Genomic DNA, 57,013 nt, shown 5'->3' with positions numbered 1-57,013 from the left:
GCCTCGCGCAGCCAGGACGACCAGCTCACCAGCCGACAGAAGCGGTACGTGCTGATGATGGGCATCCGGGTGGCCTGCGTGATCGCCGGAGCGGTCCTGGTCGGCACGAAGGCCCCGCTGCTCTGGCTCTGGCTGCCCCTGGTGGCGCTGGGCATGATCCTCATCCCCTGGCTGGCGGTGCTGCTCGCCAACGACCGCCCGCCCAAGGAGGAACACCGTCTCGCCGCCAGGTTCCAACCCCGGCACCGCGACGAGACCCCGCCGATGAGCCTCACCGCCGAGGAACGCCCGCACCGGATCATCGACGCCGAACCCTGACCGGGCCGACCGGTGCGGACGTAGCCGGCACCGCTACCCGCCTGTCGCCTCCGGCCGGGCACCCACCATCGAGACCGCCAGGGCGCCCAGGTCGGCGGCCCGGGTCAGCGCGGCCTTCGGGGTCGCGCCGGTGGTCCACGCCGTGAGCAGGCCGGCCGCGAAGGCGTCCCCGGCCCCGGTGACGTCCACCACGGCGACCCGCAACGACGGTGTCACCCCGACGGTGGCCCGCCGGTCCACCCAGATCGCGCCCGCCCCGCCGCGCTTGACCACCACCCGTCGGGCCGCCGCCGACAACGCCCGCGCCTGGGCCGCCGGGTCCAGCCCGCCGGCCAGCACCCCCGCCTCGTCCGCGTTGACCAGCAGCAGGTCGACGTCGCGTACCCAGGACAGGAAGGCCGCCGCGCCGATGCGCCGCAACGGGGCGGCGGAGGCGGCGTCGACGCTGGTGGTCAGCCCACGCTCGCGGGCGGCGGCCAACGCGCGCAGCCCGGCCGGTCGCGACCCGGCGTCCAACAGGCAGTACGCAGACAGGTGCAGGTGGGTGGCGTCGGGCACCGCCGCCACGGCCCGGTCCACGTGCTCGGCGGTCAGCCGCAGGTTCGCCCCGCGTTCGGTGACCATGGTCCGTTCGTCGGCGGTGGCCAGCACGATCACCGTTCCCGTGGTGGCCTGCGGGTGCACCTCGACCGCGCAGTCGACCCCCGCCCGTTCCAGCTCGGCCACCCGGTCCCGGCCGGCGCTGTCGTCGCCGACCGCCCCGACCAGCGTCACCGGCGCGCGCTGGGCGGCGATCCAGGCGGCGGTGTTGGCCGCCTGCCCGCCGCCGGTGACCTTGATGGTCGCCGGGGTGTCCGAGCCGGTGGCCAGCGCTCCGGCCAGCACGGCGACCACGTCGGTGATCAGGTCGCCGACCACCACGATCCGACCGGGAGCGGTCATGCGGCGGTGCGTCCGGCCGCCGCGACCGCGATCCGGGCGGCCAGGTCGGCGTTGCGCAGGATGATCCGGACGTTGACCGCCAGACTGGCGCCCTCGGTGGCCGAGTGGAAGTGGGCCAGCAGGAACGGGGTGACCGCCTTGCCGGTGACGCCGTCGCGGCCCAGCCGGGCCAGCCCCTCGGTGAGGGTGCGGTCGTGCAGCGCCGGGTCGAGTTGCTCGTCGACCGGCAGCGGGTTGGCCACGATCAGGCCGCCGCCGTGCACCCCGTGCTGCTCCCGGGCGGCGAGCACTGCGGCGACCTGCTCCGGGGAGTCCACCGACCAGTCCAGGTCAAACCCGGAGTCGGTCAGGTAGAAGCCGGGGAACCGCCGGGTGCGGTAGCCGACCACCCCGACGCCGAGGGTCTCCAGCCGCTCCAGGGTCGCCCCGACGTCGAGGATCGACTTGACCCCGGCGCAGACCACCGTGATCGGGGTGCGGGCCAGGGTGACCAGGTCGGCCGACTCGTCGAAGGTCTGCGCCGCCTCCCGGTGCACCCCGCCCAGGCCGCCGGTGGCGAAGACGCCGATCCCCACGGCGGCGGCCACCGCGCTGGTGGCGGCCACGGTGGTGGCCCCGTCCGCCCCGGTGGCCGCCGCGACGGCGAGGTCGCGGACGGAGAGCTTGGCCACACCGTCGACGGTGGCGAGCCGGGTCAGCTGGGCGTCCTCGAGGCCGACGACGAGTTCGCCGCCGACCATGCCGATGGTGGCGGGGACGGCTCCGGCGTCGCGTACGGTCTGCTCGATCTGCCGGGCGACCCGCAGGTTGTCCGGTCGGGGCAGACCGTGCGAGACGATCGTGCTCTCCAGGGCGACGACGGGACGGCCGTCACGCAGGGCTTCGGCGACCTCGGTACCGGGCCGGATGTGAAAGGTGGTCACGTCAGCTACCGTAACTGGCCGCCGTCGGGGTGGGCTGCGGTGGACCGGACCCGGCCGACCTGCCAAACTTGTGCAGTTGGAGGTGTGACTGTGAGTACCGAGGTTCTTGAGCGTCCGGAGTTGAAGGACGCCGACACGGGTCCCGAGATGTTCCACTACGTACGCAAAGAGAAGATCGCCGAGAGTGCCGTGATGGGCACCTACGTGGTGGCGCTCTGCGGCGAGACGTTCCCGGTGACCAAGGCCGCCAAGCCCGGCTCGCCGGTCTGCCCGAAGTGCAAGGAGATCTACGACTCGTACCGCGAGTGATCCGGGCGGTCCACCGGACCGCCCCCGTAACCTTCGGCGGTGTGACCACCTCCACCGCCCTGCTCCTGGCCGACCTGACCGGGGTGGCCGTCTTCGCCGCCTCCGGCGCCTCGGCGGCGGTGGCGAAGCGGCTCGACCTGTTCGGCGTCGTCTTCGTCGGGTTCGTCGCCGCGCTGGGCGGGGGGATCTTCCGGGACCTGGTCATCGACGAGGTCCCGCCGCTCGCCTTCGCCGACTGGCGCTACGCCGCCACCGCCGCGGTCACCGCCACCGCCGTGTTCTGGCTGCACCCGCAGCTCGCCCGGCTGCGTACCACCGTGCTGGTGCTCGACGCCGCCGGCCTCGGCCTGTTCACCGTCACCGGCACGCTCAAGGCGCTCGACGCGCGGGTGCCGGCGGTCGGCGCGGTGGTGATCGGCATGCTCACCGCGATCGGCGGCGGGCTGGGCCGGGACCTGCTCACCGCCGAGATCCCGGTGGTGCTGCGCCGCGAGATCTACGCCGTCGCCGCGCTCGCCGGCTCGATCATGGTGGTGCTGCTGTCGGCACTCGGGTACGCCGGGGCGGGCGGGCTGACCGCGGCGGCGCTGCTGGTCTTCGTGCTGCGCCTGGTGGCGCTGCGGCGACGCTGGTCGGCACCCGTGGCGACGATGCGTCCGCCGGAGACCGGCCTCGGCCGTCCACCCGGCTGACCGGCGGCGGAACCGGTCGGCGTGGTGTCGGCTGGGGTTGCCGGGCCCGGCTGGTTATGCTGGGCCGGCCTTCGCGGCATGCTCTGCGCGGAGGCGTTTTCATGGGCGGCGGTACCGTGGCCCTCGGCCCGGATCCGCCTCGTGCGGTCGGAGAGGAGCCTCGGGTGGCACCCCGGTTGCCGGCGTTGGAGACGTTCCCGCCCCTGCGCGCCTGGCAGCGCAAGGCGATGGTGGAGTACCTGCGCCGTCGTACCGACGACTTCACCGCGGTCGCCACCCCCGGCGCCGGTAAGACCACCTTCGCCCTGCGGATCGCCGCCGAACTGCTGGTCGACGGCACCGTCGAGGCGGTCACCGTGGTCGCCCCGACCGAACACCTGAAGACCCAGTGGGCGCAGGCCGCCGCCCGGGTCGGCATCCAGCTCGATTCCGCGTTCCGCAACGCCGACCTGCACTCCGCCGCCGACTTCCACGGCGCGGTCGTCACCTACGCCCAGGTCGGGATGGCCCCGCAGGTGCACCGGCGGCGCACCATGACCCGCCGCACCCTGGTCATCCTCGACGAGATCCACCACGCCGGGGACTCCCGTTCCTGGGGCGACGGGGTCAAGAACGCCTTCGAACCCGCGGTACGCCGGCTGATGCTCACCGGTACGCCGTTCCGCTCCGACGACAACCCGATCCCGTTCGTCACCTACGAGCGTGGCGGCGACGGGCTGCTGCGCTCCCGCGCCGACTCGGTCTACGGCTACTCCGACGCGTTGCGCGACGGCGTCGTACGCCCGGTGCTGTTCCTGGCGTACTCGGGGGAGACCCGCTGGCGCACCAACGCCGGGGACGAACTGGCGGCGCGGCTCGGCGAGCCGATGACCCAGGACCTGATCGCCCAGGCCTGGCGGACCGCGCTGGACCCGGCCGGGGACTGGATGCCGCAGGTGCTGCGGGCCGCCGACGCCCGGCTGACCGTGCTGCGCAACGCCGGGATGGCCGACGCAGGTGGGCTGATCATCGCCAGCGACCAGCAGAACGCCCGCTCGTACGCCAGGCTGATCGAGCAGGTGACCGGGGAGAAGGCCACCGTGGTCCTCTCCGACGACCAGGGCGCGTCCGCGCGGATCGCGACGTTCGCGGCGTCCGAGCAGCGGTGGCTGGTGGCGGTCCGGATGGTCTCCGAGGGCGTCGACATCCCCCGGCTGGCGGTCGGGGTGTACGCCACCAGCGCCAGCACCCCGCTGTACTTCGCCCAGGCCATCGGCCGTTTCGTCCGGGCCCGCCGCCCCGGCGAGACGGCCTCGGTGTTCGTGCCGAGCGTGCCGCACCTGCTCGGGCTGGCCAGCGAGATGGAGGCCGAGCGGGACCACGTGCTCGGCAAGCCCAAGGACCGTGAGGGTTTCGACGACGACCTGTTGGAGCGCGCCCAACGCGACGAGCAGGCCAGCGGCGAGCTGGAGAAGCGGTTCACCGCGCTGTCCGCGACCGCCGAACTGGACCAGGTGATCTTCGACGGGGCCTCCTTCGGCACCGCCGCCCAGGCCGGCACGCCGGAGGAGGAGGAGTACCTCGGGCTGCCCGGTCTGCTCACCGCCGACCAGGTGTCGCTGCTGTTGACCAAGCGGCAGGCCGACCAGCTCGCCGCGCAGCGGCGTCGGACGGCCGTCCAGGCCGTTGAGCCGGCCGCTGCGGCCCCGGCGGCACCCGCCGTACCTCTGAGTGCCGCCCAGCGTCGGGTGGCGCTCCGGCGTCAACTGAACGCTCTGGTGGCCGCCCGGCACCACCGCACCGGACTGCCCCACGGCAAGATCCACGCCGAGCTGCGCCGGCTCTGCGGCGGCCCGCCCAGCGCCCAGGCCACCATCGAACAACTCGAAGAACGCATAGCCACCGTCCAGACCCTCTGATCGGACCCACTGCCGGCCTCCCCGGGCCCGCTCCACCCCTTCCCGCCCTCTCCCCGCTCTCCGCCCCTCCCGCCCCTCTTCGGTCTCTGCCCCTCTTCGGTCTCTGGCCCTCGCGCCCCTCTTCGGTCTCTGCCCCTCTTCGGTGATCAAGAGATTTGGGTCAGGAATCGGCGTGTCGGTGACCTGAACCTCTTGATCACCGCCCAAACCTCTTGATCACCGGACGAGGCGGGGCGTGGGTGAGGCGGGGCGCGCCAAATCACCGGACGAAGCGGGGCGTGGGCGGGGTGTGGGGACGGGGCGGGGCTGCCGGGCGGGGTGTGGAGACGGGGCGGGTGCCGTGGGGGAGTGCACATAGCCGGGCGGAGGCACCCTGTGGGTGCCTCCGCCCGGCTATGTCGTCGTAGGGGTTTCGGGGTCAGTTCGCCATCAGATCGGCGCCTCGCCAGCTGAACTCCGGGTCCGTCGCGAACTTCACCGTGATCTTCACGAGATCCTCGGCGTACTTGTTCGCGTGGTGCCCACAGAACACCAACTCGCTCCCACCCGCCAGAGTGATACGGAGCTTGCCGGCAGCATTGCAGCGGTCGCACCGTTCATCGGCGGCTGGGGGAGCCACCGTTTCGGGCGGCGGCGTGAGGGTCGGGGTCATCGCCTTCCTCCTCTGGTCGTCACCGATGAACACTCTCTTCGGTCGTTGCTCACTCATCGTGCAACACCCTTACCGGGCCCCGCCTTCCCAGTGTGCCCGCGGGGGACCGAGGTCACACCTGGCGGGAAGGACAGTGTGCCGTGCACCCAGGGTGCCACGTCAACGATCACAAACACGTATTGGATCAGTCACCATCGCATGTTCTACGCCTGGTGATCAAACCGACACGACGGGTTGACGTGACCGGCTCAGTCCAGGTAGTCCCGGAGCACCTGGGAGCGTGACGGGTGCCGGAGCTTGGACATCGTCTTGGACTCGATCTGCCGGATCCGCTCCCGGGTCACCCCGTAGACCTGGCCGATCTCGTCGAGGGTGCGCGGCTGGCCGTCGGTCAGGCCGAAGCGCAGCCGGACCACCCCCGCCTCCCGCTCGGAGAGCGTCTGCAGGACCTGCTGGAGCTGGTCCTGCAACAGGGAGAACGAGACGGCGTCGACCGCGACCACGGCCTCCGAGTCCTCGATGAAGTCACCGAGCTGGCTGTCGCCCTCGTCACCGATGGTCTGATCGAGCGAGATGGGCTCCCGAGCGTACTGCTGGATCTCCAGCACCTTCTCGGGTGTGATGTCCATCTCCTTGGCCAGTTCCTCCGGGGTGGGCTCACGGCCCAGGTCCTGGAGCAGCTCGCGTTGGATGCGACCGAGCTTGTTGATCACCTCGACCATGTGCACCGGGATGCGGATGGTGCGGGCCTGGTCGGCCATCGCCCTGGTGATCGCCTGCCGGATCCACCAGGTGGCGTACGTGGAGAACTTGTAGCCCTTGGTGTAGTCGAACTTCTCGACCGCGCGGATCAGGCCGAGGTTGCCCTCCTGGATCAGGTCGAGGAAGGCCATTCCGCGCCCGGTGTACCGCTTGGCCAGCGACACGACCAGTCGGAGGTTCGCCTCCAGCAGGTGGTTCTTGGCGCGCTCGCCGTCCCGGGAGATCCACAGCAGGTCGCGCTGCATGTCGCGGGTCAGCTTCTCCTCGCCCTCGTCGGCGGCGCGCAGCCGCTCGGCGGCGTAGAGGCCGGCCTCGATCCGCTTGGCCAGCTCGACCTCCTGCTCGGCGTTGAGCAGCGGAACCTTGCCGATCTGCTTGAGGTACGCCCGGACGGAGTCGGCGGAGGCGGTGAGTTCGGCGTCCCGCCGGGCCTGCTTGAGTGCCTCGGACTCCTCGTCGTCCCACTCGAAGTCGTTGTCGGTGGCGGAGGCGGCGGCGTCGGTCTCGGCGGCCCGGGTCAGCTCGGCCGGCTCCTCCACCACCACGTCCTCGATCTCCGCGGCCAGCTGCTCGGGATCGATCTCGCCCTCGGCGCCCTCGCCCTTGGCCTTGGTGGCGGCCTTGCCGGCCCCGGCGGCGGCCACGGTCGCCTTGGTGGCACGGGTGGACTTCGTCGCCTTGGCGGCCGGTGTGGCGGCCTTCGCGGCCACCCCGGCGGTGGTGGCCGCCTTGCGCGGGGCCGCCTTGCGCGGAGCGGGCGCGGTGGCCTCCTCGGCGGCGGGGGCCTGCTTCGGGGCCGGCGCGGCGGCCTTCTTGGTGGTCTTGGCGGTGGTGGCCCGCGAGGCCGGTGTGGCCGACCGGGCGGCGGCCACCCGGCGGGGGCGGGTGCTGGCGGAGCCGTCGACCACCACGGTGACGCCCGCCTCGGAGAGCGCCCGCAGGATCTTCTTGGCCTGGGCCGGGGTCACCTCGGCGGACTCGACGGTGCGCGCGAGCTGGGCCGACGTCAACTGACCACCGGCGCTCTGGGCGTGGGCGATCAGGGTGTCGGTGAGCGAGCGAACGTCGGCGCCGGGCTGGCGGGGTTCTGTCACGAATGACCTTCCGGAGGCGAAGAGCGAGCACGGCCGGAGTCGTCCGGCGCAGCGTGGCGTGCCGTGCCGTCGACGTCGTTGAGTGGCCCCCGTGTCCCGGGCCGGCTGTGCGGCGGTGGTCCGTGGCGCGTGGGCAGGGTGAATTGTAACCCTGCTTGGCGCGATCATCCTGCGGCGCACGGCAACCGGCCGTCTGTACCACCGGTTCGACACGGATGTCGACTTTATGGCCATCCTGTCGAGGGATCCCGGTGGCCGGCCGGTCGACGCCGGAAACCGCCCGTCGAACCGGGTGCGTCCGGCCGCGACGGCGTCTGCATATGCTGTCCGGACGAGATCGACGACGCGCGGCGGGGCACGCGGCGCGCCGGACGGCGGGGTGGCTCCCGGCCGGTACGCCCGGTGCGCGCGGGGCGGCCGCGAAGGGGGCAGGGTTCGATGACCGGTTCGACGCCTACCGCACGGGAACTGCTCGGGATCGCCGTCGAGGTGGCCCGGGACGCGGCCGACACGGCGGCCCGGATGCGGGCCGAGGGGGTCTCGGTCGCGGCCACCAAGAGCACCGCCACCGACGTGGTCACCGCCGCCGACCGGGCGGTGGAGCGGCAGGTCCTGGCCGCCCTGCGCGCGGTCCGGCCGACCGACGTGGTGCTCGGCGAGGAGTACGGCGGCGTCGCGGCCGGCGCGGACGGCGTGCGCTGGATCGTCGATCCGATCGACGGCACGGTGAACTACCTGTACGGGCTGCCGTACTGCGCGGTGTCGCTCGCCGCCGAGGTGGACGGCCGGGTGGTCGCCGGCGTGGTGCGTAACGTCTCGACCGGCGAGGAGTGGACCGCCACCGCCGGTGGCGGTGCCTGGCGTGACGGCCGGCGGCTGCGCTGCTCGACCGAGACCGAGCTGGGGCAGGCCCTGGTCGCCACCGGGTTCGGCTACGACGCCGGCCGCCGCCGGCACCAGGCCCGGGTGGTCGCCGAGTTGATCGGGGACGTGCGGGACATCCGGCGGATGGGGGCGGCGGCGCTGGACCTCTGCCTGGCCGCCGAGGGGCGGTTGGACGCGTACTACGAGAAGGGGCTGGCCGCCTGGGACCTGGCCGCGGGCGGGCTGATCGCCGCGGAGGCCGGGCTGCTGGTGGCCGGGCTGGACGGTCGTCCGGCCGGCCCGGACCTGGTCATCGCGGCCCCACCGGCGCTCTTCACGCCGTTGCACACCCGGCTGGCGGCGTTGGACGCCTCCGGCGGCCCCTGACCACCCCCCTGAGCGCCGGCTGCCGGATCACGGGCCGGCGGCCGGGCCGGGGTCTGCGGGAGCCGGTCGACGCCGTCGACAGGCCGGGTCGCTTACTTGTCCTGCACCGGCATCGGGCAGGAGCCCTCCGGGGCGACCGGCGCGCCCAGGTCGCCGAGGGACTGGTTGACCTCGGTGGTGGTGGCCAACTGCTGGAAGCCGTCGCCCAGCACCACGTCGACCGTGTCGTCCTGGCGCTTGGGGTCGTAGTCGCGTTCGGCGTTGTTGAGGAAGAACGCGCGCAGCAGGTGCGCCGAGCCGACCCCCTTGGGACCGAACCGCAGCAGCGCGACGCCGTCGAAGTGCGCGGCGTTGCCCTCCTTCTTGACCTGGAACTTCCGGTTGCGGAAGTCGTCGCCCACGCTGCTGGCCAGGCCCGGCTCGCCGGTGCCGTTCAGGATGTTGATCTTGACATCCTTGTACGTGCGCAAAGACAGGTCGGCCAGCGGCCAGCCCTCGGGGCAGCCCTTGGCGTTGGCACCGCTGCCCTGGGTGTCGCGGACCACGGCGACGATGACGATGACCAGGGCGACGACCGCCAGCAGGCCGACGACAACGAGTGCTCGCACTCGCGCAAAGCTCATCTGGGTGCTCCCCGGACAGTGGGTGGTGGCGGCGAACGTCGGCGTCGGCCGGCGCCGTCGGCCGTCGAGTACGCCGCTGAGGTTAACGGTTGTCCGGCGGACGCGTGGAAACAGTCCGACATGCCGGCGCGCCAACCGGGAACGGGGTACTACTACCCCTATCTTCGTGTCGCCTGAGTCACATTGGGAACATCTTGGGCCGCTGGGGCGTACATGTCTGCCGCGAGGGCGGTATACATGCCTCGCCCGGTAGGGGGTAAGGTACCGCGCTCGTCGGGTCCTGCCCCCGGCGACCTTGATCCAGAGGCCGTCGGGTCGGGCGACCGACAAACATTGGTGGCCGGCCAGTGGGAACCGAAACAGCGTCGCCCGGCGTTACAACCGGAAGCGACAACATCGATATGGGAGAGTGAAACCGATGGCCACCGACTACGACGCCCCGCGTCGCGACGAGGTCGACCTCGGCGAGGACAGCCTGGAAGAGCTCAAGGCCCGGCGGGTCGACTCACAGTCGGGCGCCGTGGACGTCGACGAGGCCGAGGTGGCCGAGAGCTTCGAGCTTCCCGGCGCCGACCTGGCCGACGAGGAGCTGACCGTGAAGGTCCTCCCGATGCAGCAGGACGAGTTCCGGTGCGGACGCTGCTTCCTGGTGCACCACCGCAGCCAGTTGGCGGTCGAGCGCAACGGCGACCTGATCTGCCGCGAGTGCGTCTGAGCACCCACCACACCAGCGGCGGCCTCCTCGCGGGGCCGCCGCTGCCCGAGCCGCCGTGCGGGTACGGCGGGTTGCTGCTTGACTCGTGGTAGGCGCGTCCACCGGACCGGTGGACACCACGGGAGGGGCAGCGGGATGAACGAGCACGGCGGGTCCGATCCGGACGGTCCGAAGTCCGAAGCCGGCCCGCCCGTCGTCGTGCCCGGGAACCGGGCCGCCGGCAACGGTCCGGCCGTCCCGCCCGGCAGCGATCCGGCAGGCACCGACCCGACGGTGCCGCCCGGCAGCGGTCCGGCCGGCGACGAACTGGGTGCCACGGTGGCGGCGCTGACCGCCGACGACATCGCGCCCGCCCGCCGTCGGCAGCTGCTCGCCCGGCTGGTCGGGCAGGCCCGCAGCCGGGGGCTCGCCGACCTGTTCAAGCCACGGGCGGCGCTGCGCTGGATGACCGACACGGTCGCCGACGTCGCGCCGCACATCCCGGTCCGGGACCTGGCGACGCTGCGTCGGCACTTTCCCGGCCTGGACGACGAGGCGCTCGCCGACCGGCTGGTCCGCAACGCCACCCGGGCCACCGCCGGGGTGGGTGCGGCAGGTGGCGGCGTCGCCGCGGTGGAGTGGACCGTCGCCCCGACCCTGCTGTCCGCGCCGGTGCTGCTCGCCGCCGAGACGGTGGCCGTGGTGTCGATCGAACTCAAGCTGATCGGCGAGCTGCACGAGATCTACGGCGCACCGCTGCCCGCCGGCGGCACTCCCCGAACCCTCGCCCTGGTCCAGTCGTGGGCCAGCCAGCGGGGGATCAACCCGATGATGCCGGGCGTCGGGGTGAGCGCGGTGCTCGGCACCGCCGCCCGCAAGGAGCTGCGGGACACCCTGCTCAAGCGCTTCGGCCGCAACCTGACCACGTTGGGCCCGTTCCTCACCGGCGCGGCCGTGGCCAGCTACCTCAACCGCCGGGCCACCCGCTCGCTGGCCGAGCAGCTCCGCCGGGACCTGCGCAAACAGCGCCGGGAGCTGCCCGGCGGCGACGGACCACCCGCCCTGCCGGCCCCCGGCCAGCCCTGATCCCGAACCGACCCCGGCCGACCGGCCCGGGAGGCGCGTCGGGCCGTACCCCGCCCGCCCCGCTCAGGCCGCGTCGCGGGCGGCCAGCAGGGCGGCGGCCAGCTCGGTCGGCCGGCGGGAACTCACCACCCAGAACGGGGTGGGGTCGTCCGGATCGTCGAGCACCACCTGCACCGCACCGCCGATCCAGGGCCGCTGCACCACGAAGGCCAGCGGATCCGCGCCGACCCCGAGCACCTCGCGCCGGCCGGCGGCGTCGAGCGGGACGGCGTCGGCGACGTACCGGACGGGCAGGTGGGCGTCGTCGACCCACAGCTCACCGTCGGCGACCGCGACCCGGACCCGGCCCAGCCACCACAACCCGGCCAGGGTGGCCGGCAGCAGCAGCACGAAGGGCAGCCAGGCGCGTACCCCGCCGGCACCCATCCACAGCTCGACGGCGGCCAGCCCGGCCAGGGCCACCCCGGCCACCCAGCACCACCAGGGCAGGCCCAGCCGCTCGGAGTACGCCGGGACGGCCGCGACGCGCGGCGTCGACGACGACGGGGAAGGCGACAGGCTCACACCCCGAGGGTACGGAACACGACGGGCCGCCGACCCGGCAGGATGGCAGGGCACCCCGTGAACGCCGACGGAAGAGGCAGACCCGTGACCCACGTCGTACCCGTGCCCGTCCGGCAGCTCGATCCGGAGCTGCCGCTGCCCGCGTACGCCCACCCGGGCGACGCCGGTGCCGACCTGGTGGCCGCCGCGGACGTCGAGCTGCCCCCGGGCGGCCGGGCCCTGGTCCCCACGGGCGTGGCGCTGGCCCTGCCGGAGGGCTACGTCGGCCTGGTCCACCCGCGCTCCGGGTTGGCCGCCAGGCTCGGCGTGACGGTGCTCAACGCGCCCGGTACGGTCGACGCCGGCTACCGGGGTGAGATCCTGGTCAACCTGATCAACCACGATCGGGACGCACCGGCGAAGATCTCCCGTGGCGATCGCATCGCGCAACTCGTTGTCCAGCGGGTGGAGCGGGCCGATTTCCAGCCGGTGGCGGTGCTGCCCGGGTCCCGACGGGGGACCGGGGGCCACGGGTCGACGGGTGGCCACGCCGGGCTCGTGCCCCCACCCGGCGGCCCGACCCGGGCGGCGGACACCGACCGGGTCGGCGTACGGACGGAAGAGGTGGCAGGGTGAGTGCGAACAGCGGAGGGTGGGCGCAGTGATCTTCTCCCGAAAGCGGGCCGGCAACGGGCGGCACGCCCGTGACGAGCGGGCCGACGGCCCCGACGCGTACGAGACGGCGGGCCCGGCCCGTGGCCCGTACGACGTCGCCGAGGCGCCTGACGACGTGCAGCGGCTCGACCTGGGTAGCCTGCACATCCCGGCGGTGCCCGGGGTCGAGGTGCGGGTGCAGGCCGACCCGCAGGGCGTCGTCCAGCAGGTGGTGCTCGTCCACGGGGACAACGCCCTCCAGCTCGGTGTCTTCGCCGCGCCCCGTTCCGAGGGCATCTGGGACGAGGTGCGCGACGAGATCCGGCAGTCGCTGATCGCCGACGGCGCCACCGTCGAGGAGGCCCGGGGCGAGTACGGCGTCGAGCTGCACGCCCGGGTGCGCACCCCGGACGGCCCGACCGACCTGCGCTTCGTCGGCGTCGACGGCCCGCGCTGGATGGTCCGGGGCGTCTACCAGGGTGCCGCCGCCACCGACCCGACCGCGGCCGGACCGCTCGCCACCTGCCTGGACGGCCTGGTGGTCGACCGGGGCCAGGAGGCGAAGCCGGTGCGTGAGCCGCTGCCGTTGCGGCTGCCCCGGGAGATGGCCGACCAGGCCGAGGGCGGCGACGGCGCGACGCCCGCCCCGAACCAGGCCTGACCGACCCGTCCGGGCCGGACCCGCCGCCTGAGGTGGCCGGGTCCGGCCCGGACTGCTGTCCGCCCCCGGCGGCCCGCCCGAGGTCGGCGGCGCGTCCCGGCCACGGGCCGGCAGTGGCTTTCCCGCCGACCGGCTGCGGTGGCGTCCCGGCCACGAGTGGGCGGTAACGGCCCGGCCGAGGCCGGCGGCGGTGGCGTCCCGGTGGGGGCACCGACCGGGGGCGGGCGCACCGGACCGACGCCGTGGGGCCGGATCGGCGTACGCTGGCGGCACGGTCCCGCCCGGGACCGGGGTGACGCCGGTGCCGACCGGTCAGCGTGGAGAGGGTGACGCGGAGGTCATGTCGACCGACGAGAGCCGGATGTCGCTACGGGGCATCCTGCGCCGGTTCACCGCCAGCGAGGCCGAGATCGAGGCGCAGGAGCTGCGCCGGGAGAGCGCCGAGTCCGGTGGCGTGCTGGCCCGGCAGTGCATGCGGGGGCAGGTGGTCTCGGTCGCCGGGCGGCTGCGCACCGTGGTCTACACGCCCCGGACCAACCTGCCCACCCTGGAGGCGGACCTCTACGACGGCAGTGACGTGGTCACCCTGGTCTGGCTGGGCCGCCGGCACATCGCCGGCATCGAGCCGGGCCGGCACCTCACCGCCCGGGGCCGGGTCGCCGTCCGGGACGACCGCAAGGTGATCTACAACCCGTACTACGAGCTGGAGTCGCCGAAGTGACGACGGGACAGCCCCCGGCCACCGAGCCGCAGACCACCCCGCCTGACGACGAGCGGCTGCCCAGCCTCGCCGAGCAGATGGCCGACCAGCTCGGCGGTTGGCGCGGGCTGGTCGAGTCCAGCATCCCCGTGGTGGTGTTCGTGCTGGCCAACGTGGTCGGCGAGCTGCGGCCGGCGGTGATCGCCTCGGTCGGGGTGGCGGTGCTGATCGCGATCGTCCGGCTGGTCCAGCGCCGCCCGGTCCGGCACGCCGTCAACGGGCTGTTCGGCATCGCGATCGGCGCGGCCATCGCCTGGCGTACCGGGGACGAGCGGGACTTCTATCTCCCGGGCATCCTCTACGGCATCGGCTACGGCATCGCCCTGCTGCTCTCCGCGGTGATCCGGCAGCCCCTGGTCGGGTGGATCTGGTCGGTGCTGGTGGCCAAGGGGCGCTCCGAGTGGCGTGACGACCCCCGGCTGGTGCGTACCTTCACCCAGCTCACCGTGCTCTGGGGGGTGGTCTGGCTGGCGAAGGTCGGGGTGCAGGCCGGGCTCTACCTGGCCCACCAGGACACCGCGCTGGGGGTGGCCCGGCTCGCCCTCGGATACCCGCCCTACGCGCTGCTGCTGCTGATCACGGTCTGGGTGGTGCGCCGGGTGACCCGGGAGTCCGCACCGCAGCCGCTGCCCGGCGGCTGACCTCCAGGGCCGGCACCCGGGCCGCCGGGGCCGGTCTCCAGAGTCTCCTGTCTCCAGGGTCTCCTGGGCGGCCGGCACCCAACCGTCCGGCACCCGCCGGGCGGGACGGTCAGCCCGTGCCGCGGGTCCGTTCCACGCTGTCCGGGCCGAGGATCACCCCGCGCACCTCGTCCTCCACCTGGGCGGTGCACACGAAGATCAGCTCGTCGCCGGCCTCGATCGGGTCGTCGGGGCTGGGCACCAGCACCCGCTTGCCGCGCAGGATCGCCACCAGCGCGGCGTCCCGGGGGAGCGGCACGGCGTGGATCGGCTGGCCGACGTAGGGCGCGGTCGGCGGCAGGGTGATCTCCACCAGGTTCGCCTCGCCCTGCCGGAACGTCATCAACCGGACCAGATCGCCGACGGTGACCGCCTCCTCGACCAGCGCGGCCATCACCCGGGGCTTGCTGACCGCCACGTCGACGCCCCACTGCTCGGTGAACAGCCACTCGTTCTCGGCCCGGTTGACCCGGGCCACCACCCGGGGCACCGCGAACTCGGTCTTGGCCAGCAGGGACACCACCAGGTTGACCTTGTCGTCGCCGGTGGCGGCGACCACTACGTCGCAGCCCGCGACGTTCGCCTCCTCCAGGCTGGCCAGCTCGCAGGCGTCGGCCAGCACCCAGTCGGCGGTCGGCACCCGGTCCGGGCGCAGCATCCGGGGCTGCCGCTCGATCAGCATCACCTGGTGGCCGTTGTCGATCAGCTCCTGGGCGATCGACCGGCCCACGTTGCCGGCGCCCGCGATGGCGATCCGCATGGCTCAGTGCCCTCCTTCGGGCGGCGTGGCGGCCACCGCGGTGACCTGGGCGGCGATGTCGTCGGTGACCAGCAGGTAGAGCTGGTCACCCTCCTGCACGACGCTGGACGCGGTGGGCAGCATGCCGATGCCGAAGCGGGTCAGGTACGCCACCCGGGTCCCGGCAGCCTCCTCCAACTGGCGTAGCGGCCGGCCGATCCAGTCCTTGTGCACCGGCACCTCGATGATCGACACGGTGCTGGTCGGGTCCCGGAAGATCTCCACGTTGCCCTCGGGGACCAGGTGGCGCAGCATCCGGTCGGCCGTCCAGCGGACGGTGGCGACGGTGGGGATGCCGAGCCGCTCGTAGACCTGCGCCCGGCGCTGGTCGTAGATCCGGGCGGCGACCCGGGAGACGCCGAACGTCTCGCGGGCCAACCGGGCCGAGATGATGTTGGAGTTGTCGCCGCTGGAGACGGCGGCGAAGGCGTCCGCCCGTTCGATGCCGGCCTGGCGCAGCACCTCGCCGTCGAAGCCGGCGCCGGTGACGGTGATCCCGGCGAAGTCGGGGCCGAGGCGGCGGAACGCGTCCGCGTCCTGGTCGATCACCGCCACCGAGTGCCCCCGGGACTCCAGGCTCTGGGCCAGCGTCGAGCCGACCCGCCCACAGCCCATGATCACGACGTGCACGGTGTCCCTCCCAAGGTGTGCCCGCCTCCCGGCGACTGTCGTCTGCGAGCCTGCCACGTCCACCCCGACCACGGGGGACCGAACGGTACCGCGCCGGGACCCGGGAGGGGGATCAGGCACCCCCCGGCGACCACGATCCGGTGGTCGTACCCTTAGCGCTTGTGGCCAGTCCCACCTCGCTGCTGAAGCGACTCCTCGTCGGTCGACCGTTCCGGTCGGACCGGCTCCAGCACACCCTCCTGCCCAAGCGCATCGCCCTGCCGGTCTTCGCCTCCGACGCGCTGTCCAGCGTCGCGTACGCCCCCGACGAGATCCTGCTGACCCTCTCCATCGCCGGGGCGTCGGCGTTCCTGTTCTCCCCCTGGATCGCCCTCGCGGTGGTCGTGGTCATGCTGACCGTGGTGGCCAGCTACCGGCAGAACGTGCACGCCTACCCCTCCGGCGGCGGCGACTACGAGGTGGCCACGGTCAACCTGGGTCCCCGGGCCGGGCTGGCGGTGGGCAGCGCGCTGCTGGTCGACTACGTGCTGACCGTCGCCGTGTCGGTCTCCTCCGGGGTGGCCAACCTCGGGTCGGTGGTGCCCTTCGTGGCCAGCCACAAGGTGCTGATCGCGGTGAGCGCGGTGGTGCTGCTGACCGCGATGAACCTGCGCGGGCTGCGCGAGTCCGGCACCGCGTTCGCCATCCCCACGTACGGCTTCGTGATCGTCATCGGCGGGATGATCCTCACCGGGCTGGTCCGGTACTTCGTCCTCGGCGACGACCTGCGCGCCCCCAGCGCGGGACTGGAGATCCAGGCCGAGCACAGCGTGACCGGCTTCGCGCTGATCTTCCTGCTGCTGCGGACCTTCTCCTCCGGCTGCGCCGCGCTGACCGGGGTCGAGGCGATCTCCAACGGGGTGCCGGCGTTCAAGGCCCCGAAGAGCCGCAACGCCGCCACCACCCTGCTGCTGCTCGGCAGCATCTCGGTGGCCATGCTGGTCGGCATCATCTGGCTGGCCCGGCTCACCGGCCTCCAGTTCGTCGAGGACCCGAACACCCAGATCCTCTCCGGCCCCGACGGGTACGTGCAGAAGACCGTGACCACCCAGCTCGGCGAGACCGTCTTCGGCGGCGGGTCGGTGCTGCTCTACGTGGTCGCCGGAATGACCGCGCTGATCCTGTTCCTGGCCGCGAACACCGCGTTCAACGGCTTCCCGGTGCTCGGCTCGATCCTCGCCCAGGACCGCTACCTGCCCCGGCAACTGCACACCCGGGGCGACCGGCTGGCGTTCTCCAACGGCATCGTCTTCCTCGCCGTCTTCGCGATCGTGCTGATCGTCGGTTTCCAGGCCGAGGTGACCAAGCTGATCCAGCTCTACATCGTCGGCGTCTTCGTCTCGTTCACGCTCTCCCAGGCCGGCATGATCCGGCACTGGAACCGGCACCTGCGCACCGAGCGGGACCCGCAGGCCCGCCGGCGGATGTTCCGCTCCCGGGCGATCAACGCGTTCGGCATGGCGATGACCGGCACCGTCCTGGTCATCGTGCTGATCACCAAGTTCCTGCTCGGCGCGTGGATCGCCATCGCCGCGATGGGGGTGATCTACCTGCTGATGCTGGCCATCCGCCGGCACTACGACCGGATCGCCGCCGAGCTGGAACCGACCGAGGTACGCGGCGTGCTGCCCGCCCGTAACCATGCCATCGTGCTGGTCAGCAAGCTGCACCAGCCGACCCTGCGGGCCATCGCCTACGCCCGCGCCACCCGGCCGGACACGCTGACCGCGGTTACCGTCAACGTGGACGAGAAGGACACCCGGCAACTCCAGCAGGAGTGGGAGCGGCGGGAACTGCCGGTGCCGCTGACCGTGGTCGACTCGCCGTACCGGGAGATCACCAGGCCGATCCTGAACTTCGTGGCCAACACCCGCCGGGAGTCGCCCCGCGACGTGGTCACCGTCTTCATCCCCGAGTACGTCGTGGGCCACTGGTGGGAGAACCTGCTGCACAACCAGAGCGCGCTGCGGCTCAAGGGCCGGCTGCTCTTCGAGCCGGGCGTGATGGTGACCAGTGTGCCCTGGCAGTTGGCCTCCACCGCGACCAAGAACCTCGACCGGCTGGACGAGACGCTGAGTCGTACCCCCGCCCGGGGGCCCCGGGTCACGCCGCACAGCGCCCCGCCGCCCGTCCCGCCGGTGGCTGCCGCGTCCGGCGAGCCCGGCCCGTCGACCGGAGACCGCCCGTGACCGCTTACCCCGGCCCCGCCCGTTCCGCGACCACCGCCCGTTCCGGCCCGGCCGGCAGCGACGACGCCGGTGCGGACCAGCGTCCCGGGCCGGACCGACGGGCCGGGCAGGATCTTCGGGCCGGGCAGGATCAGCTGCGCGGGCAGGAGCTTCGGCTCGGGTTGGAGGAGGCCGAACGGGTCGAGCTGACAGTCGACGCGGTCGCCCCCGGCGGGCACTGCGTGGCCCGGGTCGACGGCCAGGTGGTCTTCGTCCGGCACGCGCTGCCCGGGGAACGGGTGGTCGCCGAGGTGACCGAGCTGCACCGGGGGTTCGCCCGCGCCGACGCCGTCGAGATCGTCGAGGCGTCGCCGGACCGGGTCGCCCCGCCCTGCCCGTACGCCAGGCCGGGCGGCTGCGGCGGCTGCGACCTGCAACACGTGGCCCCCGCCGCCCAGCTCGACTGGAAGACGACCGTGGTCCGCGAGCAGCTCAGCCGGCTCGGCGGGCTCACCGACGCCGAGATCGACGTGCTGCGGGTCAGCGTCGCGCCGCTGCCCGGCGGCCCGCTGGGCTGGCGCTCCCGGGTCCGCTACGCGGTCGACGCCACCGGCCGGGCCGGGCTGCTCAAGCACCGCTCGCACGAGGTGGTGCCGATCGACCGGTGCCTGATCGCCCACCCGGCGATCCAGGCGCTGCCGGTGCTCGGGCAGAACTGGCCGGCGGCCGACGCGGTGGCGACGGTCGCCTCCACCGGCGGCGAGGTGGTGGTCACCGCCCTCGCCGACGGGACGCCCACCCCGGTCGACCTCCCCGCCGGTCCGGCGGCGACCGACCCCGCCGGCCCGTCCCCGGCCGGCCCGGCGACGGTACGCGAGGTCGCCGCCGGTCGGGACTGGACGGTGCCGTCCGGCGGGTTCTGGCAGGTGCACCCGGCCGCTGCCGACACCCTGGCCGACACGGTCCTCGACCTGCTCGACCCGCAGCCCGGCGAATCCGTCTGGGACCTGTACGGCGGGGCCGGCCTGTTCGCCGCCGCGCTCGCCGCCCGGGTCGGCCCGGACGCCCGGATCACCGTGGTCGAGTCAGCCGCCGAGGGAGTAGCCGCCGCCCGACGTAACCTCGCCGACCTGTCCCGGGTCGAGGTGGTCGCCGCCCGGGTGGAGACCGCCCTGGCCCGCCGCCGGATCACCGGCCCGGTCGACCTGGTGGTGCTCGACCCGCCCCGTACCGGTGCGGGCGCGGCGGTGGTGCGGGACATGATCGCCGCCACCCCCCGCGCGGTCGCGTACGTGGCCTGCGACCCGGCCGCCTTCGCCCGGGACGTACGCACCTTCGGCCGGGCCGGCTGGCGGCTGGCCGCCCTGCGCGGCTACGACCTGTTCCCGATGACCCAGCACGTCGAACTGGTCGGCCTGTTCCTGCCCCCGGCCCGCTGACTAGCCTGGCCCGATGAAGATCGTCGGGCTGATGTCGGGCACCTCGTACGACGGGGTGGACGTGGTCGCCGCCGAGTTCACCACCGCCGGGGACACCCTGCGGATGCGCCCGCTCGGGCACCGGGAGTGCGGCTACGACGCGGAGCTGCGGGAGCGGATCGGGGCGGTGCTGCCGCCGGGGCCCACCACGGTCGAGGCGGTCTGCCGGCTCGACAACGCCCTCGGCGCGGTGTTCGCCGACGCCGCCGCGCTCGGCGTCGAGCTGGCCGGCGGGCGGGCCGACCTGGTCGTCTCACCCGGGCAGACCGTCTTCCACTGGGTCGACGGCGGCACCGTGCGGGGCACCCTCCAGCTCGGCGCGCCAGCCCGGGTCGCCGCCCGGGTGGGCGTACCCGTGCTGTCGGACCTGCGGTCGGCGGACGTCGCCGCCGGCGGGCAGGGCGCGCCGCTGGTCCCCGCCTTCGACGCCCTGTTGCTCGCCCCGGCCGCCGACGCCGAGCCGGGCGGGCGGCCCGGCGGCGGGGTGCGGGCGGCGCTCAACCTGGGCGGTATCGCCAACCTCACCGTGGTCGCGCCGGACGCCCCCGTGCTCGGCTACGACGTGGGCCCGGCCAACGCCCTGCTCGACGCGGCGGCCCGGCGGTTGCTCGACCGGCCCTGCGACGTCGACGGGGCACGCGCGGCGGCCGGCCGGGTGCACCCCGGGCTGCTGGCGTTGCTGCTCGCCGAGCCCTACTACGCGGCGGAACCGCCCAAGTCGACAGGCAAGGAACTGTTCCACGCCGGCTACCTCGACGACCGGCTGGCGGCGCTCGGGGAACCGGTCGGCCGCGACGACGTGTTCGCCACGCTGACCGAGCTGACCGCCCGGACGGTCGCCGACGCCTGCCGGCGGCACCGGGTGACCGAGCTGGTGGCTGCCGGCGGCGGGGTCCGCAACCCGACCCTGTGGGGCCGGCTGTCCGCCCTCGGCGGCGGCCGGTGGACGCTGCGCACCACCGACGACCTGGGGGTGCCCGCCCAGGCCCGGGAGGCGTACGCGTTCGCCCTGCTCGGGTGGCTGTCCTGGCACGGGCTGCCGGGCGCGCTGCCCTCGGTGACCGGCGCGCGGCGGGCCGCCGTGCTGGGTTCGTGGACGCCGTCCGGGCCGCCGTACGGGGTGGTCGCGCCGCCCCCGCCCCGCCGGCTGGTCGTGCTCCGCTGATCCAGGGGTCCACCTGCGGTGATCCACGGCAAGGCTGCGGAGTGTGCGGCGGCCGATAGACTCTCTCGTCATGAGTGTTGACGAGGACACGGCCAACCACGGTCGGCTACTGGGCACCGTCCGTGGTCCGCAGGACGTGAAGCGGATGACCGGCGAACAGCTGGACATCCTCGCCGCCGAGATCCGTGACTTCCTGATCGCCAAGGTGTCCCGGACCGGTGGGCACGTCGGCCCCAACCTGGGCGTGGTGGAGCTGACCCTGGCCATGCACCGGGTCTTCGACTCGCCGCGTGACCGGCTCCTGTTCGACACCGGCCACCAGTCGTACGTGCACAAGATCCTCACCGGCCGGCAGGACGGCTTCGACAAGCTCCGCCAGCGCGGTGGCCTCTCGGGCTACCCCAGCCAGGGCGAGAGCGAGCACGACCTGATCGAGAACTCGCACGCCTCCACCGCCCTGTCCTACGCCGACGGCCTGGCCAAGGCGTACGCCCTGCGGGGCGAGCAGCGCAGCGTGGTCGCCGTGGTCGGCGACGGGGCGCTCACCGGCGGCATGTGCTGGGAGGCGCTGAACAACATCGCCACCGCTGGCAACCGGCTGGTGATCGTGGTCAACGACAACGGCCGCTCCTACTCGCCCACCATCGGCGGCCTGGCCGACCACCTGTCGTCGCTGCGGCTCAACCCCGGCTACGAGAAGGTCCTCGACACGGTCAAGGACGCCCTCGGCAACACCCCGTTCGTCGGCAGGCCGATGTACGAGGTGCTGCACGCGGTCAAGAAGGGCATCAAGGACGCGGTCGCCCCGCAGGCGATGTTCGAGGACCTCGGCATCAAGTACGTCGGCCCGGTCGACGGGCACGACGTCGCCGCCGTCGAGTCGGCGCTGCGCGCGGCCAAGAACTTCGGCGGCCCGGTGATCGTGCACGCGGTGACCCGCAAGGGCTACGGCTACCGCCCGGCCGAGGAGGACGAGGCGGACTGCCTGCACGGTCCGGGCGCGTTCGACGTCGAGACCGGCAAGCTGCTCGCCGCCCCGTCGGTGAAGTGGACGCAGGTCTTCGCCGACGAGCTGGTCGCCATCGCCGACGAGCGGCCCGACGTGGTGGGGATCACCGCCGCGATGGCCGAGCCGACCGGCATCGCCACCCTGGCCCGCAAGCACCCCCACCGGGTGTACGACGTGGGCATCGCCGAGCAGCACGCGGCAACCTCCGCGGCCGGCCTGGCGATGGGTGGCCTGCATCCGGTGGTGGCGGTCTACGCGACCTTCCTCAACCGCGCCTTCGACCAGGTTCTGCTGGACGTGGCGATGCACCGGTTGCCGGTGACCTTCGTGCTGGACCGGGCCGGCATCACCGGGCCGGACGGGCCGAGCCACTACGGCATCTGGGACATGTCAGTCTTCGGGGTGGTGCCGGGGCTGCGGATCGCCGCTCCCCGCGACTCCGCCAGCCTCCGGGAGGAGCTGCGCGAGGCGATCGCGGTCGATGACGGTCCCACCATCGTCAGGTTCCCCACCGGCACCGTCGCCGCCGACCTGCCGGCCATCCGCCGGGTGGGCCCGGTCGACGTGCTGGCCGAGTCGGCGCGTACCGACGTGCTGCTGGTGGCGGTGGGCGCCTTCGGCCTGCTCGGGATGGAGGTGGCGACCCGGCTGGCCGAGCAGGGCTACGGCGTGACCGTGGTCGACCCGCGTTGGGTGCGTCCGGTGCCGGCCGAACTGGTCGAGCTGGCCGCCGGGCACCGCCTGGTCGTCACCGTCGAGGATGGCGTACGGATCGGCGGTGTCGGTGACGCGCTGGGTCAGGCGATGCGCGACGCCGACGTCCGGGTGCCGTTGCGCGACCTGGGCGTACCGGCCGACTGGCACCCGCACGGCACACGGGCGCAGATCCTGGCCGACCTGCGGCTGACCGCGCAGGACGTGGCCCGCGACGTCACCGGCTGGATCTCCGGCCTGGACGGCGACGCCCCCTCGGTGGAGACGGTCCGCCTCCCGGCCCCCGACACCACCCCCAACTGATCCACCCCGACCCCAGGGGCGGTCCCGGCCCTGCCGCGACCGCCCCTGCGCCCGTCTCCCGGCCCGCGCCTCCCCCGCGCCCTCCGTCCACCACTCGCCTCGCGCGTGTCGCCGCCCCCGCCGCCACCGGCGATCAAGAGGTTTGCGTCAGTTTCCCCGTGATCAAGAGGTTTGCGTCAACCCAGAGATCAACTTTGACGCAAACCTCTTGATCACCGGGGCGAGCCGGGGGTGGTGGGGCGAGCCGGGGGGTGGGGGCGAGCCGGGGGTGGGGAGGGTGGGGGGTCAGCGGCCGCCGGCGGAGCGGTAGTAGGTCTTTTCGGCGGTGGCCAGGCTGAAGGTCTGCCGGGAGGCGGGCATCGGGACGACCACCAGGCCGGGACGTTCCACCAGGCGGGGGGTGCCGGGCGGCACGGACAGGGAGGCGTCCCGGTTGCCCCGCCAGGTGAGCACCACCAGCGGCTGCCCGGGCACCGGCAGCACGTAGGTCTGCAACGGGTTGGACCGGTCGGCGGGGGAGACCACAGGCGTGCCGTCGCCGGCCGGCCGGTAGACCACCGCGGTCATCGTTCCCGCGTCGGTCTCCCAGGTGAGCTGCTCCAGGTCGCCGGGGTCGTTACCGCCGCCCAGCGTCATCTCGCCGATGGCCCGCACGGCCACCTTCTCCATCGGCCACGACTCGGGCACCGACCGGGGGGCGTCCCGGTCGCCGATGCGGCGCGGGATGCTCCCGAACGGCCCCTGCTCGTCGGCCAGCACGCAGGTGTCCAACCCGTCGAGGGCCCGCCGGCCGGAGCCGGTGTCGTCGCGGACCAGGGGATACCTCGGGTCGACGGTGGCCGCGCCCAGGTCGAGCAGACGGTCGGCGGCCCGCCCCCGGGGCAGCGACTCGGTGGCCCGCAGGGTGGCCGTCACCGGCACCGCCCGGCAGTCGGGCACCTTCACCGCACCGGTCAGCCCGTCGGTCAGCATCAGCGCCCGACCGTCCGGGCCGAGCAGCCGCTCCACCCGGCCCGAGGTCAGGTAGCGCCGGCCGTCCGGCAGGTGCAGCGGGAGGACGTCGGCATAGACCAGGTAACCCGGGTCGGTGTACTCGCTGGCGCGGGTCACCTCGTAGCGGCCGTCACGCCCGGTGAGCTGGAGCAGCCAGGAGGCGCTCTCCCCGGGCACGTCGGCGGCGACCAGGGCCAGCGGCACCCCGTCGACCGCACCCGACCAGAGGATCCCCGACGACGGCAGGTGGACCCGGTCGTCGACAGGCGAACGCCAGGCGCGGACCGCCTCGGTCACCGCCGCCGTCGCCGTGGCGTCCCCGGCGAGCGCGCCGCGCGGCGGCCACACCGCGCGGGTGCCGTCCAGGCTGTCGTAGCCGACCCGCAGCTCGTGGACCTGACGCGAGGCGACCGGGCCGCACGCCGGGGCGGCCAGCAGCAGGGCGAGCAGCGCGGCGACCGTCGTGCCGCGACGGCGAACCGATGCCATCCCTACGCCCCCGATCGCGTCGCCGTCGTTGTCGGAAGACCACATGGTACGCAACGCCCGGTGACGCCCCGCAGCCGTGTCCCGATGACCACAAGGGACACCAGAGTGAATTTCGGGCTTTTTCCCGGCTCCGGTAGACTCCGCCGACTGTGACGTCTGCCGAGCCCCGTGGCGCCTCCGCACCGGCCCCCGACGACTCCGAGGGCCCTGCCCGAGGCACGACGGCCACCGCGACAGCGCCCGCACCCGTGACCCTTTCCACCCCTGCCGACCTGCGTCTCGCCGACGTGCCGGCCCCCGTGGACCGGACGGTCGAGGCGACGCCTGTCGACGCGCCGCCGGTGGGGACGACACCCGGCGGGCCGGCCACGGCACCTGACGTCGACGGTGCCGACGCGGCGACGGTGGCCGTACCGGAGCGGGGGGTTGCGGACACGGACGGTGACGGCGCGACGCCGGCCGCATGGTGGCGGCGCTGGCGCTGGACCGCCCGCCGCAAGGACCTGGTGGTGTACGGCATCTTCCTGCTCGTCGCGCTCTGGGTGACCAGCCGGATCTGGGCCGACCCGGCCGGCCGGGTGGCCTCGCTCTACAGCAGCGACCCGGCGCAGGTGCAGTTCTTCCTCGCCCACTCGGTGCGGGTGGTGCTGCACGGGGAGTTCCCGTTCTACACCGACCAGTTCAACTACCCCGACGGCGTCAACCTGATGGCCAACACGGCGGTGCTGGCGCTGGGCATCCCGATGGTGCCGGTCACCCTGCTGTTCGGGCCGGCGGTCTCCTTCGTGGTGCTGGTCACCCTGGGCCTGGCCGGCACCGCCGCCGCCTGGTACCACGTGCTGTCCCGGCACCTGGTGCGGCGGCGGCTCGCCGCGGCGGTCGGCGGCTGGTTCTGCGGGTTCTCCCCGGCGATGCTCTCGCACGCCAACTGGCACCCCAACATCATCAGCCAGTTCCTGCTGCCGTTCATCGTGTGGCGGGTGATGGTGCTGACCCGCTCCACCCGGCCGGTGCGCGACGGGCTGCTGCTCGCCGTGCTGGTCACCGGGCAGGCGTTCATCAACGAGGAGATCCTGCTCTTCACCGCCCTGGCCTGCGGCATCTTCCTGATCGCCATGGTGGCCCAGCGGCCGGCGCTCTGGTCGGCGGCGTGGCGGCCCCTGGCCACCGGGCTGGCCGCGTGCGCGGTGCTGGCCGGGGCGCTGCTGGCGTACCCGCTCTACATCCAGTTCGCCGGGCCGATGGCGTACCACGGGCTCAGCGACGCGGTGCAGGACTACGGCAACGACATCGCCGCGTTCTTCGCCCCCGGCTCGCCCACCTTCGGCGGCAACGAACGGGCCAACGTCAACCTGGCCCCGAACTACTCCGAGGAGAACGCCTTCTTCGGTTGGAGCCTGTCGCTGATCGCCGTCGGCATCGTGCTCTGGCTACGCCGCGAACGCCTCGTCCGGGCGCTCGCCGTGACCGGCGCGTTCTTCGCGCTGCTCTCCCTCGGCGAGCGGATCTCCTGGTGGGGGCGGGACCTGGTCACCGGGCCGTGGGAACTGCTGGTGCGGCTGCCGCTGCTGGACGCGGTGGTGCCCACCCGGTTCGCCCTGATCACCTCCGTGGTGATCGGCATGCTGCTGGCGCTGGCCGTGCAGCGGGCCTGGACGCTGCGCGGCGCGCAGTGGCAGCACGCCAAGACCGTCACGGTGGCCGCCCTGGTGCTGGCGCTGCTGCCGATCGTGCCGATGCCGTTGAAGGTGACCTCCCGCCCGCCGGTGCCGGACTTCATCACCGCCGACCGCTGGCGCGAGTACGTCGGCCCCGGGCAGACCCTGGTGCCGGTGCCCGTGCCCAGCATGGGCAACACCCACGGGATGCGCTGGGCGGCGGCCACCAACCTGGACTTCAAGATCCCGGGTGGCTACTTCCTCGCCCCGCGCAACGGCAACACCGGTGACCCGGGCCGGTTCGGCGGGCGGCCCAGCGGCATCGGGCAGCTGCTCGACGAGGTGGCCACCACCGGGCGGACCACCAAGCTGGACGACCGGCAGCGCCGCCGCAGCCTGGACGAGCTGCGGCACTGGAACGCCGCGGTGCTGGTGCTGCCGCTGCGCCAGCACAACGCGGAGCCGCTGCGCCGCACCGTCGAGCAGTTGGTCGGCCCCGCCCGCCGGGAACTCGACGTGTGGGTGTGGGACGTCCGACCGCTGTCCGCCCGCACCGCCTGACGTTCCGGTGGGACCCGGCCGGGTCCCACCGTGCGCCGGTCGGGCCACCGCGCCAGGGCGGGCGGGTCAGTCGACCAGGGGGCGGACGTCCCAGAGCCAGACGTCGTCGACCCGCTGCGCCGGGCCGAGCAGGCCGGTCATCAGGTCCCGCAGCACCGCCTCGCGCGGATGGGCCCCCAGCACCACCACCGACGCCCGCCAGAACCGCAGGTCCTCCAGCGCCTGCCGGCGGTTCTCCCCGGTCAGCGCGGGCACCGTGCCGGCGTCGATGGTGGCGTAGATCAGGGTGCTGGTCGGGCGGTTCGGCGCGCCGAAGACCCCCTCGCCCAGCTCGTTGGGGCCGATAAAGTAGCCCCCCGGCACCGGGAACTCGTGCCCGGTCAGCGCGCTCCAACGCAGCGTGGACAGGCCGTGCACGTTGCTCGGGATCGGCACCGGGACCAGGGTGCGCCCGGCCGGCACGTACGGCCGCCAGCCGCCGGCGGTGATGAAGTGTGGCGGCAGGTCGATGTGCTGCGCGGGCAGCGGGCGGGGGAACAGCGGCAGCACCGCCAGCGCGATCGCCGCGTACCCGACCGGCCGGACCCACCGGCGACGGGTCGGCGTGGCCTTCCCGGCGCTGTCGACGGGGGTGTCGTCGGCGGCGGCGCGCGGCATCGGCACCCGGGGCCGGCCGTGGCCGCCCACCGCGTCCCAGGCCAACGCGAGCAGGACGCCGACCGCACCGGTCACCACCAGGGTCAGCCGGGTCGGCATCATCATCTCGACCAGCGGCAGGTCGTCCGGGATGTACGCCCACGGGCCGTCCACGGTGGTCTCCACCCCGTTGAACCGCACCTTGGGGCCGATCGCGGCGACGGTGAAGACCACCACCAGCACCCCGGCGACCCGGGCGGCCAACGACCGCCGCCAGAGCAACACCAGTGCGGCCAGCGTGACCAGCACCAACGGCCAGCCGAACCAGGTGTTCTGCTCGGTCAGGCCGATGGTCTTCTCGACCGCCTCGTCCCCGGCCACGGTGTCCCGGGCGAAGGTGACGAAGGCCATCAGGTCCTCGCCCCAGTTGTGGAACACCCCGCCCTGCAACCCCCGGTAGGACTGCGGCCCGTTGAACTGGTACCAGATCGGGTACGCGGTGAGCAGCAGCGCCAGCCCGCCGCCGACCCCGAGCGCGGCCAGGAAACCGCCGGCCCGCGCGCGGGCCTCGCGGGGCCGCTGCACCACGTACGCGACCACCGCCACCAGGCAGGCCAGCGCGGTCAGCAGCAGCATCTCCTCGTTGATGAAGACCTGGTACGCCACCAGCAGGCCCAGCACCAGCCCGTCGCGCCGCCACCGGTCGGGCCGGCCAAGCAGCAGCACCCGGGCCACGATCAGCGGCAGCAGGAAGTTGGAGACGAAGTTGGGCTGCCCGTTGGCGTGGTGCACGATGCCCGGGGCGAAACCGAGGAACGCGCCGCCGACGAACGCGCCGGCCCGCGAGCGCACCAGGTGCCGGGAGAGCATCCAGTACGAGGTGGCCGCCGTCGCGGCCAGCGCCCCGCCCAGGTAGAGCGCGTACGTCACCTGCGGGCCGAACAGCAGCGTGACCGGGGCCAGCGGGATGGTCATGCCCAGCAGCGAGGTGTTCGCCATCATGTTCACCCCGTCCGGGGCGTTCTGCCGGGCGCTGAACAGCGGGTTCTCCAGGTGCCGCACCGAGTACGCGCCGTGGGTGAACAGCCACTCGAACCAGCTGTGGTCGGTCGGCAGGTGGGACGACACCCGGTGCTGCACGTCCACCCAGTAGTTCAGGCACACGAGAACGCCGATCAGCGCATAGGCTCCGATGGCGAGCACGTCGGCCCGGCCCGGCCGTCGGCCCGGCCGCCGCTGCGGGTCTGTCGCGTCGGGATCGACCGCATCGGGTTCGACCGCGTCGCGCGCGGACGTCGGGTTCAACGAGGGATCTACCACCGGCACGGCCACGACGGGCCATCGTACAGGCGACGACCGGCCGTCCCGGTGACCCGGTGTGTGGCGTTCCGCGTTGACCGGCGGGCGGTCGGCGGGGTGTGGCGGTCGAAAGAGGGTGCGCGTGACGGTCATCGATCTGGGTGAGCTGCGCGACGACCCGCTGCCGCAGCCACCCGGCCCCGCGCCCCGGGCCGTCGGCCGGCCGCTGCGGCTGGTGGTGGTGCTGGCGCTCACCCTGCTGGCGTTGACCGCCGCCGCGCCGGTGGCGAAGCGGGCGGCGTTCGTGGTGCCGGCCCCGCTCGGCTCGATGGTGCTGCTCCACGACGGGGAGGTCTTCCTGCTCGAACCCAGTGGCACCGCCGCCGCCCCCGGGTGGTTGAGTGCCTGGACGATCCCCACCTCCCCGGGGGCGCGGCCGGTACGGCGCTGGCAGGTGCCGGTACCGGTGGCGGTGACCGACGGCTTCACGCAGCTGCGCGGGCACGCCGACGTGCTGCTGCTCACCGGCCCGGTGGGTCGGCCGGACGGGGATTACCGGGCGTTCGCCCACGACCGGGACACCGGCCGGGTGCGGTGGCAGCGCGCCGGGACGGGCCTGTCCGCCGGCCCCGACCTGCTCTTCGAGGACGGCACGGACGGCCCACAGACCTACCACTCGGTCGACCCGAGCACGGGGCGGGACCGTTGGTCGGCGGCGGTGCCGGCGCTGTTCACCATGTTCCGTCACCGGGCCGACGGCGTGGACCGGATCGTGACGGTGGACGCCGGCGGCACGGCCGAGGTCTGGGACGCCCGACGCGGCGTACGCCTGCACAGTGGGCAGCTCGACCACGATGGCACGCCGTCGGACACCAGCTTCGAGGTCGTCGGTGACCTGCTGCTCGCCGTCGGCGGTAGCTCCGGCCGACTTACCGGGTACGGCCTCGACCGGCTGGACCGCCGATGGGAGGTGCCGCTGCCGACGCCGTCGTTCTTCGCGGAGTGCGGGTCGTTGCTCTGCGCGCAGGGCACCGCTGGCGGGGTGCGGGCGCTGGACCCGGCGACCGGCCGGACGGTGTGGCGCGACAACCGGTGGGAGTTGTCCGGGACCGAACGCGGCGGCCGGCTGCTGGCGAGCAGCCTGGGCCGGGGCGTCTGGCACCCGCTGGTGGTGCTCGACGTCGCCTCCGGGCGGGTCGCCGCCGAACTGGACGTCTGGCATCTCGCCGCGTCGAACAGCCCCGACGGGCCGGTGATCGGGTTACGTCCGGCCGGCGAGGGCCGGATGCTGGTCGCCGAGCTGGACGTGGCCGCCGCGCGGGTCGGGGTGCGCGACGTGCTGCCGGCCGTCTCCGGCGACTGTCAGAGCGACGGGCGGTTGCTGCTGTGCCGGCTGATGGACGGCAGGTTCGGGGTCTGGCAGGTGCCCCGGTGACGGTGATCGACCTGGGTGAGGTCGGGCACCACGACGAGCCGCCCCCGCCGGCCCGCCGGCCCCGGGGCCCGCGGTCGGCCGGCCACCCGGCGGCCGTCGCCCTGACCGCCCTGCTCCTGCTGCTCACCCTGGCCGGCGCGGCGCCCGGGCCGACCCGGTTGACCCCGGTGCCCGTGCCGGACGTGCCGGAGCCCAGCCACCTGATCGTCGGGGGCCTGCTGGTGCTCGCCTACCCGTCGGCGCTGTCGCCGGCCGGCAGCCGGCAGCTCACCGCGATCGACCTGGCCGACGGGCGGGTCCGCTGGGAGACGTCGCTGTCGCCCCGGCACCAACTGGTGGTGCTGGAGGGGGCCGGCGACGACGTGGTGGTCACCACCGACCCCGGTGGCGAACCGGTCTCCATGGTGCTCGACCACGTCGACGGGCGGGCCCGGTGGCGGCAGCCCGGGGTGGCGGTGCCGACCGCCGACGGCGGGCTGCTGCTGGAGGACCTGCACGTCGACCGGGTGGCGGTACGCGGGGTCGAGCCGGCGACCGGCGCGGTCCGCTGGACGGTCACCGCCGGGGCGGCCACCGTCGGCTACCGGCCGGGGGAGCGCGGCGTCGCGGAGCTCGTCGTGGTGACCAGCGCCGGCCGGGCCGAGGCGTACGACGTCGACACCGGCGTACGTCGGCTCGCGTTCCCGGTGCCGCCCGCCCGCGGCGACCATCACCACGTGGCCCAACCGACCGGTGACCTGCTGCTGGTCGACGGGGAACCGGGCCGGCTGGCCGCCTACGACCTGGCGTCCGGCCGGCGACGGTGGGACACCCCGGTGCCGACGCCGGACGGCTGGTCCGTCCGGTCCTGCGGCGACGCCGTCTGCCTGGGAGAGGCGTTCGGGACCCGGGTGCTCGATCCGGTGACCGGCCGGGTGCGCTGGACCTCCGACTGGTGGGCCCCGGTCGCGTCGGTCGCCGGCCGGATGGTCGGGGTCAGCGCCGACGGGCAGCAGGGGCTGGCCCTGCTCGACGCGGCGACCGGTCGGTCCGTGGCCGAGCTGGGCAGGTGGGAGCTGGTCGACCAGTGGCCGCCCACCGACGCGCTGCTGGTCGTCCGGCCGGTCGGCGGCGGCCGGCAGTTGGTGGCCGAGCTGGACCCGACCGACGGCACGCTACGGGTCCGGGACGTGTTGCCCGGCCGGTGGGAGGCCTGCTCGCGGAGCCAGGGGGTGCTGGTCTGCTGGCGGCAACGCGACAGCATCGGGGTGTGGCGGATGCCCGACTGACGGTGTCGCACGGCCCACCTGGCGCCGGGCGTTTGGCCGGCGGCGCTAGGTTGTCGGACAGGTCGGCGAGGAGGTCGGGATGCGGGTGCTGGTGGTCGAGGACGAACGGAACCTCGCCGACGCGATCGTGCGGGGGCTGCGCAAGCGGGGCATGGCGGTCGACGTGGCGTACGACGGGGACGCCGGCCACGAAGCCGCCTTCGTCACCAGGTACGACGTGGTGGTCCTCGACCGTGACCTGCCTGGCATGCACGGCGACCAGATCTGCGCCGAGCTGGCCGCCTCCGGCACCCTCACCCGGGTGCTGATGTTGACCGCCAGCGACAGCGTCGCCGACCGGGTGGAGGGGTTGGGTCTCGGCGCGGACGACTACCTGCCCAAGCCGTTCGCGTTCGACGAGTTGGTGGCCCGGGTGCAGGCGCTGGGCCGGCGGGCCACCCCGGCCGCCCCGCCGGTGCTCCAGGTGGGTGACGTGGTGCTCGACCCGGCCCGCCGGGTGGTCACCCGGGCGGGTGCCCCGGTCGACCTGACCAACAAGGAGTTCGGGGTGCTCAGCGAGCTGGTCAAGGCGCGCGGCGCGGTGGTCTCCAGCGAGGAGTTGCTGGAACGGGTCTGGGACGCCAACACCGACCCGTTCACCACCATCGTCCGGGTGACGGTGCGGACCCTGCGCAAGAAGCTCGGCGACCCACCGTTGATCGAGACGGTGGTCGGCGCGGGCTACCGGACGGTCGACTCGTGACCCGGCGGCTGCGGCCCACCCTGCGGTTACGGTTGACCCTGCTCAACGGGGTGCTGCTGGTCGGGGCCGGGGCGATCCTGGTGACGCTGGCCTGGCTGCTGGTGCGCGACGCGCTGCGGCCCACCGACGAGCTGCGGCCGGGCACCACCGTGCTGCTGGCCGACGGGCGGTCGCTGGACGCGGCGGTGTGGCAGCGGCAACTGGTCGACGCCGCCTCCGACGAACTGCTGGTCAAGGGCCTGCTGGCGCTACTGGCGATCAGCGTGGTCGGGGTGGCCGGGGCGTACTGGGTGGCCGGCCGGACGCTGCGCCCGCTGCACCAGGTCACCGCGACCGCGCGCCGGCTCGGCGAGACCACGCTCGACCAGCGGATCGGCTGGTCCGGGCCGGACGACGAGGTGGCCGAGCTGGCCCGGACCTTCGACGCGATGCTGGACCGGATCACCGCCGCCTTCGAGGCGCAGAAACGGTTCGTGGCCAACGCCTCGCACGAACTGCGGACCCCGCTGGCGGTGATGCGTACCGAGATTGACGTGACGCTCAGCGACGACGAGGCGGATGCTGCCGAGTACCATCGGATGGCCACCGTCGTCCGGGACGCCTCGGAGCGCGCCAACGGACTGGTGGACGCGCTGCTGGTGCTGGCCCGCAGCGAGGCCCAGACGGGTCGACGGCTGGCCCGGCGTACGGAGTGTGACCTGGCGACAGGCACCGCCAACGCGTTGTCCGCGATGTCCCGCGAGGTGGAGCGGATCGGGTTGCGGGTGCAGTCCTCGCTGCGACCGGCCCCGGTGACCGGTGACCCGGGCCTGCTGGACCGGCTGGCCGGGAACCTGATCGAGAATGCGGTGCGCTACAACCACCTGCACGGCCGGCTCTGGGTGCGTACCGGCACCGACGGGCGGTCGTCCTGGCTGGTGGTGCGCAACACCGGGTTCGAGGTGGACCAGGCCGACGTGCCGGGGCTGTTCGAGCCGTTCCGCCGGGGCGGGCGGGAACGCACCGGGGCCCGGGGGTCCGGGCTGGGCCTGTCGATCGTCCGGGCGGTCTGTGACGCGCACGGCGGGACGGTCCAGGTCACCGCGCAGAAGGGCGGGGGCCTTGAGGTGACCGTCACGCTGCCCTCTGCCGAACAGACCCCGGGCTGAATCTGCTTGCCGGCCGGCCGGACGCCTGCAATGATCGCCCCGTCGGCCCGGACCGGGGAGAGGGGGTGCGGTAGATGTCCATCATGACCTGTCCCGCGCCCCGCCCTGCCCACCGCTGACACCACACGTCACGGGGCGCGTTCCACCGCTGCGAAAGGCAGACCCGTGAGCGCACGGATCCACAACATCGGTATCGACTGTCACGACACCTACGCCCTGGCCGGTTTCTGGGCGCAGGTCTTCGACTGCCCCCGCCAGCCCGACGACCAGCCCGGTGACCCGGAGGCGATGCTGCTGCCGCCGGGCGGGCCGGAGGTGCTCTTCCTGGCCGTGCCGGAGGGCAAGTCGGTGAAGAACCGCCTGCACCTCGACCTGGAGCCGGTCGACCGGACCCGGGACGAGGAGGTCGCCCGGCTGCTGGCCGTCGGTGCCGTCCAGGTCGACGACCAGCGTCGGCCCGACGGCACCGGTTGGGTGGTGCTGGCCGACCCGGAGGGCAACGAGTTCTGCGTGCTGCGCAGCGCCGCCGAGCGGGCCGCCACGACCGGCTGACCGGCCGACCGGGCTGACCGGCGGCGATGCCGACGGGCCGGCCTGGACGCCGACGGGCCCCGCCCACCGTGGGGTGGACGGGGCCCGCCGGGGCGACCCGGGTGGGTCAGCCCTTCTTCTCGATCTGCCCGCGCATGGTGACGAACTCGGACTTCAGCTCGGCGGCCGACTTGTAGTACTGGACGATGAGGCCCACACTGCCCCGGTCGGCCCAGATGCAGACGCCCAGCGGGACGCCCTCGCTCTTGCCGTCACCGCACTTGGCGTCGCCGCCGAGCGGGCCGGCGTCGACGGCCGCCATGTTGGTGACGTTGAGCTGGCTGGAGATGCCGGTGACGGCGTCGTCGAGTTCCTTCTTGGGGTCGACCATCACACCCGACGCGGCGGCGATCATCAGCAGGTCCTGCTTGGCCGGGTCGCCGTAGAAGGCACCTGCGGTGCTCGTCTCGTTCTGCACGGACTTCTTCATCTCGGTGACCAGGCTGTCGGCGACCGCCTTGAGGCCCGGCTCGGTGACCTGCGGGCGGCCGGCGAGGGTGGCGGGGGCGGAGACGGTCGTGTTGGCGGCGTCCACCGCCTCCTTGACGTCGTCCTTGAGGGCGAACGCGGCGATCGCCGCGCCGCCGAGGCAGAGCACCAGCAGCACGGCCAGCACGATCAGCACGATCTTGCCGACGGACCGCTTCTTCGCCGGCGCGGGCGGGGCGGCGTACGGGGTCGCCCCGACGCCGTCCGGCTGCTGCGGGAAGCCGCCCTGCGGGGCCGGCGGCGGGTAGCTGCCCTGCGGCGCGTCGCCATCCGGCTGGTGGGCGGGAGGGGTGGTCGGGGGCTGGGACATCAGGTCGGCTCCAGAGATCGTTTGTTGAGGCCGGGTGATCTTAGCCAGCCCGACCGACACCCTCGCCGCCGACCGTTCCGCCCCTGGTCAGCGTGCGGGGCGGCCACGGGGTCCGGTGGACCCGGTGACCGCCCCCGGAGCGGATCAGTCGCGCTTCTCGATCTGACCCCGGATGGCGACGAACTCGGACTTCGCCTTGGCCGCCGAGGAGAAGTACATGACGATCATGCCCACGCTGCCGTGGTCGGCCCAGACGCAGACGCCGAGCGCGATGCCCGACGCCTTGCCGTCGCCGCACTTCGCGACCCCGCCCAGCGGGCCCGGGTCGATGGTGGACATCTTGGTGACCGCAAGCGAGCTGCCCAGTCCCTTGACCGCGTCGTCCAGCTCCTGCTCGGGGAGGATGACCGGACCCGAGGCACCGGCCATCATCACCATGTTCCTGCTGGCCGCGCTGCCGTAGAACGCGCTCACCGCGCCCGTCTCGTTGCGGACCTCGGATTTCATGTCGCGGACCATCTGGTCGGCGATCCGGCGCAGCTCCGGGTCGGTGCTCTTGGACCGGCCACCGAGGGTCGACGGGGTGACCAGCCGGATCGGGCCCGGGTCGTCGACGTCCTCGGACGGGGTCGGGTCAGGGGTCGGGCTGTCGGTCTCGACGGGGGTGGGGCTCGGGGTGGGCGACGTGACCGCGGTGGGCGTCGGCGACGGGGTCGGCGTCTTCGGGTCGTCCTCGCCACTCAGGGCGACCCAGGTGAGGCCGCCGCCACCGAGGCAGAGCACCAGGAGGCCGACGAGGCCCAACGACAGCAGCAGCGGCAGCTTCGACCGCTGGGGCGCGGGGGCGTGCGGCGGGCCCGGCGGGGAGCTGAACGGAGCGCCGCCGAAGCCGGCGTACTGCTGCGCGGCGGGATCGGGGTAGCCGCCCGAGCCGGCGGCACCCGGATAGCCCGGCTGCGGGCCGGGGTAACCGGGCTGCGGGATGCCGGGATAGCCGGGCTGGGCCGCACCCGGGTAACCGGGCTGCGGTGCCGCCGGGTAACCGGGCTGCGGGCCGCCCGGATAGCCGGACTGAGGACTACCGGGCGGCCCGGAGTGCGGGGCGGCCGGATAGCCCGACGGTGGGGTGGCGGGCGGCCCGGACTGCGGTGCGCCGGGGTAGCCGCCCTGCGCCGGGTCGGGCTGCGGCCAGCCGCCGTACTGCGGGCCGGGGTACTGGTCGGCCGGCGGACCCGACTGCGGATCGGCCGGCCACCCGCCGGGCTGCGGGTTCGATGCCGCCGGATACGGCGTGGTGGGCCAGCCGCCACCCTGCGGCGGCGTGTGCGGACCCTCGGGCGACGCCGGTGGGCCGTCGGACACAGGCGGAAAGTGACCGGTGGGCGAGCCGTGCTCCGGCTGCCCGGACCAGGGATCGACCGGCGGTGAGGTCATCAGATCAGCTCCAGGCGAGGGTGAGAACGCGTGATGGTAGCCAGACGGAGCCCGGCCGCGCAGCCCCCCGAGTCTGACGAGGGTACGCAAACGACGATCGCGGTGGCCACGATATCCCGGGGGGAGGACATCGTCGGCCACCGCGATCGGCGGGGGAGCGGGGATGGTTCAGGCGCGCAGGCTGGCGGCCCCACGCGGCAGGAAACGCTGGCCGGTGACCCGCTCGGAGGTGCCGGTCCGGTCCAGGTACGGGGTGATCCCGCCCAGGTGGAACGGCCAACCGGCACCGAGGATCATGCACAGGTCGATGTCCTGCGCCTCGGCGACGACGCCCTCGTCGAGCATCAGCCGGATCTCCTGCGCCAACGCGTCGAGGGCGTTCTGCCGGACCTGCTCGGCGCTGAGTGGCTGGTCGCCGACGACGAGCAGCTTGGCCACCTCGTCGTTGATCCGGTCCTCGACGACGATCGGCTGACCCGAGTCGGCGATCCGACGCAGGTTCTCGCTGACGCCGAAGCGGTCCGGGTACGCCGCGTGCAGGGTGCCGCCCACGTGGTAGGCCACCGCCGGCCCGACCAGTTGGAGCAGGGCGAGCGGACGCATCGGCAGCCCCAGCGGGTCCAGTGCGCTGTCGGCAACGTCCAGCGGGGTGCCGGCGTCGACGGCGGCGAACACGGTGCCCAGGAAGCGGGTGAGCAGCCGGTTGACCACGAACGCCGGGGCGTCGGAGACCAGCACCGAGGACTTCTTCAACTGCTTGCCCACGGCGAACGCGGTGGCCAGGGTGGCGTCGTCGGTCCGTTCGCCCCGGACGATCTCCAGCAGCGGCAGCACCGCCACCGGGTTGAAGAAGTGGAAGCCGACCAGCCGCTGCGGATGCTCCAGCTCGGCGGCCATCGCGGTGATCGACAGCGAGGAGGTGTTGGTGGCGAGCACCGCCTCCGGCGCGACGATCTTCTCCAGCTCGGCCCAGACCTGCTTCTTGACGTCCAGGTCCTCGAACACGGCCTCGATGACGAAGTCGGCGTCGGCGAAGACGGACGTGTCGACCGAGCCGGAGACCAGGCCGTACAGCTTGGCGGCGGTGCCCTTGTCCATCCGGCCCTTGCTGACGGCCTTCTCGATCTGGGTGTGCACGTAGCCGACACCCTTGTCCACCCGCGACTGGTCCAGGTCGGTCAGTACGACCGGCACCTGGAGGCGGCGGGCGAACAGCAGCGCGAGCTGGCTGGCCATCAGGCCGGCACCGACGATGCCGACCTTGGTGACCGGCCGGGCCAGGGCCTTGTCCGGTGCGCCGGCCGGCCGCTTGGCCCGCCGCTGCACCAGGTCGAAGGCGTACAGGCCGCTGCGCAGCTCCTCGGAGAAGATCAGGTCGGCCAGCGCCTCGTCCTCGGCGGCGGTGCCGGTGGCGAAGTCGGCGTCCTTCGCCGTCTCCAGCAGGTCCAGCGCCTGGTACGCGGCCGGCACCGCGCCGTGCAGCCGTTGGTCCAGGGTCTGCCGGGCGAAGTAGAGCACGCCCGCCCACATGTCCCGGTCGACCTCGGGCCGGCTGACGGTGACCTCGCCCCGCACCACCGCGGCGGCCCACTCCAGGGACCGTTCCAGGAAGTCTGCCGGCTCCAGCAGCACGTCCGCGATGCCCATCTCGGCGGCCTGCTTCGGCTTGAGCATCTTGTTCTGCATCAGCGGGTTCTGCAGGATCACCTGGGTGGCGGCGGGGATGCCGATCAGGTTCGGCAGCAGTTGGGTGCCGCCCCAGCCGGGGATCAGGCCGAGCGACACCTCGGGCAGGGCCAGCGCCGCCGCGCCACCGGACAGCGTCCGGTAGTGGCAGTGCAGGGCCAGTTCCAGGCCGCCGCCCATCGCCGCGCCGTTGACGAAGGCGAAGGTGGGCACGGCGCTGTCCTTCAGCCGGGCGAAGACCCGGTGGCCGAGCCGGCCGATCTCCAGCGCCTGCTCCCGGTCCGCCAGCGCCGGCAGGCTGGTGATGTCCGCGCCGACGCAGAACACGTACGGCTTGCCGGTGACCGCGACGAACGCCGGCTCGGCGGCGAGCGCGGCGGTGATCGCCTCGTCGAGGCTGGCCAGGCCGCCCGGGCCGAAGGTGTTCGGCTTGGTGTGGTCGAAGCCGTTGTCCAGGGTGATCAGGGCGGCGGGCCGGTCCAGTCCCGGCACGTTCACCTGCCGCAGCAGCGCCCGGGTGACGACCTCGTTCGGTGCGCTGAGGCTCATTTGTCTGCACCCTCCCAGTTCGGGTTCTCCCAGATGACCGTGCCGCCCATGCCGATGCCGATGCACATGGCGGTGAGGCCGTAGCGCACCTCGGGGTGCTCGGCGAACTGCCGGGCGAGCTGCGTCATCAGCCGTACGCCGGAGGAGGCGAGCGGGTGACCGATGGCGATCGCGCCGCCCCACGGGTTGACCCGGGGGTCGTCGTCGGCGATGCCGAAGTGGTCGAGGAAGGCGAGCACCTGCACGGCGAACGCCTCGTTCAGTTCGAACAGGCCGATGTCGTCGATGCTCAGGCCGGCGATGCGCAGTGCCTTCTCGGTCGACGGGATCGGGCCGACGCCCATCACCTCGGGTTCGACGCCGACGTAGCCGTACGACACCAGCCGCATGGCGACCGGCAGGCCCAGCTCACGGGCGGTGGCCTCGTCGGCGAGCAGGCTGGCGGTGGCGCCGTCGTTGAGGCCGGCCGCGTTGCCGGCGGTGACCTTGCCGTGCGGGCGGAACGGGGTCTTGAGGGTGGCCAGCTTTTCCAGCGAGGTCTCCCGGGGCGCCTCGTCGGCGGTGGCCAGGCCCCAGGCGCCGTCGGCGTCGCGGATCGCGACCGGCACCAGGTCGGCCTGGAGCTTGCCGTCGGCGTACGCCTTGGCGGTCTTGATCTGCGAGGCGAGCGCGAACGCGTCGGTGCGCTCCTTGGTGATGTGCGGGACCCGGTCGTGCAGGTTCTCGGCGGTGGCCCCCATCACCAGGGCGGACGGGTCGACCAGCTTCTCGGCGATGATCCGCGGGTTGGGGTCGACGCCCTCGCCCATCGGGTGCCGGCCCATGTGCTCGACGCCACCGGCGATGGCGATGTCGTAGGCACCCATCGCGATGCCGCCGGCGACGGCGGTGACGGCGGTCATCGCGCCGGCGCACATCCGGTCGACGGCGAAGCCGGGGACGGTCTTGGGCAGTCCGGACAGCAGGGCGGCGGTGCGGCCGATGGTGAGGCCCTGGTCGCCGATCTGGGTGGTGGCGGCGACGGCGACCTCCTCGACCCGCTCCGGAGGCAGTTGCGGGTTGCGGCGCAGCAGCTCACGGATGCAGCGGATCACCAGGTCGTCGGCGCGGGTGTTGGCGTACATGCCACCCGCCTTGCCGAACGGGGTGCGGACACCGTCGACGAAGACGACATCCCGAACTTCTCGGGGCACTTGGAGCCTCCTTATCGACCACGACCCGGCCGACGCGCCGCGGGGGCGGCACGGGCCGGGTGAGGGTCGGCCGGCACTGGCGTTTCCCTGGGAATGCTACTCGCCAGTAACCATGGCCGTCACCACCCCCGGTGTGGCCCATCCCACACTCCCGGCGCGGGGGCACCCGGCCCTGGCCGGCCCGTCTCCGGGCCGGCCAGGGCCGGGATGCGGACCGTCAGGGACGACGGAGGGTGGCGTGGTGGTGGCTCAGGCCCGGGGTGCGGGCAGCAGTGCCTCGGCGAGCGCGGGCAGCAGGAGGGAGAGCTGCCACTGGCGTGCGCCGTAGCCGCGCAGGACCTCCGCGACGGTGTCCACGGTGATCTCGTCGGGCGGCTGCCAGGCCAGCCGGCGGACCGAATCCGGGGTGATCAGGTTCTCCGGCGGGAGCCGGTGCTCACCGGCGACGCGGACCACCACCTCCCGGCAGCGGGCCAGCCGCCCGGCGGCCACCGGGTCGCGCTCCGCCCACCGGTGCGGCGGGGGCGGCCCCTCCACCGTCGGGGTGACGGGCAACGCGTCGTCGGCCAACTGGCGGGCCTCGTCGAGCGCCGTCAGCCAGGACCGGGCCAGCCGGCGCACCGACCGGCCGCCGAACCCGGGCAACGTCAGCAGGGTCTTCTCGTCCTTCGGGTCCAGCTCGGCGGCGGCGATGATCGCCGAGTCGGGCAGCACCCGCCCCGGAGCGGCGTCGCGGCGCACGGCGATCTGGTCCCGGGCGTACCACAGGGCCCGGACCCGGGCCTGCGCCCGCGCCCCCCGGACCCGGTGGATGCCGGAGGTCCGCCGCCACGGCTCCGCCCGCACCCGGGGCGGCCGGGTGGCCCAGGTGATCAGCGCGGCGAACTCCTCCGCCGCCCACGCCGACTTGCCCTGCGCGTGGAGTTCCGCGTCCAGCGCGTCGCGCAGGTCGACGAGCATCTCCACGTCCAGCGCCGCGTAGGTCAGCCAGGACTCGGGCAGCGGCCGGCTGGACCAGTCGGCCGCCGAGTGGTGCTTCTCCAGGGTGTAGCCGAGCAACTGCTCGGTCAGCGCGGCCAGGCCGACCCGCTCGAAGCCGGCCAGCCGGGCGGCCAGCTCGGTGTCGAACAACCGGCGCGGACGCAACCCCAGCTCGGCGAGGCAGGCCAGGTCCTGGCTGGCGGCGTGCAGCACCCACTCGGCGTCGCCGATCGCCTGGTCGAGGGCGGTCAGGTCGGGCAGCGGCAGCGGATCGATGAGCGTGGTGCCGGCCCCCTCCCGGCGCAGCTGCACCAGGTAGGCCCGCTGGCTGTAGCGGTAGCCGGAGGCCCGCTCGGCGTCCAGGGCCACCGGGCCGGTGCCCGCCGCGAAGCGGGCCACGACCTCGTCCAGCTCGGCGGGGGTGGCCACCGGCTGGGGGGTGCCGTCGCGGGGCGCGGTCAGCGGTACGGGCCCGCCGGAGGGCTGCTCGGTGCCCGGGTCCGCCGGCTGGGCGACGGCCGGGGGCGGAACGTCTGCCGTACGGCTTTCGGCGGCCCGACGGCGCAGGGGTGGTTCGTCGGTCACCTGACAACCCTAGTGCGCCGGGCGAGATGGTGTGCGCAGCCGGTCCGGTGTGTGTCGTCCCGGTGTCCGACAGAGGTCGGGACGGTGAGGACGGCCACCTCGACCGCGGGACATTCGATGTCCGATAGGACGTCCTCAGGGCACCCGGGACATCTGCTTGTGCTCCGGGCGTGTCGCGTCGTTACCGGGAGGGCGGCCGGCGGTCAGGCCGCGCCGGCCGGCCGGCGGTCGGTGAGCGCGGTGACCCCGGGCGGCGGCAGCCCCGCGGTGGAGGCGAGCAGCGCACACCAGGCCGACAGGTGCGCGCCGAGGTCCTCGCCGAGCGGCGTCCAGGACGCCCGGATCTCGACGTCCCCGGCGGCGGGCGGGCCGGCCAGCTCGCCGAACCGGGTCGACACGGTCTGGGTGACCGTGCCACCGGCCGCCCGGTAGTCGGCCTGGTGCGCCTCCAACGCGTCGGTGAGCCAGGTCCAGCCCACCCCCGGCAGCAGCGGATCGGCGGCCAGGTCGACCTCCAGGTCGGCGGTCACGTAGGTGACCAGCCGCAGGGTGCCACGCCAGGCGTCGTGCCCGGCCGGGTCGTGCAGCAGGATCAGCCGCCCGTCGGCCACCTCGTCGTCGTCGCGCAGCACGGTGGCGGAGAGGGCGAACGCGTACGGGGCGAGCCGCTGGGGCGCGCCGACCTCCTCCAGGACGATCTCCGCCCGGGGGGTGACCGACCGCAGGCCGGCGACCGCGCGGGCGAACGTCTCCGGGAGCGCGATCGGGGGGGCCATGACCGGCAGCCTATGCCGACGCGCCGTCGCCCGCCGGCACGGCACGCCGAAGCGCCGGCCCACGGCGGTGTCCCGCCGCCGACCGGTGCGTCCCGGGGGTGCGGGTCACAAATGGCGGCGCTGCCCGTCGGGCCCGCGCGGGTGCGTGGCACGATTGCCGCGATGACCACCGACACCACGGGCACCGCCGCCCGAGACGGAGAATCCCGCCGCAGCGGGCCGGCCGACTCGCCCTTCGTCCGGGCCTGCCGCCGGGAGTCCGTCCCGCACACCCCGGTCTGGTTCATGCGCCAGGCCGGCCGGTCCCTGCCGGAATACCGGGAGATCCGGGCCAACGTGGGGATGCTGGACTCCTGCCGCCGGCCGGACCTGGTCGCCGAGATCACCCTCCAGCCGGTCCGCCGGCACGGCGTCGACGCGGCGATCCTGTTCAGTGACATCGTCGTCCCGGTCGCCGCGGCCGGCGTCGACCTGGACATCGTCGCCGGCACCGGGCCGGTGGTGGCCGAGCCGGTGCGCACCGTCGCCGACGTCGAGCGGGTCCGCCGCATCGACCGCGCCGACGTGTCCTACGTGGACGAAGCCGTCCGGCTGCTCGTCGCCGAACTCGGCGACACCCCGCTGATCGGCTTCGCCGGTGCGCCGTTCACCCTGGCCAGCTACCTGGTCGAGGGCGGACCGTCGCGGACCCACGCCAGGACCAAGGCGATGATGTACGGCCAGCCCGACCTGTGGCACGCGCTGTGCGCCCGGCTCGCCGAGGTCACCCTGGCGTTCCTGCGGGTGCAGGTCGACGCCGGGGTCTCCGCCGTGCAGCTCTTCGACTCCTGGGCCGGGGCCCTGTCCGAGGCCGACTACCGCCGCTTCGTCCTGCCGCACTCCACCGCCGTGCTGTCCGGCCTGGCCGACGCCGGGGTGCCCCGGATCCACTTCGGGGTGGGCACCGCCGAGCTGCTCGGCGCGATGGGGGAGGCCGGCGCCGACGTGGTCGGCGTCGACTGGCGTACCCCGCTGGACGTGGCGACCCGCCGGATCGGGCCGGATCGGGCCGTGCAGGGCAACCTCGACCCGACCGTGCTGTTCGCCCCCTGGCCGGTGATCGAGGCCGAGGTGCGGCGGATCGTCGAGCAGGGCCGCGCCGCCCCCGGACACGTGTTCAACCTCGGTCACGGCGTGCTGCCCGAGACCGACCCCGAGGTGCTGACCCGGGTGGTCGCGCTGGTGCACGAGGTGTCCGCGCGCCGGGACGAGCAGGGCTGAGCGGTGCGGGCGCGGCCGTGGCGGGTGGCGGTGGTCGGTGGCGGGATCACCGGCCTGGCCGCCGCGCTGCGGCTACGCGACCGCGCCCCCGCCGACACCGAGATCACCGTGTACGAGCAGTCTGGCGCGCTCGGTGGCAAGCTGCGCACCGGTGAGCTGGCCGGCCGTACGGTGGAGTTCGGCGCGGAGTCGTTCCTGATGCGGGACCCGGCCGGGGGCGAGTCCGCCGCGGTGGCCCTGGCCCGCCGGCTCGGCCTGGCCGGGCGGATCGTGCACCCCACCGTCGGGCAGGCCGCGCTCGTCGTCGACGGCGGGCTGCGCCCGGTCCCGGGCGGCACGCTGGTCGGCGTACCCGGGGACCTGGCGGCGGTGGCGGCGGTCGCCGAGCCCACCCCGGACGCCGACCGCGACGGCGGCCGGCCGCTGCTCGACGCGGACCAGGACGTCTCGGTCGGGGAACTGGTCCGGGCCCGGTTCGGTGAGCAGGTGGTGCAGCGGCTGGTCGACCCGATGCTCGGCGGCGTCTACGCCGGCCGGGCCGACGACCTGTCCCTGGTCACCACCATGCCGGCGCTGGCCCGCGCGGCGCGGGTGGAACACACACTGGTCGGCGCGGTCCGGGCCGCGCAGGCCGCCGCGCCCCGCACCCCCGGCGCCCCGGTCTTCGGCACCCTGGACGGCGGGCTGGGCACCCTGGTCGAGGCGGCGGCCACGGCCAGCGGCGCGGCGATCCGGCGCAACGCGGCGGTCCGCGAGCTGACCCCGGTCGGCGACGGCTGGCGGCTGACCGTCGGCCCGACCCGCGACCCGGAACTGGTCGAGGCGGACGCGGTGCTGCTGACCGTGCCGGCCCGACCCACCGCCCGGCTGCTCGCCGGGTTCGCCGCGGCGCAGGCGGCGACCGTCGGCGGGCTGGACTACGCCAGCGTCGCGCTGGTCACCCTGGCGCTGCCCGCGCCGGCGCTGCCCCGGCTCTCCGGCTTCCTGGTGCCGGCGGGCGAGGGGCTGCTGATCAAGGCGTCGACCTTCTTCACCACCAAGTGGGGGCACCTGGCCGCGCCGGACGGGCTGGCCCTGGTCCGCGCCTCCGTCGGCCGGTACGGCGAGGAGACCTCGCTCCAGCTCACCGACGACGACCTGCTCGCCACCGTGCACCGGGAGCTGACCCGGGTGCTCGGGGTGGCGTTGCCCGCACCGGTCGCCGGTCACGTACAGCGCTGGGGCGGCGCGCTGCCCCAGTACGCCCCCGGTCACACCGGGCGGGTGGCCGCCGTCCGGGCGGCGCTGCGCGCGTCGTACCCCACCCTGGCGGTGGCCGGCGCGGGTTTCGACGGGGTCGGCATCCCGGTCTGCGTCCGCTCCGGCGAGAGCGCGGCCGACGAGATCATCGAAGCACTGGGAGGATCGGGTCCATGACCGAGCAGAGCACCGAGCAGTCCAACGCGGCCCGGATCCGGGAACTCAACGAAACCGTGCGCTACACCATGTGGTCGGTCTACCGGGCCACCGGCGGGCTGCCGGCGCTGCGGGAGAACGTCACCGGCGAGGTGGAGTCGCTCTTCGAGGAACTGGCCGGCAAGGACGTCGTGGTCCGGGGCATGTACGACGTGGCCGGGCTGCGCGCCGACGCGGACGTGATGATCTGGTGGCACTCGTCGTCCAGCGACGCCCTCCAGGACGCCTACCTGCGGTTGCGCCGGACCACCCTGGGGCGGGCGTTGACCCCGGTGTGGTCGCAGTTGGCGCTGCACCGGCCGGCGGAGTTCAACAAGAGCCACATCCCGGCGTTCCTCGCCGACGAGGAGCCCCGGCCGTACCTGTGCGTCTACCCGTTCGTCAGGTCCTACGAGTGGTACCTGCTGCCGGACGCCGAGCGGCGGGAACTGCTGGCCGAGCACGGCAAGATGGCGCGCGGCTATCCGGACGTCCGGGCCAACACGGTCGCCTCGTTCGCCCTCGGCGACTACGAGTGGATGCTCGCCTTCGAGGCCGACGAGCTGCACCGGATCGTCGACCTGATGCGGGACCTGCGGGCCTCCGGGGCCCGGCGGCACGTCCGCGAGGAGGTCCCGTTCTACACCGGCCGGCGTCGTTCGGTCGCCGACATCGTCAACTGCCTGGTCTAGTCCGACCACCGGTCCGGTCGGCGTACCGGCCCGGTCCGGGCGTGCCCGGCGTCGATCCGGGCGTGCCCGGTGGTGCCGCTCGGCCGGCGTGGTGCTGTCGGAATGTGGACGCGTCCGGCTCACAGCCCGCTGTGGACGCTCCGGAGTGGAATGACGACGGTAACCTAAGAGATTCAAGACGGTAACTTCCGTGCCGTCGGGATCCACGGGGGCGTGCCGGTGTCGCAGATCGTCGAGTTTCCGCTGGAGGGTGGCGGCAGGGTCCAGTTCGAGACCCCCGCCGAAGAGGGCACCGTCCCGGTCGGCCGGGGCGGCGTGGCGGCGACCCGGGCGCACGAGACACTGGAATCGGCCCTGACGCACCTACGGCAGGTCAGCACCGCCGTGCTGCGCAACCTCCGCGATGTCGCCGAGCCACCGGACCGGGTCGCGGTGGAGTTCGGGGTCAAGGTGTCGGCCCAGACCGGGCTGATCATCGCCAGCGGCACCTCGGAGGCCAATCTCACCGTTCGGGTCGAGTGGGACCGGCCCGGCACGGAAACGTGAGCCGGATGGCGTCGTGATCATGGGCGCGCGGGGAAAGCCCGACGTCAGGCCGGTCCATCCGGTGCCTGACGACGCGGAACTCGCCGTCGCCGGGGTCCGCAACGCCGCCGGTGCGGTGGTCGGCGCGGCCTTCCTGATCGATCGTCACCTGTTGCTGACCTGCACCCATGTCGTCCGGGCGGCCCTGACCGGGGAGGTCTCCCCGACGCCTGACGAGCCGGCTGACACCGCGTCGCTCAGCGGTGGGCAGGTCGAGGTGGTCTTCCCGCTGGTGCGCCGGGGACGGCCGGCGATCGCGGTGGTGCTGCCCCCCGACGACCCCGACGATCCCGACGACCCCGGCGACGTGACCGTCCTGCGCCTGGTGACGCCGGTGCCGGCGGGCATCCGGCCGGTCCGGCTGGCCCGACCGGGGGAGTCCGGCACCCGGGACCGCGTCTGCCGGGTTTTCGGCTTCCCGGGGGGCAAGGGCCGCTGGTTCGAGGGACGGGTCGTCGGGCCGGTAGGTGGCGGATGGATGCAGTTGGCCAACCCGACCGACGCCGGTTACCAGATCCAGCCCGGTTACTCAGGCGCCCCGGTCTGGGACCACCGGGTCCGCTGCGTGGTCGGGATGATCGTCTCTGCCGACCAGCGCACCAGACCCCAACTCGAATACCCGGCCGCCTTCATGATTCCTATCCGGCGGCTGCCGGTGCCCGCCACGTTCGGCCCACCGCTGGTGGTGACCCGGTGGCGGCAGCCGTTCAGCCGGTGGCGTACCGGTTCCGGACCACCTGCCGGCCAGCTGGCCCGGCCGGGGACGCCGGCACCGGCGGGAACGCCGTCACCGGACGCGGCGGCACGACCGCGCCGGCTGCGACCGGGGTGGATCGCGGCGCTGGTGGCGGTGCTGGCCGGCATCTGCATGGTCGCGCCCGAACCGTTGCCCGGGTGTCCCCCTGCGGCGGAGTTGCGGGTCGCCGTGGCCCCTGACGACCTGCTCACCTACCAGACGGTCGCCGCCGCCTTCCAGCGGTCCTCCGCGGTGCGCGGTTGCCGCACCGTGAACATGTTCGTCTACTCCGCATCGGCCGAGGAGGTGGCCAAGGGCCTGCGACACGACTGGTCGGCCTCGGCCGGGGAACCGGCGAGCAGCGGTCGTCCGGCGGTGCCGGGCTGGTACCCGGCCGACGTCGGCCCGCGTCCGGACGTCTGGTTCCCCGGTGCCGAGCCGCTCGACGACCAGCTGCGCAACCTGGACAGCGTGCGGGACTTCGAGACGGTTGCCTGGTCACCCCTGGTGCTGGGGGTGCCCCGGGGCCTCGTCGACGCCGACCGCGACGACCTCGACCGGCAACGCTCCCTGTCCTGGCCGGAGCTGTTCGGCAAGGCCAGCCGTTCCGCGACCGACCCGCCCGTGGTGACCGGTGGGGGCCGGCCGGTCCCCGGCGTCGGCTGGCAGGTGGTACGCCCCGACCCCACGCTCTCCCCGGAGGCCCGGATGGTCGACGTGGCCCTCTACCAGGACGTCGGGACGACCCAGCTCCGGCGGCAGGTGGAACAGCCGTTGGAGCGTACCCAGGATGCGCGCGGCTACCCGCTCGGCACCCTCGCCGCGGTGCTGTGCCGGCAGCGGCAACTCGCTCAGGACCCGTCCGCGCCCATGCCGCCCGCCGTTATCACCACCGAGCAGGCGCTCGTCCGGTTCAACGGCGGCCACCGGCTCGGCGACGCCTGCGCCGAACTGGGGCGGCCCACGCCCCACCGGTCTCTGGTCGCCTTCTACCCGAAGCAGACCCCGGGCGTCGAGCACCGGGTGGTACGCCTGCACTGGCCCGACGCGGTGCAGAGCCCGGTCGCCCGGTCCACCGCCGACGACTTCCGTCGCTGGCTGGCCGGCCCCGGCCGGGACGTGCTGCGGACCGAGGGGTTCCGGGTCGCCGGCCGCGATGAGCCCGGCTCCGGGCTGACCGAGACGAACGGGGTGCTGCCCGACTGGCCGTTGGAGAATCCGCAGTGGCAGCTGGCGGACGCCGCGGACGCCGCGGTGCTCGACACCGCTGACCGGCGCTACCGGGAGGCCCGGCGGCCGGCGCGGGTGCTGTTGGCCCTGGACAGCTCCGGTTCGATGCTGGCCCCGGCAGGTCGGGGCACCCGTTTCGACCTGGCGGTCGACGGGGTGGCCACCGCACTGGGGCAGCTGGGTGTGCGGGACGAGGTGGGCGTGTGGACGTTCTCCACCGCGTACCCCGGTGCCGCCGGACGGCCCCGGCCGGTGGGGCCGGCCGACCCGGCCCGGGACGCGGCCCTGCTCGCCCGGTTGCGCCGAACCGTGCCGTCCGGCGACACCCCGCTGCACCGGACCATCGACGACGGTTTCCGGGAGTTGCGTCGGCCCGGCGACCCCGAGGGCTACCTGCGGGCGCTGGTGGTGCTCACCGACGGACGGGACACGGCCAGCGGAGATCTGGTGCCCCGGCTCGACGGGCAACCGCCGGTGCGGCTCTACGTGCTCGCCGTCGGCGAGGCGAGCTGTGCCGACCGGGTGCGGGACCGCGCCCTGCGACAGGCCGCCCGGTCCACCGGCGGGGAGTGCCGGGAGGTCGCCGCCGAGACGATCGACCAGCGGCTCACCGAACTGTTCGCCCAGTTGTGGGAGAAAGGAGCCGAGCAATGACCGACAGGCAGCCGCACCGGGTCCGGTCGGCCACCCTACGGCGGCTACGCGTTCCGTCCGCCTTCCTGTTCGGCCTGGTGGCCGGCACCGTGCTCGGTGTGCTGGGCACTGTCGCCTGGTACGTGGCCCCGCGCGGCGCCGATCTGGAACCGGGGGATCTGGTGCTGCTCAGCGGCAGGGACACCAGCATCGACCAGCAACGGCGCAAGCTGATCGAACGGTGGAACGAAACCAACCCGCGCAACCAGGCCCGGTTGGAGGAGACCACGGTCAGCGCCGACCAGCAGCGCAGCGAGATGGTCGCAATCGCCCAGGCCCAGGCCGCCGGTCGTACGGAGAACCCGGTCCGGGACATCGACATCTACAACCTGGACGTGACCTTCACCGCCGAGTTCGCCGCCGCCGGCTACCTGCGACAGGTCGACGAGTCGCGACTGAGCGCGGGGTACCTCGACCAGTTCGTGCCGGAGGCCCTCGCCACCGGTCGTTACCAGGGCACCCTCTGGGCGCTGCCGTTCAATACCGACGCCGGCCTGCTCTACTACCGGACCGACCTGCTCGGGGTCCCCGGGGACCTCCCCGGCCAGCGCCGGTTCGACTGGCGCACCATCATCGAACGCAGCCAGGCGCTGACCGCCCCGGCGGGCCGCACGGGCCCCACCATGGGGTACACGGGCCAGTTCGGTCCGTACGAGGGGCTGACCGTGAACGGGATGGAACTGATCTGGGACGGCGGTGTCGAGCGCCTGGTCGACGAGAGCACCAACCGGGTGATCTTCCAACGCCAGGAGTGGGAGCGGCGGCTGCGGGAGGTCGCCGCGGCGCGCGGGAAGGGTCTGCTCGCCGGTGACGCGTTCGGCGTCCCGGGTGACGAGCTCCGCAGCCTGGATGACTTCGGCGGTGGTCGGGCCCTGTTCATGCGCAACTGGCCGGTCAACTATCCGAGGCTGGACACCCCCGACGGGATGTCGACCCCTCGGGTGCCGTTCCAGGTGACGCGGTTGCCCGGCCCGTCGGCGTTGGGCGGCCAGAACCTCGCGGTGGCGAAGCAGAGCAAGCAGCCCCGGGCGGCCCAGGCCCTGATCGAGTTCCTGACCAGCCGGGAGAGCCAGACCCAGCTGTTCGAGCGGGGCGGTTTCGCCCCCACCCGCAACGACGTCTACGCCGACGAGGACCTCCGCTCCAGGTTCCCCTACCTGGCGCTGCTGGCAGAGGCGGTACGGGAGGCCCGGGTCCGGCCCCGGGTGCCGTACTACTTCTCGTTCAGTGAGGTGTTCCGCAAGGGCGTACGGACCGCGTTGGAGGGTAACGGGGCGTTGCCTGAGGACTTCGAGGCCCGCCTCAACGATGCCCTGCGCGGACGCTGATCCCGGTGACGGTGCCGGCCCGAACACGGAAGTAGTGGCCTCCGGGTGATGGGAGGCCACTACTTCCGCACGGTGTCCGGACCGGTCAGAGGGTCGCGGTGCAGACCGGGGTCGGGCTGGCGCCGCTGCCCGAGGCGAGGAAGCCGAAGGTGGTCTTCCCGCCGGCGGCCAACGCGCCGTTGTAGTTGACGTTGCGGGCGGTCACCGTCGATCCGCTGCTGGTCAACGTGGCGTTCCACGCCTGGCTGACCTGCTGGCCGCCGGAGTACGTCCAGTTGACCGTCCAGCCCTTGATCGCCGAGGAGCCGGCGGTCACGTCCACCTCACCCTGGAACCCGCCGTTCCAGGTCGAGGTCACCCGGTAGGTGGCCGTGCAGCCACCGGTCGCCGGCGGCGTGGTCGGCGGGGCGGTGGTGGGCGGGGCCGTGGTCGGCGGCGCGGTGGTGGGCGGCGCGGTGGTCGGCGGGGCCGTGGTGGGCGGCGCGGTGGTGGGCGGCGTGGTCGGGTTGGTGCCGCCACCGAAGTCCACGTCACTGCACAGGTAGTACGACTGATCCAGGTGGCTGGCCTGCCACACCGTGTAGACGATGTGCCGACCGGTACGACCCGGCGCGTTCACCGGGATCTGGATCGACACGCCGCCGGTGTCCTTGTCCCACTGGGACGCCGGCGTGTTGCCGATCTGCCCGGCCAGTTCCAGGTTGCCCCAGCCCAGCGGTGTGGTCAGCGAATTGAAGCCCTGCTTGGTGACGTACACCCGGATGTAGTCGGCGCCGTGGCTGGCCTGGTCGAAGAACTTCAGCCGGAAGCTGTTCGCCACCGACGTGGTCTTCCACGCGCCCACGGTGTCCAGGGCGTTGTAGCGGCCGTTCTGGGTGCGTCCGCCGCTGCACAGCTGGCCGTCCGGGATGGCGCCCTGGTGGTTGCCGGCGACACCCTCCCGGAACAGGCCGTTCCAGTTCCACATGGCCTGCGGGTCGGCCTGCCAGGCCTGCCAGCACATCGGGTCCTCGGTGGCCATGCGCGGGTTCTGGAACTCGGCGCCCCAGCGCTCCCAGCAGCTGTAGGCGCGGAATCCCGGGTTCACCACCGCGCCGTGCGCGGACGCCGAGTTGGCCAGGGCGGTGGTGAGCAACAGCGCGATGATCGCGCCGATGGTGAGCAGCGACCCCGCGAGCGCGGTGGGTCGTCTGCGTAGGACGGTGGACATGGAGCCTCCGAGGTAAGGGGTCGATCGATCGACGCCCGGACGGCCGGAAGTTGCCCCTCCCGTGCCTGCTGTGCGGCTCCCACGACGGCTCTGCCTCCGCAGGCTTGCATAGGAAAGCGGTATCCGTCAATCTTTCGGGCTGCTCGCCCCGCCGCGCCGCATGGGCAGGTGGGGGATGCCGTCCTCGACGTACTCCGGGCCGGTCACCGTGAAGCCGTGCCCGGCGTAGAAACCGGCCAGGTGGGCCTGCGCCTCCAACACGCAGGGCCGGTCGCCGACCAGCCGCAACGCCTCGGTCATCAGCCGGCCGGCGAGCCCGCCGCCCCGGGCCGCCGGGGCCACCACCACCCGGCCGATCCGCACCACCCCGCCCGGGTCGGCGAGCAGCCGCAGGTAGGCCCGCACGATGCCGTCGTGGGCCAGCCAGAGGTGCCGGGTGCCGGGTTCGACGTCCCGCCCGTCCAACTCCGGGTACGGGCAGCGCTGCTCCACCACGAACACGTCGATGCGCAACCGCAGCAGGTCGTGGAAGGTGCGTACGTCCAGCTCGGTGAAGCTGGCGACGTGGACGTCGACGGTCTGCGGTGCCATCAGGCGATGGTAGGCGGCCCGCCCGCCCGCCTGACGCGGCAGTGGCGTCAGGTCCCGCAGGGGGGCGGGCCGGGCGGGTGCCGACCGGCGGCGCGGGCCGGGCGGGTGCCGACGACGGGTCAGACCGGGCGGGCACCGACCGCGTCGCGGATCTCCGCGCCCAGGGCCTCCACCGCGCGGGCGCAGTGCGCACAGCAGAAGAACCGGCCGCCGACCTCCACCCCGTGCCCGATGATCTTCACCTGGCAGTGCTCGCAGATCGGCGCGAGCTTGTGCGCCGCGCACTCGAAGGAATCGAAGGTGTGCACGTCACCGCTGACCGTGCGCACCTCGAACGCCATCCAGTAGTCGTTGCCGCAGACCTCGCAGGTAGCCACCCGTCACACCTCTCCGAATCGGACATCTGCCCCCAGGGTGCGACAGGATGGGGGTCGCGCAGGGTGAAATGCCCCGGATCGGTCGGGTCGGACGGCGTTTCGCCCCGGCGTGTCGGGCGTTGGACCCGGTAGGACGCCCGACCCGGAGGATCACGTGATCAAGCGCAGCCTGCTTCTGCTCTGACTGCCCGGCATCGGTCCGGCCCGGTTCGGTTGCTCCGCCTCGGCGTCGGTTCAGCCCTGCTCGGGCTCCAGCCGGATCGACACCGAGTTCACGCAGTGCCGGGTGTCCTTCGGGGTGAAGCCCTCGCCGTGGAAGACGTGCCCGAGGTGGCTGTCGCAGCGGGCGCAGCGGATCTCGGTGCGTACCATGCCGAGGCTGGTGTCCTGGATCTCCCGCACCCGGCCCGGGATGGCGTCGTCGAAGCTCGGCCAGCCGCAGTGCGAGTCGAACTTGGTGTCGCTGGAGAACAGTTCGAGCCCGCAGGCCCGGCAGTGGTAGACGCCCGGGGTCTTCGTGTCGACGTACTCGCCGGTGAAGGGGCGTTCGGTGCCGGCCTCGCGCAGCACCCGGAACTCCTCCGGGGTCAGCCGGACCCGCCACTCGTCCTCGGTGCGGGGCAGTTCGCTCTCGTCAAGACTCACCGGTCAACCGTACGTCGGATGTCGGGGGCATCGCATATGGTCGCGCCATGGCGGCCAGCGGGAAGACGACGGCGACCGAGGTCGAGGTGGCCGGGCGCAGCGTCCGGCTGAGCAGTCCGGACCGGGTGATCTTCCCGGAGCGCGGGTTCACCAAGGCCGACGTCTTCCACTACTACGTATCGGTGGGCGAGGGCATCATGCGCGCGTTGGCCGACCGGCCGACCACCCTGCAACGCTTCCCCGACGGCATCGCGGGGGAGGCGTTCTTCTCCAAGCGGGTGCCCACCCGGGGGGTGCCGCCGTGGGTGCAGACGGTCGGCATCACCTTCCCCAGCGGCCGGGGCGCCGACGAGCTGCGCCCGACCGACCTCGCCCACGTCGCCTGGGCCGCGCAGATGGGCACGGTGGTGTTCCACCCGTGGCCGGTCCGGGCCGCCGCCGTCGACCACCCCGACGAGCTGCGGGTGGATCTCGATCCCCAGCCCGGCACCGACTTCGCCGACGCGGCGACGGCCGCCGCCGAGCTGCGGGGCATCCTCGCCGAGCTGGGCGTCACCGGCTGGCCGAAGACCTCCGGCGGCCGGGGGCTGCACGTCTACCTGCGCATCGCCCCGCGGTGGACGTTCACCGAGGTGCGCCGGGCCACCATCGCGCTGGCCCGGGAACTGGAACGACGTCGTCCCGACCTGGTCACCACCGCCTGGTGGAAGGAGGAACGCGGGCAGCGGGTCTTCGTCGACTACAACCAGATGGCCCGGGACCGCACCATCGCCTGCGCGTACTCGCTGCGGGCCAACGCGCGGGCCACCGTCTCCACCCCGGTCACCTGGGACGAGCTGCCCGACGTCGATCCCGACGATTTCGACCTGCGTACGGTGCCGGTCCGGTTGGCCGGGCGGGGTGACCCGCACGCGGGCATCGACGACGACCCGGTCGACATCACCCCCCTGCTCGACTGGGCCGAGCGGGACGCCGGGCAGGGCCTGGGCGACCTGCCCTACCCACCCGACCATCCGAAGATGCCAGGCGAACCGAAGCGGGTGCAGCCGAGCCGGGCGAAGCGTCCGGCCGACGACGCCACCGGCTGAAATCGGAATGCCGGCGGCGTCGGTGGTGCGGACTGTTCGTCGGTAATCCGAAATCAGTTGCGCGGCATGCCACTCCCACGTGTGAAAATGGCTTTCCTGCGTACTCTTTCCGGTACTGATGATTGCGCTCGACTGGTCATGACGCCTACGGTCGAATATGAAAGGTAGGATGCGCGGACGTCGGCTGCACTCGTGTGAACAGGGCTTATGCCCTCGCTGTCGAGTGTCCGGTCGACTGCTGCCCGGCGGTGACAGTCGATTCGCCGGTCAGTGGCTCCGATTCATCCGACCGGACGCGGGCACCGGACAAGGGAATCACCATGGCGGCCACGACGAGAAGAACGCAGCGGATCGGCGGGGTGCCGGGCCGGCATTCCGTGATCCTCGAATACCTCAAGATCCTGCCGGCCGTGCTCACCGGGGTGGCCGCGGTCCTCGTCGCCCTCACCGGACTGCTGACCCTGCTCGTCAGATAGTTTCCGGCAGTCGGCCGGCAGGCCGTTCCGCATTCGGCTGCGGGGTCGCGTCCCCGGGCCGGCACCCGTCGACCGGCGCGGGGGTGTTCGCGGGTCGGGTAGAGGGTCGGGCCGTCCACGCGAGGAAACGGTCGAACAGTTCCGCCGGGGACGGGGCCGGGTGCGGATTGAGTCGCACCAGATCGGCGGTGGCCTCGAACAACTGGCTGGCCATGTAGATCGACAGTGCCACCAGGTCCCGCCGGTACTCCCTGGTCAGGAGCAGGCGGGCGGGTTGGCAGGGCCAGGGCGCGGCGCATGTCCGGCACCGCCACAGCGGGCGCATCGGCGGATGCCCGCCCACGGGCCGCCGCTGCCGATCATGAACAGGCGAAACGTTCGACGTGGTCACGTCCTCATGGTGTCCCTGTCTGTTGTCTACGTCAATAGTCTCCGTAGTTGTCGGAGTCGAGGGCGGTGCCTGCTGTCATTGTCAACCTGTGGAGCTCGTCGGCGTGTCGGAGATCAGGACGATGCTCGGGAACGTCTCCCGGCAGCGCGCGTCCGTGATCGCCAACCAGCGGAACTTCCCGGAACCCGTGGCGGTGCTGGCGATGGGCAAGGTGTGGCGGAAGGTCGACGTCGAGGCGTGGATCCGCGAGCACCGGCCGGAGCTGGCCACGGACTGATCCCGGCCGGCCGACTGGGATGATCACCTCAATGTCGCTGCTGTTGCGGTCTGTGGCCGCCCTGAGGGCGCAACATCGGCCCACCTGAGTTGATCTCGGTCAGCGTTCGCCCTGATCGCGCAACCTCGGCCCACCTGAGCCGATCTCGGGGTCAGCGGCCGGCGGCGATCGCCTCGACCGCCTCCTTGGCGGTGCGCAGGTCCGTTCCGGTCGCCTCCCGGTACGCCTTGATCGCCCTGATCTTGTCGCCCCGGGCCAGGTGCTCCCGCACCCCGGGCAGGGCCGGGCCCCGGTCCACGACGCCCAGGTGTTCCATGATCAGCCGCTGGCGGCGTTCGATCTCCGTCAGCCGGAACGACACGTCGTCGCGGCGGTTGCGCAGCGGGAACTGCATCACCAGCGCCAGCACGAGGGCGAGAGTCGACAGCATCAGCGCGGTTTCCATGCCGCCGATCACACCAGATCCACGCCTGCGGGCCAACCGGCGGGCCAGGGTAACGATCAAGTAACGGGTGCGAACCTTTCCCACCGGGTCACCGCTCTTGCTCTCCGTCGGCCCGACCCCGGGCCCCGGGGAGGCAACGGATGAAGCTGGTGTGGAGGCGGGCCCGCGAGGCGCGGGGACTGCTGCTCGCGGCGGTCGCCGCCGCAGTGGTCGCGATCGCACTGGTCACCGGGCTGGCCGACTACAACCGGCGGGCCGTCGACGCCGGGCAGCGCGCCCTGATCACCGCCGCGCCCGTCGAGGAACGCAGCCTGCTGGTCAGCGGCTCCGGTGGCCGCGACCGCACCGAGTACGCCACCCGCGACCGGGCCGTCCGGGACGGCTTCGCCACCGCCCTCGAAGGCACCCCGATCCGGGTCTCCGCCGCCCGCTACGGCACCGGCAGGGAACTCACCGGCACCCTCGCCCCGGGCATCCGGACCGGCAAGGAACCGGTCTTCGCCACCCTGGCCACCCTGGACGACCTGGTCGCGCACGCCGACCTCGTCGACGGCGACTGGCCGACCGCCGGGGCCGGCCCGCTCCAGGCCACCCTGCCCGAGAAGGTCGCCGGCGCACTGGGCCTGCGCACCGGCGACCGGGTGCCGATGCGCGACCGCAGCGCCGACCGGCGTACCGAGGTGGTGCTCACCGGCACCTGGCGGCCCCGCGACCCGGCCGACCCGTACTGGCGGCTCGCCCCCGGCCTGGGCACCAACGCGGACGGCGACGCCACGCACGGGCCGTTCGTGCTCGACCCGGCCGACTTCGCGGCCACCTTCCCCGGCTCGGTCTCCGCCGCCTGGATGGTCGCGCCCGACCTGACCGCCGTCGGGGCGGACCGGCTGCCGGCGCTGCGCCGGGCCGTCGCCACCGCCGCGACCGGGGTGCCCGAGACGGCCGGGCTCGGCTCGTCCGCCCAGGCGGTGACCACCCTCGACCGGCTCATCGACCGGATCAGCCGGGCCGACCTGGCCGGCCGCTCGGCCCTGGCCACCCCGCTGCTGCTGATCGTGGTCCTCGGCGGGTACGCGCTGGTGCTGATCGCCGCCCTGCTGCACGAGGACCGGCGCGCCCAGACCGCCCTGCTGCGGGCCCGGGGCGCGGCCCGCCGGCAACTCGCCGGCCTGGCCGCCCGGGAGGCGACCCTGGTGGTCGTCCCCGCCGCCCTGCTCGGGCCGCTGCTCGCCGGCGGGGCACTGCGCCGGGTCGCCGCCGACGGGCCGGTCGACCTCGGCGGTGCCGTCGGCGGCGGCCGGTGGGTCTGGGCGGCGGCCCTGGCCACCGCCCTCGGCTGCCTCGCCGCGATGGTCGCCCCCACCCTGCGCGGGGCGGGCACCTACGTGGCCGACCTGGCCGCCCGGTCCCGCCCCGACCGGGTCACCACCGTCAGCCGGGCCGGACTCGACCTGGCCCTGGTCGCCTTCGCCGCCCTCGCCTGGGTGCAACTGCGCCGCTACTCCTCACCGCTGGCCGGGGCCGGCAACGACCTCGGCGTCGACCCGCTGCTGGTGGCCGCGCCGACCCTGGGGGTGCTGGCCGGGGCGGTGGTGGCGTTGCGGCTGCTCCCGCCGGCCACCCGGTTCGCCGAACGGTTCGTCGACCGGCGACCGTGGACCGCCACCATCTTCGGGATGTGGCAGGCCGGCCGGCGGCCACACGCCGGCCCGGTGCTGCTGCTCGCCCTCGCCGTCGGCGGCAGCACGCTGGCCTGGTCGCTGGTCGCCACCGGGGAACGGTCCCAGGTCGACCAGGCCGACCACCGTATCGGCGCGGACCTGCGGCTGGTCGAACGCACCGGCGTCGCCCCCCTCGACCGGGCCGCCGCGCTCGCCGCGCTGCCCGG

Annotated in this window: 52 protein-coding genes and 1 pseudogene (2 of these 53 cut by a window edge); 31 read left to right on the top strand and 22 right to left on the bottom strand. The window is 73.6% G+C overall.

Annotated elements, in window-relative coordinates:
- A protein-coding gene (locus ACWCHM_RS19510) for a DUF3099 domain-containing protein (RefSeq protein WP_204957025.1) crosses the window boundary here: on the top strand, positions 1 to 318 show its 3' portion. The gene continues 42 nt to the left of window position 1, outside the view; the window shows 318 of its 360 coding nt (coding positions 43–360); its start codon lies off the left edge, out of view; it ends in the stop codon at positions 316 to 318.
- A 33-nt stretch (positions 319 to 351) separates the two neighbouring features.
- On the opposite strand, the gene ACWCHM_RS19505 is transcribed toward ACWCHM_RS19510, so the two are convergent.
- The gene (locus ACWCHM_RS19505) at positions 352 to 1,260 is read right to left on the bottom strand and encodes a carbohydrate kinase family protein (RefSeq protein WP_454219285.1); all 909 of its coding nucleotides are present in this window, start codon (positions 1,258 to 1,260) and stop codon (positions 352 to 354) included.
- Complete coding sequence (locus ACWCHM_RS19500; protein WP_454219284.1) at positions 1,257 to 2,183, bottom strand: pseudouridine-5'-phosphate glycosidase; 927 nt, start codon at positions 2,181 to 2,183, stop codon at positions 1,257 to 1,259. The genes ACWCHM_RS19505 and ACWCHM_RS19500 overlap by 4 nt, the downstream gene beginning before the upstream one ends.
- Positions 2,184 to 2,267: 84 nt before the next feature.
- Here ACWCHM_RS19500 and ACWCHM_RS19495 point away from each other — a divergent pair, with 84 nt between their 5' ends.
- From ACWCHM_RS19495 to ACWCHM_RS19485, 3 genes are all read left to right on the top strand, one after another.
- Positions 2,268 to 2,492, top strand: coding sequence for a DUF3039 domain-containing protein (locus ACWCHM_RS19495; RefSeq protein WP_176739083.1), 225 nt, complete (start codon positions 2,268 to 2,270; stop codon positions 2,490 to 2,492).
- Positions 2,493 to 2,533: 41 nt separating this feature from the next.
- On the top strand, positions 2,534 to 3,184 hold the full coding sequence (locus tag ACWCHM_RS19490) for a trimeric intracellular cation channel family protein (protein ID WP_088646451.1): 651 nt from the start codon (positions 2,534 to 2,536) through the stop codon (positions 3,182 to 3,184).
- Positions 3,185 to 3,348: 164 nt separating this feature from the next.
- Positions 3,349 to 5,082, top strand: a complete 1,734-nt coding sequence (locus ACWCHM_RS19485) for a DEAD/DEAH box helicase (RefSeq protein ID WP_204957028.1) — start codon at positions 3,349 to 3,351, stop codon at positions 5,080 to 5,082.
- 418 nt (positions 5,083 to 5,500) lie between these two features.
- On the opposite strand, the gene ACWCHM_RS19480 is transcribed toward ACWCHM_RS19485, so the two are convergent.
- Positions 5,501 to 5,734 carry a DUF7455 domain-containing protein gene (locus ACWCHM_RS19480; RefSeq protein ID WP_088646450.1) on the bottom strand — a complete coding sequence of 78 codons (234 nt, stop codon included), beginning with the start codon at positions 5,732 to 5,734 and terminating at the stop codon, positions 5,501 to 5,503.
- 248 nt (positions 5,735 to 5,982) lie between these two features.
- On the bottom strand, positions 5,983 to 7,590 hold the full coding sequence (locus ACWCHM_RS19475) for an RNA polymerase sigma factor (protein WP_454219283.1): 1,608 nt from the start codon (positions 7,588 to 7,590) through the stop codon (positions 5,983 to 5,985).
- 438 nt (positions 7,591 to 8,028) lie between these two features.
- Here ACWCHM_RS19475 and ACWCHM_RS19470 point away from each other — a divergent pair, with 438 nt between their 5' ends.
- Entirely contained in the window at positions 8,029 to 8,841 is an 813-nt protein-coding gene (locus ACWCHM_RS19470; RefSeq protein ID WP_204957030.1) for an inositol monophosphatase family protein, read from the top strand.
- Between the two features lie 92 nt (positions 8,842 to 8,933).
- Here the strand turns inward: ACWCHM_RS19470 and ACWCHM_RS19465 are convergent, their stop codons facing one another.
- Positions 8,934 to 9,449 (bottom strand): LytR C-terminal domain-containing protein, encoded by a 516-nt coding sequence (locus ACWCHM_RS19465; RefSeq protein ID WP_204957331.1) that lies wholly within the window; start codon positions 9,447 to 9,449, stop codon positions 8,934 to 8,936.
- A 433-nt stretch (positions 9,450 to 9,882) separates the two neighbouring features.
- Between ACWCHM_RS19465 and ACWCHM_RS19460 the strand changes: the two genes are divergently transcribed.
- Entirely contained in the window at positions 9,883 to 10,179 is a 297-nt protein-coding gene (locus ACWCHM_RS19460; protein ID WP_067315205.1) for a DUF4193 domain-containing protein, read from the top strand.
- Between the two features lie 135 nt (positions 10,180 to 10,314).
- Positions 10,315 to 11,244, top strand: coding sequence for a hypothetical protein (locus ACWCHM_RS19455; RefSeq protein ID WP_281899551.1), 930 nt, complete (start codon positions 10,315 to 10,317; stop codon positions 11,242 to 11,244).
- 63 nt (positions 11,245 to 11,307) lie between these two features.
- Here ACWCHM_RS19455 and ACWCHM_RS19450 read toward each other — a convergent pair whose 3' ends face one another.
- The gene (locus ACWCHM_RS19450) at positions 11,308 to 11,802 is read right to left on the bottom strand and encodes a DUF3093 domain-containing protein (RefSeq protein WP_454223115.1); all 495 of its coding nucleotides are present in this window, start codon (positions 11,800 to 11,802) and stop codon (positions 11,308 to 11,310) included.
- Positions 11,803 to 11,892: 90 nt separating this feature from the next.
- On the opposite strand from ACWCHM_RS19450, the gene dut reads away from it, so the two are divergent.
- The 4 genes from dut to ACWCHM_RS19430 all read left to right on the top strand — a co-directional run bounded on the left by dut (position 11,893) and on the right by ACWCHM_RS19430 (position 14,503).
- Positions 11,893 to 12,423 (top strand): dUTP diphosphatase, encoded by a 531-nt coding sequence (dut, locus tag ACWCHM_RS19445; RefSeq protein WP_281899549.1) that lies wholly within the window; start codon positions 11,893 to 11,895, stop codon positions 12,421 to 12,423.
- 25 nt (positions 12,424 to 12,448) lie between these two features.
- Complete coding sequence (locus ACWCHM_RS19440) at positions 12,449 to 13,102, top strand: DUF3710 domain-containing protein (RefSeq protein ID WP_204957032.1); 654 nt, start codon at positions 12,449 to 12,451, stop codon at positions 13,100 to 13,102.
- A 340-nt stretch (positions 13,103 to 13,442) separates the two neighbouring features.
- Positions 13,443 to 13,823: an OB-fold nucleic acid binding domain-containing protein gene (locus ACWCHM_RS19435; protein ID WP_088646422.1), complete on the top strand. Its 381-nt coding sequence runs from the start codon at positions 13,443 to 13,445 to the stop codon at positions 13,821 to 13,823.
- Positions 13,820 to 14,503, top strand: a complete 684-nt coding sequence (locus ACWCHM_RS19430) for a DUF3159 domain-containing protein (protein WP_204957033.1) — start codon at positions 13,820 to 13,822, stop codon at positions 14,501 to 14,503. The genes ACWCHM_RS19435 and ACWCHM_RS19430 overlap by 4 nt, the downstream gene beginning before the upstream one ends.
- Positions 14,504 to 14,612: 109 nt before the next feature.
- Here the strand turns inward: ACWCHM_RS19430 and ACWCHM_RS19425 are convergent, their stop codons facing one another.
- Together ACWCHM_RS19425 and ACWCHM_RS19420 are read right to left on the bottom strand one after the other, a co-directional pair.
- Positions 14,613 to 15,302: a potassium channel family protein gene (locus ACWCHM_RS19425; RefSeq protein ID WP_281899545.1), complete on the bottom strand. Its 690-nt coding sequence runs from the start codon at positions 15,300 to 15,302 to the stop codon at positions 14,613 to 14,615.
- Positions 15,303 to 15,305: 3 nt separating this feature from the next.
- Positions 15,306 to 15,971, bottom strand: coding sequence for a potassium channel family protein (locus tag ACWCHM_RS19420; RefSeq protein WP_088646419.1), 666 nt, complete (start codon positions 15,969 to 15,971; stop codon positions 15,306 to 15,308).
- A gap of 161 nt (positions 15,972 to 16,132) precedes the next feature.
- Between ACWCHM_RS19420 and ACWCHM_RS19415 the strand changes: the two genes are divergently transcribed.
- The 4 genes from ACWCHM_RS19415 (at position 16,133) to dxs (ending at position 22,847) form a co-directional block, all read left to right on the top strand.
- On the top strand, positions 16,133 to 18,199 hold the full coding sequence (locus tag ACWCHM_RS19415) for an APC family permease (RefSeq protein ID WP_454219282.1): 2,067 nt from the start codon (positions 16,133 to 16,135) through the stop codon (positions 18,197 to 18,199).
- A gap of 134 nt (positions 18,200 to 18,333) precedes the next feature.
- Positions 18,334 to 19,617: a class I SAM-dependent RNA methyltransferase gene (locus tag ACWCHM_RS19410; RefSeq protein ID WP_454223114.1), complete on the top strand. Its 1,284-nt coding sequence runs from the start codon at positions 18,334 to 18,336 to the stop codon at positions 19,615 to 19,617.
- 13 nt (positions 19,618 to 19,630) lie between these two features.
- Positions 19,631 to 20,821 (top strand): anhydro-N-acetylmuramic acid kinase, encoded by a 1,191-nt coding sequence (locus ACWCHM_RS19405; RefSeq protein ID WP_204957035.1) that lies wholly within the window; start codon positions 19,631 to 19,633, stop codon positions 20,819 to 20,821.
- A 70-nt stretch (positions 20,822 to 20,891) separates the two neighbouring features.
- The gene (gene dxs, locus ACWCHM_RS19400; RefSeq protein ID WP_204957036.1) at positions 20,892 to 22,847 is read left to right on the top strand and encodes a 1-deoxy-D-xylulose-5-phosphate synthase; all 1,956 of its coding nucleotides are present in this window, start codon (positions 20,892 to 20,894) and stop codon (positions 22,845 to 22,847) included.
- Between the two features lie 285 nt (positions 22,848 to 23,132).
- Here the strand turns inward: dxs and ACWCHM_RS19395 are convergent, their stop codons facing one another.
- Positions 23,133 to 24,329, bottom strand: a complete 1,197-nt coding sequence (locus ACWCHM_RS19395; RefSeq protein ID WP_204957037.1) for a hypothetical protein — start codon at positions 24,327 to 24,329, stop codon at positions 23,133 to 23,135.
- 272 nt (positions 24,330 to 24,601) lie between these two features.
- On the opposite strand from ACWCHM_RS19395, the gene ACWCHM_RS19390 reads away from it, so the two are divergent.
- The gene (locus tag ACWCHM_RS19390; protein WP_421490430.1) at positions 24,602 to 26,548 is read left to right on the top strand and encodes a hypothetical protein; all 1,947 of its coding nucleotides are present in this window, start codon (positions 24,602 to 24,604) and stop codon (positions 26,546 to 26,548) included.
- A gap of 66 nt (positions 26,549 to 26,614) precedes the next feature.
- Here the strand turns inward: ACWCHM_RS19390 and ACWCHM_RS19385 are convergent, their stop codons facing one another.
- Complete coding sequence (locus ACWCHM_RS19385) at positions 26,615 to 28,516, bottom strand: hypothetical protein (protein WP_421489030.1); 1,902 nt, start codon at positions 28,514 to 28,516, stop codon at positions 26,615 to 26,617.
- A gap of 109 nt (positions 28,517 to 28,625) precedes the next feature.
- Here ACWCHM_RS19385 and ACWCHM_RS19380 point away from each other — a divergent pair, with 109 nt between their 5' ends.
- From ACWCHM_RS19380 to ACWCHM_RS19360, 5 genes are all read left to right on the top strand, one after another.
- On the top strand, positions 28,626 to 29,918 hold the full coding sequence (locus ACWCHM_RS19380) for an outer membrane protein assembly factor BamB family protein (RefSeq protein WP_454219280.1): 1,293 nt from the start codon (positions 28,626 to 28,628) through the stop codon (positions 29,916 to 29,918).
- A complete protein-coding gene (locus ACWCHM_RS19375) occupies positions 29,915 to 31,186 on the top strand; it encodes an outer membrane protein assembly factor BamB family protein (protein ID WP_454219278.1) in 1,272 nt (423 codons plus the stop codon). Before ACWCHM_RS19380 ends, ACWCHM_RS19375 begins: the two co-directional genes overlap by 4 nt.
- A gap of 79 nt (positions 31,187 to 31,265) precedes the next feature.
- Positions 31,266 to 31,928: a response regulator transcription factor gene (locus ACWCHM_RS19370; protein WP_204957041.1), complete on the top strand. Its 663-nt coding sequence runs from the start codon at positions 31,266 to 31,268 to the stop codon at positions 31,926 to 31,928.
- Entirely contained in the window at positions 31,925 to 33,076 is a 1,152-nt protein-coding gene (locus ACWCHM_RS19365; protein WP_281899532.1) for a sensor histidine kinase, read from the top strand. Before ACWCHM_RS19370 ends, ACWCHM_RS19365 begins: the two co-directional genes overlap by 4 nt.
- A 165-nt stretch (positions 33,077 to 33,241) precedes the next feature.
- Positions 33,242 to 33,628 (top strand): VOC family protein, encoded by a 387-nt coding sequence (locus ACWCHM_RS19360; RefSeq protein ID WP_204957042.1) that lies wholly within the window; start codon positions 33,242 to 33,244, stop codon positions 33,626 to 33,628.
- Between the two features lie 106 nt (positions 33,629 to 33,734).
- On the opposite strand, the gene ACWCHM_RS19355 is transcribed toward ACWCHM_RS19360, so the two are convergent.
- The 6 genes from ACWCHM_RS19355 to ACWCHM_RS19330 all read right to left on the bottom strand — a co-directional run bounded on the left by ACWCHM_RS19355 (position 33,735) and on the right by ACWCHM_RS19330 (position 41,670).
- The gene (locus ACWCHM_RS19355; RefSeq protein ID WP_204957043.1) at positions 33,735 to 34,466 is read right to left on the bottom strand and encodes a hypothetical protein; all 732 of its coding nucleotides are present in this window, start codon (positions 34,464 to 34,466) and stop codon (positions 33,735 to 33,737) included.
- A 144-nt stretch (positions 34,467 to 34,610) separates the two neighbouring features.
- Positions 34,611 to 35,900 carry a hypothetical protein gene (locus ACWCHM_RS19350; protein ID WP_281899529.1) on the bottom strand — a complete coding sequence of 430 codons (1,290 nt, stop codon included), beginning with the start codon at positions 35,898 to 35,900 and terminating at the stop codon, positions 34,611 to 34,613.
- A 168-nt stretch (positions 35,901 to 36,068) separates the two neighbouring features.
- A complete protein-coding gene (locus ACWCHM_RS19345) occupies positions 36,069 to 38,135 on the bottom strand; it encodes a 3-hydroxyacyl-CoA dehydrogenase NAD-binding domain-containing protein (RefSeq protein ID WP_454219277.1) in 2,067 nt (688 codons plus the stop codon).
- The gene (locus ACWCHM_RS19340) at positions 38,132 to 39,328 is read right to left on the bottom strand and encodes a thiolase family protein (RefSeq protein WP_454219276.1); all 1,197 of its coding nucleotides are present in this window, start codon (positions 39,326 to 39,328) and stop codon (positions 38,132 to 38,134) included. Before ACWCHM_RS19340 ends, ACWCHM_RS19345 begins: the two co-directional genes overlap by 4 nt.
- A 249-nt stretch (positions 39,329 to 39,577) precedes the next feature.
- Entirely contained in the window at positions 39,578 to 40,894 is a 1,317-nt protein-coding gene (locus tag ACWCHM_RS19335) for a ribonuclease D (RefSeq protein WP_204957047.1), read from the bottom strand.
- A gap of 203 nt (positions 40,895 to 41,097) precedes the next feature.
- On the bottom strand, positions 41,098 to 41,670 hold the full coding sequence (locus ACWCHM_RS19330; RefSeq protein ID WP_204957048.1) for a DUF3000 domain-containing protein: 573 nt from the start codon (positions 41,668 to 41,670) through the stop codon (positions 41,098 to 41,100).
- A gap of 162 nt (positions 41,671 to 41,832) precedes the next feature.
- Between ACWCHM_RS19330 and hemE the strand changes: the two genes are divergently transcribed.
- The 6 genes from hemE to ACWCHM_RS19300 all read left to right on the top strand — a co-directional run bounded on the left by hemE (position 41,833) and on the right by ACWCHM_RS19300 (position 49,628).
- Positions 41,833 to 42,930, top strand: a complete 1,098-nt coding sequence (gene hemE, locus ACWCHM_RS19325) for a uroporphyrinogen decarboxylase (protein WP_204957049.1) — start codon at positions 41,833 to 41,835, stop codon at positions 42,928 to 42,930.
- A gap of 3 nt (positions 42,931 to 42,933) precedes the next feature.
- Positions 42,934 to 44,346 (top strand): protoporphyrinogen oxidase, encoded by a 1,413-nt coding sequence (hemG, locus tag ACWCHM_RS19320; RefSeq protein WP_454219275.1) that lies wholly within the window; start codon positions 42,934 to 42,936, stop codon positions 44,344 to 44,346.
- Positions 44,343 to 45,056, top strand: coding sequence for a hydrogen peroxide-dependent heme synthase (hemQ, locus tag ACWCHM_RS19315; RefSeq protein ID WP_204957051.1), 714 nt, complete (start codon positions 44,343 to 44,345; stop codon positions 45,054 to 45,056). The genes hemG and hemQ overlap by 4 nt, the downstream gene beginning before the upstream one ends.
- Positions 45,057 to 45,275: 219 nt before the next feature.
- Positions 45,276 to 45,602: a CU044_2847 family protein gene (locus ACWCHM_RS19310; RefSeq protein WP_454219274.1), complete on the top strand. Its 327-nt coding sequence runs from the start codon at positions 45,276 to 45,278 to the stop codon at positions 45,600 to 45,602.
- 61 nt (positions 45,603 to 45,663) lie between these two features.
- Positions 45,664 to 48,261 carry a trypsin-like peptidase domain-containing protein gene (locus ACWCHM_RS19305; protein ID WP_454219273.1) on the top strand — a complete coding sequence of 866 codons (2,598 nt, stop codon included), beginning with the start codon at positions 45,664 to 45,666 and terminating at the stop codon, positions 48,259 to 48,261.
- The gene (locus tag ACWCHM_RS19300; protein WP_281899516.1) at positions 48,258 to 49,628 is read left to right on the top strand and encodes an extracellular solute-binding protein; all 1,371 of its coding nucleotides are present in this window, start codon (positions 48,258 to 48,260) and stop codon (positions 49,626 to 49,628) included. The genes ACWCHM_RS19305 and ACWCHM_RS19300 overlap by 4 nt, the downstream gene beginning before the upstream one ends.
- Before the next feature lie 85 nt (positions 49,629 to 49,713).
- Here ACWCHM_RS19300 and ACWCHM_RS19295 read toward each other — a convergent pair whose 3' ends face one another.
- From ACWCHM_RS19295 to msrB, 4 genes are all read right to left on the bottom strand, one after another.
- On the bottom strand, positions 49,714 to 50,838 hold the full coding sequence (locus ACWCHM_RS19295) for a lytic polysaccharide monooxygenase auxiliary activity family 9 protein (protein ID WP_454219272.1): 1,125 nt from the start codon (positions 50,836 to 50,838) through the stop codon (positions 49,714 to 49,716).
- A gap of 126 nt (positions 50,839 to 50,964) precedes the next feature.
- Positions 50,965 to 51,429: a GNAT family N-acetyltransferase gene (locus ACWCHM_RS19290; protein ID WP_454219271.1), complete on the bottom strand. Its 465-nt coding sequence runs from the start codon at positions 51,427 to 51,429 to the stop codon at positions 50,965 to 50,967.
- Positions 51,430 to 51,548: 119 nt separating this feature from the next.
- Positions 51,549 to 51,806 (bottom strand): Prokaryotic metallothionein, encoded by a 258-nt coding sequence (locus ACWCHM_RS19285; RefSeq protein ID WP_204957057.1) that lies wholly within the window; start codon positions 51,804 to 51,806, stop codon positions 51,549 to 51,551.
- A 234-nt stretch (positions 51,807 to 52,040) separates the two neighbouring features.
- On the bottom strand, positions 52,041 to 52,451 hold the full coding sequence (gene msrB / locus ACWCHM_RS19280) for a peptide-methionine (R)-S-oxide reductase MsrB (protein WP_420115471.1): 411 nt from the start codon (positions 52,449 to 52,451) through the stop codon (positions 52,041 to 52,043).
- A 47-nt stretch (positions 52,452 to 52,498) separates the two neighbouring features.
- Between msrB and ligD the strand changes: the two genes are divergently transcribed.
- Both ligD and ACWCHM_RS19270 read left to right on the top strand, forming a co-directional pair.
- Positions 52,499 to 53,539, top strand: coding sequence for a non-homologous end-joining DNA ligase (gene ligD, locus ACWCHM_RS19275; RefSeq protein ID WP_204957059.1), 1,041 nt, complete (start codon positions 52,499 to 52,501; stop codon positions 53,537 to 53,539).
- Positions 53,540 to 53,859: 320 nt separating this feature from the next.
- Positions 53,860 to 54,015, top strand: a complete 156-nt coding sequence (locus ACWCHM_RS19270) for a hypothetical protein (protein WP_158224222.1) — start codon at positions 53,860 to 53,862, stop codon at positions 54,013 to 54,015.
- Between the two features lie 112 nt (positions 54,016 to 54,127).
- Here the strand turns inward: ACWCHM_RS19270 and ACWCHM_RS19265 are convergent.
- Positions 54,128 to 54,340, bottom strand: a pseudogene (locus tag ACWCHM_RS19265) (hypothetical protein); the annotation flags it as partial.
- Between the two features lie 154 nt (positions 54,341 to 54,494).
- On the opposite strand from ACWCHM_RS19265, the gene ACWCHM_RS19260 reads away from it, so the two are divergent.
- Positions 54,495 to 54,683, top strand: a complete 189-nt coding sequence (locus tag ACWCHM_RS19260; RefSeq protein ID WP_204957060.1) for a hypothetical protein — start codon at positions 54,495 to 54,497, stop codon at positions 54,681 to 54,683.
- Between the two features lie 151 nt (positions 54,684 to 54,834).
- Here the strand turns inward: ACWCHM_RS19260 and ACWCHM_RS19255 are convergent, their stop codons facing one another.
- Positions 54,835 to 55,128: a hypothetical protein gene (locus ACWCHM_RS19255; protein ID WP_204957061.1), complete on the bottom strand. Its 294-nt coding sequence runs from the start codon at positions 55,126 to 55,128 to the stop codon at positions 54,835 to 54,837.
- A 140-nt stretch (positions 55,129 to 55,268) separates the two neighbouring features.
- Between ACWCHM_RS19255 and ACWCHM_RS19250 the strand changes: the two genes are divergently transcribed.
- Positions 55,269 to 57,013: the 5' portion of an FtsX-like permease family protein gene (locus ACWCHM_RS19250; RefSeq protein ID WP_454219269.1), read on the top strand. 1,441 nt of this gene lie beyond the right edge of the window; the window shows 1,745 of its 3,186 coding nt (coding positions 1–1,745); it begins with the start codon at positions 55,269 to 55,271; its stop codon lies beyond the right edge, outside the window.

It is taken from the genome of Micromonospora sp. SCSIO 07396, assembly GCF_053667945.1.
Note: the sequence above shows the minus strand (reverse complement) of the source record. Positions and strands in the feature narration are given on the sequence as shown.

Coding starts and splice junctions, on each gene's coding strand:
- ACWCHM_RS19480 (WP_088646450.1), bottom strand. CDS start 5,734: ATGACCCCGACCCTCACGCCGCCGCCCGAAACGGTGGCTCCCCCAGCC.
- ACWCHM_RS19470 (WP_204957030.1), top strand. CDS start 8,029: ATGACCGGTTCGACGCCTACCGCACGGGAACTGCTCGGGATCGCCGTC.
- hemE (WP_204957049.1), top strand. CDS start 41,833: ATGACCACCGACACCACGGGCACCGCCGCCCGAGACGGAGAATCCCGC.
- ACWCHM_RS19345 (WP_454219277.1), bottom strand. CDS start 38,135: ATGAGCCTCAGCGCACCGAACGAGGTCGTCACCCGGGCGCTGCTGCGG.
- ACWCHM_RS19355 (WP_204957043.1), bottom strand. CDS start 34,466: ATGTCCCAGCCCCCGACCACCCCTCCCGCCCACCAGCCGGATGGCGAC.
- ACWCHM_RS19295 (WP_454219272.1), bottom strand. CDS start 50,838: ATGTCCACCGTCCTACGCAGACGACCCACCGCGCTCGCGGGGTCGCTG.
- hemQ (WP_204957051.1), top strand. CDS start 44,343: ATGACCGAGCAGAGCACCGAGCAGTCCAACGCGGCCCGGATCCGGGAA.
- ACWCHM_RS19405 (WP_204957035.1), top strand. CDS start 19,631: ATGAAGATCGTCGGGCTGATGTCGGGCACCTCGTACGACGGGGTGGAC.
- ACWCHM_RS19425 (WP_281899545.1), bottom strand. CDS start 15,302: ATGCGGATCGCCATCGCGGGCGCCGGCAACGTGGGCCGGTCGATCGCC.
- ACWCHM_RS19255 (WP_204957061.1), bottom strand. CDS start 55,128: ATGGAAACCGCGCTGATGCTGTCGACTCTCGCCCTCGTGCTGGCGCTG.
- ACWCHM_RS19290 (WP_454219271.1), bottom strand. CDS start 51,429: ATGGCACCGCAGACCGTCGACGTCCACGTCGCCAGCTTCACCGAGCTG.
- dxs (WP_204957036.1), top strand. CDS start 20,892: ATGAGTGTTGACGAGGACACGGCCAACCACGGTCGGCTACTGGGCACC.
- ACWCHM_RS19460 (WP_067315205.1), top strand. CDS start 9,883: ATGGCCACCGACTACGACGCCCCGCGTCGCGACGAGGTCGACCTCGGC.
- ACWCHM_RS19370 (WP_204957041.1), top strand. CDS start 31,266: ATGCGGGTGCTGGTGGTCGAGGACGAACGGAACCTCGCCGACGCGATC.
- ACWCHM_RS19330 (WP_204957048.1), bottom strand. CDS start 41,670: ATGGCCCCCCCGATCGCGCTCCCGGAGACGTTCGCCCGCGCGGTCGCC.
- ACWCHM_RS19455 (WP_281899551.1), top strand. CDS start 10,315: ATGAACGAGCACGGCGGGTCCGATCCGGACGGTCCGAAGTCCGAAGCC.
- ACWCHM_RS19350 (WP_281899529.1), bottom strand. CDS start 35,900: ATGACCTCACCGCCGGTCGATCCCTGGTCCGGGCAGCCGGAGCACGGC.
- ACWCHM_RS19395 (WP_204957037.1), bottom strand. CDS start 24,329: ATGGCATCGGTTCGCCGTCGCGGCACGACGGTCGCCGCGCTGCTCGCC.
- ACWCHM_RS19505 (WP_454219285.1), bottom strand. CDS start 1,260: ATGACCGCTCCCGGTCGGATCGTGGTGGTCGGCGACCTGATCACCGAC.
- ligD (WP_204957059.1), top strand. CDS start 52,499: ATGGCGGCCAGCGGGAAGACGACGGCGACCGAGGTCGAGGTGGCCGGG.
- ACWCHM_RS19270 (WP_158224222.1), top strand. CDS start 53,860: ATGGCGGCCACGACGAGAAGAACGCAGCGGATCGGCGGGGTGCCGGGC.
- ACWCHM_RS19435 (WP_088646422.1), top strand. CDS start 13,443: ATGTCGACCGACGAGAGCCGGATGTCGCTACGGGGCATCCTGCGCCGG.
- ACWCHM_RS19300 (WP_281899516.1), top strand. CDS start 48,258: ATGACCGACAGGCAGCCGCACCGGGTCCGGTCGGCCACCCTACGGCGG.